Here is a 56905-nt window from a genome sequence, read left to right as displayed (position 1 = left end):
GCCTCACCATCCATATCCGGCAGATCAAAAGCGGGCGCCTCCGGCTGATCTGTAAGACGCGTCAGCAATTGCTCAGCAGCGAGTCGGCTGCAAAACAGCAGCAACAGAGACGCCAAAAAAGTTCCAATGATAGTTTTGTTCATCTTAACGATCTTCCGCACACTCGAGCGCCTCTATCCATACGATTTTCTGCTCATCGCCCTCTCTCCAAACCACTTTCAGATCGAAGCGGCTTCCGGGCAGCGGCCCAAAGCTTGTCATACCCCAGTTATAGTCCCCGGCAGGTTCAAAGGTCTGCCGGGTTGGGAAGGTCGCCCAGCGAAAGGCGATGCGGGAGGCCGCACTCACCTGGTCGTCGCCCCACTCCGCATCCCAGCTCTCTTTCAGTTTGAGCCCCCGGACCTTATCCCCCTGGCGGATGCGCCATTCGTTGAGATCGATACTAATCGCTCCAGCAGCGGCATCGCTGGCGCGGTTTCTGGCGATAGTTTGCAGCACACAGTGGGTGGCGATCTGGTCCGCTATGGTCTTGGAAAAGCCCCGCGCCTGAAAAAAGCCCCGAGTCTGATCCGGCAGGCGCTGGACCAGCTTCAGCTCAAGGCCCGCCTGTGACAGTTTCCAACTACTGAGTTGGGTAGTTGGGTCAACCGTCTTCTCCACCCTGGCAAACCCGCTGGCGGGCAGCAGTGCCACGCATAGGAACCAGCGAAAAAGTTCTCTTTTGTGCATCATCGTTCGTTATCAACTATCCCGGCTTGCGCGCCAGCAGACTCCAGGAGGCAAACTTAAAGTCATGCTCCTGCGGATCGATCAGGCGCTGCTTGCGGGTATATTCCAGAAACAGCAGCTCAAATCAACCAAATAGCTCCTGCAAGTGCAGTTCCTCTGAGAAGTGGACCCACTCCACCCCGGAAAAAGGGCCTGAACGAAAACCGCGCTTTGTCTGCGCGTCCTCCGCCGGCTCGCCCTTGTCGAATTCAGAGTAGGCGGTGGAGCACCAGTTGACCCCGAGAAAGAACCGGCCGGGCTGAGGCGATCGTAACAGCACTCCAAGGTCTATTGAATGGCGACGGTGGTGTTATGGATCAGTGAGGCACGATCGACGATCAGGGCGAAGGGCCCCGGCCAGGGGATCTCACGAGTAAAATCGCCGCAGGCAATCGTCTCGGCATACTCAGGAAAACGTTCCCGCAACCACTCGACCGCCATCGCACTCCCCCTCGATACCGTAGTAGCTCAGCCCCTGCTGCAGGAACAAACTGATATTGGCACCCGCTCCGGTACCCAGCTCCAGCACATTCGAGTTGAGCATGTGTCTGGCGCAGTGGCGAGATAGAGAGAGAGCAGATCTGACCAGGACCAGATACTATGTTGATGGCCGGTGGCGCAGGCCTGCCTCCACTCATCTGAAAATATCATTTTAGGCATCCCTGACACCGCTCCCGATAGTAACCGGCCTTCACCTGCATCGGATTACCATAGACCAGAGAGTAGGGGGGGATGGTCACCCCATCCACTACGCTGCCTGCGGCAACAACCGAGTGGTGGCCAATCATCGCCCCGCCCTTGACCACAGCGTGAGAACCGATGAACACATTGTTTTCGATGATGATATCCCGCCGCTCCACCTCATCTGAGATACCGATGCAGTGCTTGTGAGAGTCGACACAATTGATCGCCACGAAGGAAGCGATGTCGCAATCGTCACCGATCACCAGCCGCGCCCCGGTGGCGTTGATCTCCGACATCCCCCCCACTGAGACATTCTTGCCCAGTTCCGGCTCACCATTGATCCAGACCAGCGGGTGGAAGGGATTCTTCTTGAACTGGATGAAGCGGATAAACAGATTGCCGAACTCAGCCAGGTTCATGGTTGCTCCTCGCCACACAAGTTATGCTGTTCGCCAATGCTCAAATTGAAAAGCCTATCCACCGTGGAAACACAAAAGACGTAGACGTTCCATGGCGGGCTTCAGACCCCGGCCTCGGCCAACATCAAAGCATCCCCGGCGCGCCGTTTCTGCACCTGCGCCTCGATCAGCCGCTCCACCTCATCACAGGGAAACTCAGCCACATCGCGCCGCTGCCACTTGTCGCGGGCCAGCTCGACGTAGGGTTCGATCAGCCGCCAGTCGTCACCAGGGAAGTTCTTGCGAGTGTTGTCCATGCGGAAGTTGAGCCCGGCGATCCAGTAAATCGGCGACTGCATCAGTTTCAGCCTGCCCCACCCCTCCATGCTGGCGGGCGGCTCGAAGCGCGGATAGCCGTCGACCCCGGCCAGCGCATCCTCATACATCGGCGAGCCGGGATAGGGAGCGTAGTTGTAGATCGAGACCCGCGCATCCGGATCGGTATCGACAATCCAGTCGATCAGGTCGAGGGTATCGCGCAGCATCGCCGGGGTCTCGCGCGGCATGTTGGCGATAAAGCTGTACATGATCGAGACCCCGGAGCCGCGCACGTTCTGCGCCGCCTCACAGATCGCCTTCACGCCATGCCCCTTGCGGATCACCTTGCGCAGGAAGTGGTCGTTGCCCGATTCGCAGCCGATCTCGATGGAGAAGCAACTGGCCTCCACCAGCGCCTCCACCATCTCCGGCGACAGGTAGGGGGCCCGTATATTGCCGTCCCAGCGCACCCCCAGGTCGCGCATCAGCCGGCCTATCTCCTGGATGCGTCTGACCCGGTCCATACGCACGTTCCTGCCCTCGTCATCCTTCCAGACACCAAAGCCGATATTCGGGTCGCTGAAGGAGATCTCGTCGAAGCCCACATCGTGGTGAATGATCTTCAGTTCCCGCTCCAGTTCGTCGATCGGTTTCGGCTTCCAGGGCGAGGTGAGGGCGCAGAAGGTGCAGGGGAAGGGGCAGCCTCGCGAGGTGAAATACTGCATGTCACCGCGCGCAAACATGTGTTTGGTGCGTTCGTTGTAGGGAAAGAGGTGTTCGCCGTAGACCCGCTCCCGCCAGACCTTGTCGACAAACGGCTCGCTCAGGCACTGCTCCGGCAGGATGCGGGCATGGTGGCCGCCGACCCCGGTGATGATGCCAGGCTTGAGGCGCTTGGCGTGTTTCAGGATGCGTGCCGCTTGGCCGGTCTGGTAGCCAGTGAAGCAACTGACGCCAATCTCGTCCGCCTCGCCGATCAGCTCGTCGAGCAGCTCCGGTGGATCGTAGCGTGCGTCAAAATAGGCGACCCGCTTGCCCTGGGACTCAAACAGCGCGCCAGGATAGAGGATGGAGAGCGGCGTCAGATTGACGGGTGAATCTTTGGTGGCCTTGGGGTAGACCAGCAGCATGTCGATCTTGGCCATTCAGTCGTCTCTCTCCACCAGCCAGCGCAGTTCAATCAACCCAGTTGCCCTCCCGGTCAGACCAGTGGATCAACTCACCGGCGGCGATGGTGCGGGTCGCCCGGTGGCCAAAAAATGCATCCATATGGTTCGGTTTCAGGCCGCTACCCGGACGCCGGACACCCAGATTCTCAGGCGAGAAGGGCTCATTCTTGGAAATATTACGGATCGCTACCACGCTGCGACGAAACGCATCACGGTGCTTACGTTCCACCGCTGTCGGCTCCACCGCTTCACTGCCGAGCATCCGATGGGCCTGGCGGACTGCCTCAACCCACTGCTGCAGCTCACCGATATCCGCCGAGAACCAATGGTCCGGCCCTGGCAGATCGTGATCAAGGGTGAAGTGTTTCTCGAACACCCGCGCGCCGAATGCCACCGCCAGCACCGCCCCCAACACCCCCTGGGTGTGGTCCGAGTAACCCAGGATCAGCTCAGGGTATTCACGCCGCAGGCTAGTCAGCTTGCGCAGGTTGGCATCTTCTGGCGGCGCCGGGTATTGGGAAACGCAGTGCAGCAATACTGTCGGGTGGCCCTTGAACGTGCCGATGGCCCGCAGCGCCTGCTCCACCTCGTCCAGGTCGGCCATGCCAGCGGAAACGATCATCGGCAGGCCAGTGGAGGCATAGTCGCGCAACTGCGGCAGATTGGTAAAATCATCGGAACCGACTTTGATCGCCGGGATCTCCAGCTCCAGCAGCAGATCCAGATCGCTGCGGTTCTGCGGCGTGGAGAGGAAGATGATTCCCTCTTCGTCGCAACAGTCGCAGATCTGCCGCCACTGCTCCGGCTCGAACTGGTGGCGGCGAAACATCTCCAGCATCGACTCGGTCACCTCACGCCCCTGGGAGCGGTAGCTGTAGGTCTGCTGAGGATCGCTGCAAAACTCCTCCGCCTGAAATGTCTGAAACTTGACCGCATCCGCCCCAACCTGCCGGGCAGCGCGAATCATCTTGAAGGCACGCTCCAGATCGCCGCAGTGGTTGATCCCCGTCTCAGCGATGATGAAGGGTGGCTGATGCCGGCCAATCACCCGTCCGCCTATCTGGATCTCTGTCATTTCGCTACCATCTCTCACTCACTCTCAACCCAACCCCGGCACCTGCGCGATGATCCTCTCCATCAACCAACCCGCCTATCTGCCCTGGCTGGGCTACTTCCAACGCATCGCCCGTTCCGATCTGCACGTCATCCTGGACCATGTGCAGTTTGAAAAGAACAGCATGGTCAATCGCAACCGCATCCGCACCCACGATGGCTGGTGCTGGCTCACGGTACCGGTCAAGACCCGCCACCGTTTTGGCGATCTGGTCATCCACCGCTTAACGCTGGCCGACGACCCGCGCTGGCGTCGCAAACATTGGGACAGCCTGCGCTTCAACTACGCCAAAGCGCCCTACTTTGCCGAGCATGCCGGCTTTTTCGAGGCCAGCTACCAACGAGATTGGCAGTATCTCATCGACCTTAATCTACACCTCACCCGCTACCTGCTCGACGCCTTTGCCATCAATACCCCTCTGTTACGCAGTTCGCAGCTGATGGTCGACGGCGAAAAGAGCCAGCTGCTGCTCAATCTCTGCCGCAGCTGTGGCGCCGACCGCTACCTCTCTGGCCCGTTTGGCCGTGACTACCTGGATCTCGACGCCTTCTCCGACGCTGGCATTCAGGTGGAGTTCGACGACTACCAACACCCCCGCTATACCCAGATCCAAAGCAGATTCGAGCCCTACATGAGCGCGGTCGATCTACTCTTCAACCAGGGCCCGGCCAGCCTCAAAATCCTGCTCGCTCAGATTCATTCAGAGGCTCCCTAAGCTAGAGCCTGCTGCAGCGCCTCCACCACCTCGTCCTGCTGCACCTCACTCAGCCCCGGATAGAGCGGCAGCGTCAACACCGATTGATAAAACGCCTCGGCCCCGGGAAGATCACCTTCGGCAAACCCCTGGTCACGATAGTAGGGCTGCAGGTGGATAGGAATATAGTGCACCTGGACGCCGATGCCAGCGGCGCGCATCGCCTCAAACAGCTGCCGGCGTGTGATGCCCGCCCCGGCATCGAGCCGCACCACATAGAGATGCCAGCCCGACTGTCGTCCGGGCAGACGCGCCAAGGGCGTCAGCGGCAAACCGGCGAGCAGCCGCTCGTAACGCTCCGCCAGCGCCCTGCGCCGCGCGACAAACTGATCGAGGCGCTGCAGCTGGCTCAGCCCCAGCGCAGCCTGGATATCGTTCATGCGATAGTTATAGCCCAGTTCGACCTGCTGGTAGTACCAGGGGCCGTCCGACTCCCCCTGCATCAACGCCGGATCACGGCTGATGCCGTGGCTCAGCAACCGCCCCACCTGCGTCGCCAGTTCTGGATCGTTAGTGGTGAGCACGCCACCCTCGCCGCTAGTGATCGGTTTCACTGGATGGAAGCTGAAGACCGTGGCATCACTATAGTGGCAGTCGCCGATCCTGGAATCCGCGAAACCGGCCCCCAGGGCATGGGCCGCATCCTCGATCAGCTTGAAACCATACTGCACCCGCAACCTGTCAATGCCGGCCAGATCCACCGGCTGACCGGCGAAGTGGACCGTCACCAGAACCTTCGGCAACCGCCCCTGTTGTTCCGCCAGCTCCAGCTTGCGCTCCAGCGCATCGATCGAGAGGTTGCCGCTGGCCGGCTCCACGTCGACAAAATCGACCTCGGCGCCACAGTAGCGGCCACAGTTGGCCGAGGCAACAAAGCTAATCGGCGAGCTCCAGAGCCGCTCCCCCGGCCCCAGCCCCAACGCCAGGCAGGCCAGATGCAACCCGGCGGTGGCACTGCTCATCGCCACCCCGTAGGCGGCGCCGCAGTAGTCGGCCACCGCCCGACCAAAGCGCGGCGCCATCGGCCCCTGGGTGAGCCAGTCACTACGCAGGACATCGGCCACCGCATCGATGTCGCTCTCGTCAAGGCTCTGGTGGCCGTAGGGGATCATGTTAGGGAGTCAATCAGCTCGACGATCTCATCCACTGTGAGAAAGTGCGGATTGCTGCCAGAGCTGTATTCGAATTCGCAGCCTACCTCGCGTCCGCTCTCTCCCAGCGGGTTGTGGGCGTAATCCACCGGATGGGTAAAACGGATGGTCGGCGCGATCACGAAGTGGTCATCAAATTCCGAGACCAGATGCGAACAGTCCCGCGGACACATCACCTCATGCAGCTTTTCGCCGGGACGGATACCGATAATCTGCATCGGCAGCTGCGGCGCCATCGCTTGGGCTATATCGGTGATCCTCGCTGAGGGGATCTTTGGCACGAAGATCTCGCCCCCCTGCATACGAGCGAAGCCCTTCAACACAAAATCGACCCCCTGCTGCAGGGTGATCCAGAAACGGGTCATGCGCGCATCGGTGATCGGCAGCGCGGCCGCCCCTTCGTCGATCAGTTTACGGAAGAAGGGGATCACCGAACCCCGCGAGCCGGCGACGTTACCGTAGCGCACCACCGCAAAGCGGGTCGGCTGACCGCCGGCGATGTTGTTGGCGGCGACGAAGAGCTTGTCGGAGGCAAGCTTGGAGGCGCCGTAGAGGTTGATCGGGCTGGCGGCCTTATCGGTGGAGAGCGCAATCACGCTGTCGACGTTGTTATCGAGCGCCGCCTGGATCACGTTCTCTGCGCCGTGCACATTAGTCTTTATGCACTCCATCGGGTTGTATTCGGCAGCCGGCACCTGCTTCAGGGCGGCGGCGTGAATCACCAGATCGACCCCGCGCATCGCCTGCCGCAACCGCTGCAGATCCCGCACATCGCCGATGAAGTAGCGCATCTGTGGTGCATGCAGCAGCTGCTGCATCTCGAACTGCTTCAGCTCATCGCGGGAGAAGACGATTATCTTGCGGGGGTGATAGCGCGCTAGCAGGGTGCGCGCGCAGAACTGGCCAAAGGAACCGGTGCCACCGGTGATCAATATGCTTTTATCGGAGAACATCCACTCGCTCAATTTCCGCGAAGCCTCAACTGTGACAGGCTTCTCATAATCCAGGCTGCAGCAAGCATAGCCAGCAGCGCCTGGCAACGCCAGTGATCAGTCAGGATAGAGGGCCACTCACAGGAAGTTGAATAGCGACAGCCCCTGCAGTTTGATAAACGATTGCTGTGCCGCGTTTAGCGCCTGCAGTTGACGTTCGTAGCGGCTCACCGCCTCGGTGATATCCAGATCCTCAGCCTCCGACTTGGCAGTCTGCATGGTCAGCAGGAAGTCTTCATTGACCTCATACTGTTCGGAGGTGGAGTTGAGACGGGCACCCACTGAGGTCCTGAACTGCAACAGATGGTCCTGCGCCCGCTGGATATCATCAATCAGCACTGCATCGGGATTGTTGGCCTGCATGCCGGCGGCGATCTGGTCGACAGTCTCGAACAGGTTGCGCTTGGCGCCTGTGCTGGTGTCGATATTCATAAACACATCGAAGCCGTTGTTGCGGTCCTGGATCGAACGTCCATTGGAGATTTGCAGACTGCGCTCCCCCATATCGCCTCGATAGCTGTAGCTGCCGGCCCCGACCGAGACGAAGGGCTCAGAGCCCCCCTGGAAACCGGCGAAGATGTATTCACCGTTACTGTCACGAGTGTTGGCCAGACTGAACAGCTGATCACGCAACAGCAGCACCTCCTCGGCGATGGCGTTGCGCTGCTCCGCGGTGAGGGCATCGTTCTGCCCCTGCACCGCCAACTCTTGGATACGCGGCAACAGGTTAGTAACCCCTTGCAGGGTGGTCTCCTCCAGCTCCAGGCGGGCGCGCACTCGCTCGCTATTGTCCTGGTACTGCTCCACGGTGGAGATGGTGTTGCGCAGGCCAAGAATATAGGCAGCCGCGGCCGGGTCGTCCTGGGGGGAGAGCACACGCCGTCCGGTGGCGATCTGTTGCTGCGTCTTGACCAGTTTGCTCTGGGTCTCAAGCATGCGGTTGAGACCATTCTCGAAAATCAGGTTGGTTGACATCCGCGACATAGATTACCTCACTGCTGAGAGCAGCGTATCAAACAATGAATTGGCCACCTTGATCATCTCTGCTGAGGCCTGATATGCCTGCTGAAACTGCACCAGTTTGGCCGCCTCCTCATCCAGGTTGACCCCGGAGACCTCTTCCTGTGAGGCCCGATTGCGTTCCAGCAGCCCCTCCTGGGCGGCCAGGCTCGCCTCTGCCTGGCGGGTCGAGGCACCCACCCCAGCCACCAGCTGCGAATAGACTTCAGAATAGCTGGCGCTCAGATTCAACATACGATCCTGGGACTGCATCGCCGCCAGCGCCAAAGCGTTGCGGTTATCACCGGTGGCAGCATTGGTGTTGTTTCGGACGATCAGCTGGTCACCCACCGTCGGGGTGCCGGAGATCCTAAAACTGAGCCCGCCAAAACTGTCGAACTGGCTCGGATTGGCGCTGGAGGGAAAGGATTTGCCGGCGCTCTCGGTGGCCGGATCATAGAGGATGTAGTTGTTGGGTGGAGCCGGACCGTTGCTGATCACAAACCCCGAATTGCCGGCGCCATCCGCATCGTCAGAGAAGCTGAAAACCATGTTGGCCGCCAGTGGCAACCCACTGCCGCTGCTGATGCTCGGCTGGCTGATCACTGCCGTGCCACTGTTGACCGGGTTGCCACTGGCGTCGATGGCAACCGCCGACTGCAGACGACCAGCGGCGGCGAAGCCACGCACATCGTCGATCAGCAGCTGCATGCTGTCCGCCGCGCCGCGGCTGGGACGAATCAGGAAGGAGTCACCCTGCGCCACCCCACTGGAGTCGATGGTCAGGCTGAAGCCATCGATCTCGGCGGTGGTAAACGGAGAGGCTCCGCCGGTATCGATGCTGGTGGTGGTGTTATCGGAGAGCCGCCGCAAAGTGTAGCTGTTGCCACCATCATATTCGAGCTTATAGTCGCTCGCGGTCAGATCAGAGAGTGTGCCGTAGCTGGCAGTCACCGCACCGCCACTGTTATTCGCGTTACCCAACACCTGGATCTCCGGCGTGGAGAAAATCGCGCCGCCCACGTCGCCATCCAAGTCGATGCCAAGCTGATGCTGCTGGTTCATTTGCATCGAGATGCCGAGCGCCACCAGGCCCAGCTGGTTACGGGTGGTGTCGAGCATCTCACGACGAAAACTCAGCAGCCCACCCAGCTCGCCCCCATCCAGTTCGCTGCTGATATTGGTGTCACCGAAGTCGTTGGAGAAGATCACATCCCGCTGCGAAGCATCGGCGGGGGAACTAACAGTGGAGATATCCGACGCCACATTGCCCACCACCAACACCTGGCCGCGACCAATAAAGACATTCATCGCACCATCCGACTGCTCAACCGTGGTGATGTTAACCAGGTCAGAGAGCTCGTTGATCAGCTCGTCACGCTGGTCCAGCAGGTCGTTGGGGGTCTGATGACTGCCGTGACCGAGGGCGCTCACCACGGCATCGTTAGCGTTAGCGATCGACTCGGCAAGCCGGTCTATCTCCTGCACCACATCGTCGAGGCGTCGGTTGACCTGAGCCTGACTATCCGCAAACTGCTGATCGAGATCGTGCATGCGTTCCACCAGCGAGCGGCTCTCCGCCAGGAGCAACTGACGCGAGGGGATCGAAGCGGGATCGTCCGCCAACTCCTGCATGGCATTAAAGAAGTCATTGAGCGCCGGCGACAACCCTACTGCCGGATCAGCGAGGATGCTATCGAGACGCTGCGCATTACTGTAGAAGGCATCCAGTTCGCCGACCGTGGAGCGGCCATCGCGCACCCGCTTGGCGGTGAAGTCATCATACTGGCGGTTGATGCCATGCAGCTCGACACCGGTGCCGAGCCAGCCCGCCGGGGTCAGCTCCGGGTCACGGCTCGACAGATTGATCACCTGTCGGCTGTAACCCGGAGTGTTGACGTTGGCGATGTTGTGGCCGGTGGAGTTGAGCGCCTGCTGATAGGTCTTCAGCGCAGAGACTCCAATGTTCAGGATGGAAGCCACGTCTTCACCTCTTCTCTCTCAGTCACCAAAATCAGCATCCCACCACCTTATATCGGCCTATTACCCTGCCCCTGAATAGGGACCAGGGCCTGACGCATCTCTTCCCCACCCATCACCCGCAACACCTTCTTCGCGTAGTGCGGATCGGTAGCGTAACCAGCCTGCTGCAGCGCGCTGAAATAGGCCGCACTGTCACCACTCTGCTGCATCGCCTCGGCATAACGGGGTGAGCCGCTGAGAAAGGCCAGATAGTCCTGAAAGCTCTGCTGGTAGGAGTCGTAGACTCGAAACGCTTCACGCCGCTTCACAGCTACGCCGTCGATATACTCCAGGGTCTCGCGGAACACCCGCTCCCCCTGCCAACGTGCATCGGCCTTAATGTTGAACAGATTGTGGCTGCTGCGCCCATCGGCAGTGTGGATCAGATGCTGGCCCCAGCCGGTCTCCAGCGCCGCCTGGGCGAGCAGCGCTTCAGGTTCCAGCCCGACTGCGGCAGCGGTCTGTTCAGCGCTGGACCAGAGATTGCGAACAAACGCCTCAGGAGTGTCGAGCGACGCTGCCGGTGCCGGTGCTGACGAGACAGTGGCTTCCGCCCCGCCACTCTTCAGCTTTTTACCGTGCAGCCCACTTGGCATCACCGCTGCCGGGTGATCCCGATAGCTATCGAGCCCGGAAATCGGCTTGCTGGTTTCATCTACCTGCCCACCAAGCTGGCGTTGCAGCATCGCACCGATGCCCAGTCCGCCACTCTCGGAGAGGTGCAGCGCCAGCTGCTGATCGTACATATCACGATAGAAGCGGGTATTGTTGCTCTCCAGCAACCCCTCCGACAGGTTTGCCTGGCGCATCTGCTTCAGCATCATCTGCATGAACAGCGATTCGAATTGCCGGGCCACCTGGGCCAGGGAGCCTGCCTGATCCTGGCGCGCCTGATGCTTGAGCGCGGCCAGCCCCTGAAAATCGGTATAGACACTGGCGGGCAGAGCGTTCATCAGATCACCAGCAGCTCAGCACGCAGCGCGCCGGCCTCTTTCAGTGCCTCGAGGATCGCCACCAGATCACTGGGTGCGGCACCCACCTCGTTGACCGCCTTGACCACCTCATCCAGCGACACCCCGGGGTTGAACAGGAACATGTGATTGCCACCCTGCTCCTCCACCGCCACATCGCTCTGCGGCACCACCGTGGTCTGACCGGGAGAGAAGGCGCCGGGCTGGGAGACCTCGGCACTCTCGCTGATGCTCACCACCAGATTGCCGTGGGAAACTGCCGCCGGATAGACCCGCACCTGGCTGTTGATCACCACCGTGCCGGTGCGCGAGTTGATGATGACCCGAGCCGGTGCCGTACCGGGCTGCACCTCGAGCTGCTCCAGCATGGCGATGAAGCTCACCTTCTGCGCTGGATCGATGGGGGCACTGACACGGATCGAGGTGGAGTCCACCGGCTTGGCAGTGCCCGGGCCAAGGGTCAGGTTGACCGACTCAGCCAACCGCATCGCGGTTGTGAAGTCGCCATCGTGCAGGTTGAGGGTGACATAGCGCCCAGTGTTGAAGTTGTTCGGCACTTCACGCTCCACCGTGGCGCCATTCGGGATACGCCCGGCACTAGGGATGTTGACGGTGATCCTGGAGCCGTCCTGGCCCTCGGCACTGAGCCCGCCCACCACCAGGTTGCCCTGGGCCATGGCGTAGTTGTTACCGTCGGCGCCCTTCAACGGAGTCATCAACAGGGTGCCGCCACGCAGACTCTTGGCATTGCCCAGAGAGGAGACGGTGACATTGATACGCTGCCCCACCTTGCTAAAGGGTGGCAGCTCACCATGCACGATCACCGCCGCGACATTCTTCGGCTTGATCTTGGTGCCAGCGGGTATCTGCACGCCGAACTGGTGCAACATATTGCGCAGGCTGTTCAGGGTATAGGGAGAGTCGGTGTCCTTATCGCCGGTACCGTTGAGCCCCACCACCAGGCCATAGCCGATCAACTGGTTGCCACGCACCCCCTGGATCGAGGCCAGATCCTTGATGCGTTCTGCCGCTACCGGGGCCGCAACCACCACCAGGCTCATCAGAAGCAGGAGTGCGGTCAGATTATTGAGTCGCTGTCGGGTCATGGCACTGCTCCACTCAGAAGGGGAAGATTGGGCTGATAAAGAACTTCGCCAACCAGCCCATAGCGTTGCTGTCGGCAAGCTGGCCATCACCCACATAGATGATGGTGGGATCAGCGATGCGTGACGACTCCACCTGGTTCTCCGGGCTGATGTCCTGGGAACGCACGATGCCGGAGAGACGGATGTACTCGTTGCCCTGGTTGATGCCGATACGCTTCTCGCCACGGATCATCAGGTTGCGGTTGGGCAGCACCTCGATCACGCTGACCGTGATGTTGCCGGTGATGGCGTTGCTCTGGGAGGCAGAACCTTCACCCTTGAAGTCGTTCGCCGCAGAGGTAGAGAAGGCAAGGGTATTATTGTCGTTACTGGCCAGCGGGATCAGCCCCGGGGTGTTGAACTGGGGAGTGGAACCGAAGATGGTCGGGTTGGCGATGGTGTTGCTGTTGGACTTCTTGGTCCCGCTCTTCGCCGACTTGTTGGCGGAGGTGCTCTCGGAGAGGATCACGGTGAGCAAATCCCCAACCCGGCGTGCGCGCATATCCTCAAACCAACTCACTTCGTGCCCGCCCTGATAGATTGAGCCGTTGCCGGAAGGCGCCGGCGGCGGCGTCACCGGGCGCACCGGCGCGTAGTTGATGTCGCGCACCGGGCCGCTAGTCTGGCAGGCAGCCAGCAGCAGCGTGAGGCTAATCAGGCTCAGTCTGGCGATTGCAGGCCTCATTTCACACCTCCCTCATCAGAGCTGGTTGTTGATGTAGGAGAGCATCTCATCGGTAGTGGAGATCGCCTTGGAGTTCATCTCGTAGGCGCGCTGGGTCTCGATCATGTTGACCAGTTCCTCCACCACGTTGACGTTGGAGCTCTCCAGCGCCCCCTGCATCAGGGTGCCGGTGCTGTCACTGCCGGGGATCGCGGTGTTCACCCCACCACTGGCGGCACTCTCACGAAACAGGTTATCGCCGATCGGTTCCAGCCCCTGGGGATTGGCGAAGTAGGCCAGCTCGATCTGGCCGATCTGGGTCGGGTCGGTGTTGCCCGCCTGCAGCACCGAGACGATGCCATCGCTACCGATGGTGACGCTGGTGGCGTCATTGGGTACGGTCATCGCCGGCTGCAGCTGATAGCCGTTGGGGGTCACCACCACGCCGTCTGCGCTGAGGCTGTAAGTGCCGTCACGAGAGTAGACGATGCTGCCGTCGGGATGCAGGACCTGGAAATAGCCCTTGCCCTGGATCGCCACATCGAGACTATTGCCAGTCTGCACAATGTTGCCCTGGCTATGCTGCTTCTGGGTCGCCACCACCTTCACACCGGTGCCCACCATCAGGCCAGAGGGAAGCTCTGTGCTCTCACTCGACGGGGCTCCCACCTGCCGCAGGTTCTGATAGATCAGGTCGTTGAACACCGCCCGGTCACGCTTGTAGCCGGTAGTGTTGACGTTCGCCAGATTGTGGGCGATCACCGACATGTTGGTCTGCTGTGCATCAAGACCGGTTTTTGCTATCCGGAGTGCCGGGTACATGATCTTCTCCTGTCCGCCCCTTGGGGCATTCGATCGTTTGTCTCTGCCTAAAGAAGTTGCAATTTACCTGCCAAGATTACGCCTGACGCAGCAGAGTGGCCGAGGCGGCGTCGAGCTCCTGGGCATTTTTCATCATCTTCACCTGCATCTCGAAGCGTCGCGACAGTTCAATCATGTTGACCAACGCGTCGGCGATATTGACATTGCTGCTCTCCAACGCGCCTGAGACCAGCTCCATAGCGGCATCTGCCTCGGCCTCAGCGCCATCTTTCATACGCATCAGGCCATCCTCGCCCTTCATCATCTCCTGCATCGGTGGGTTGACCAGTTTGATGCGGTCAACCACTGCCAGCGCTTCTGGGGTGGCCCCCAGCGGCAAGATGGTGATGGTGCCGTCACTGCCGATCTCGATCTGCTCGTGGGGCGGCAAGGAAATCGGCCCGCCATTGCCGATCACCGGCAAACCTTCGCCGTTGCTGAGCATGCCATTGGCGTCCACCTTCAGGTCACCGCGACGTGTGTAGGCCTCTGTGCCATCGGGTGCCTGCACCGCAATGAAGCCGGCTCCCTTCACTGCCAGATCCAGATCGTTGCCGGTGCTCTGTAGGCTGCCCTTGATGAAGCTGATGTCGGGGCGTTCGTCCATCGCGTAGACTCGCGTCGGATAGCCGCTGCCAAACACCGGCATGCTGCGGAACTGGTTGAGGTCCTGCATAAAACCTGGCGTGTTGACGTTGGCCAGATTGTGGTTGTTGTTCGCCTGGGCGAGCAGGGTCTCTTTGGCCCCGCTCATCGCGACATAAAGCATGCGGTCCATAATTCAGCTCCTATCAGCGCAGGTTGATGATCGACTGGGTGACCGCGTCAGCGGTGGTGATCACCTGGGCATTGGCCTGGAAGTTACGCTGCGCGGTGATCAGATTGACCAGCTGCTCAGCGAGATCCACGTTAGAGTTCTCCAGCGCCCCGGACTGCATCAGGCCAAAGCTGGAGGTACCCGCCTCACCGAGCTGCACATCGCCAGAGGCAAACGACTCGACCCAGCGGGTGTCACCGACCTGGCGCAGCCCCTGGTTATTGTTGAAACGCGCCATCGCCACCTTGCCCAGCCCCACCGAGCGGCCGTTGGTGAAGCGGGCGAACACCACTCCCTCGCTGTCCACGTCGACACCGCTGAGGCGCCCGGAGGTGAAACCGTCCTGGGTCAGATCGTTGACCGCAAAACTGGAGCCGAACTGGGTGGTGTTGACGTAGTTGAAATTGAGCCCGCTAATCGGCGCCGCACCACCACTGGGAGTAAAGGTATCCAGCGGCACCAGCCCGCCGCTGGTCACATCACCCGCCCCTGTACTCAGGGCGCCGTTGCTACTGAAGCGGATATCGGCCGCTGCATTGCCTCCCACCGTGACATTGTTACCATCCACATAAGTGAAGGCGTTCCACTGATTATCTGCCACCTTGCGGTAGAAGATATTCATGCTGTGAGCACTGCCCAGGGAGTCGTAGATGGTGGTGGCGGTGGAATGGTTTTAGCTGAGTGGGTTTGGTGGATAACTGGCGGCATTGAAGGCTACCGTCGGCACGTCCTCCGCGGCCCCCAGGTTGAGCGATGCAGTCACCTGTGAGGTGGCGCCCGGCGCGCCGGAGACCACCGGCAGATTGAGGTCCACTGTTGTGCCGGTGTTGAAGCTGGTGCCGTCGGCATCCACCGGCGGGAATATCTGCAAGCGTGAGCCAGTATGGTCCACCACATAGCCGTTGCGATCCACATTGAAGGCACCCGCACGGGTATAGCTGCGATCACCGTTGGGCTGTTCCATGGTAAAAAAGCCCTCACCATTGATGCCCAGATCAAGATTGTTGGCGGTGAACTCGATACTGCCCTGGCGGAACTGCTGCGCCACCTTGGTGGTGCGTACTCCCTGTCCCGACGTGGCATTGCTGGCGTCGGAGATAGAGGAGGCAAAGATGTCGGCAAACTCGGCACGCGACTCCTTGAAGCCGGTGGTGCTCGAGTTGGCGATATTGTTGCCGGTCACTTCCAGGTCGGTGGTGGCTGCGGCCAGTCCGCTGAGTGCAATACGAAATGCCATCTTATTTCTCCTGATTCATTTAATCGGTTCAGTAGATCTCTTTCACATCGTTCATCGAAACCTGTCCAAGGCCGACCAGATTGAGGCGCACCCCACCACTACCGCCCAGACTGACGCTCTCCACCTCAGCCGCCACATGCACTGCCGGGGCCATCTCTGCACCATCGACGGTGGCCTGGGCTGTGACTTGATAGAGGCCGGAGCCGGCAAAATCGCCCTGGTCATCGTAGCCATCCCAACTAAAAGCCAGCGCACCACCCTCATGGCTACCCAGCTCCAGCTCCCGCACCAGCGCACCGTTTGAGTTGGTGATGCGCAGGGTGACATTGCTGGCATTAGAGGGAAGCTCGATGGAGCCTTTCAGGGTGTCACCACTGCCAAACCAGCCGGCACTGCTCGGCACCAGCACCTGGCGCCCCAACAAATTGGCGGCCTGTAGCGCCTGATCGGAGGTGATGCTGGAGCTAAGGCCAGTAAATGACTTGTTTAGATCGTCGATGCCGGAGACTGCGGCGAACTGGGAGATCTGCGTCGCCAGCTCAGTATTCTCCATCGGCTTGAAGGGATCCTGATGGGTCAGCTCGGTGACCATCAGGTTCATGAAATCCTCCATCTCCAGCCCCTGATCGACCGGCTCCTGCGGGGTGGCACTAAATCCCAGGCTGCTAAAAAGTTCTTCGTTGCTCTGTATAGTTTCCATCAGCTTCTCCTTACTGGCCCATACGCAGGGTTGCCATCAGCAGCTGCTTGGCGGCACTGGCCACCTCCACATTGCCCTGGTAGGAACGGGAGGCAGAGATCATGTTGGCCATTTCCTCCACCGGATTGACGTTGGGGCGGAAGATGTAGCCCGCTTCATCCGCCATCTGGTGATCCGGCGCATACTCCCGGATCAGCGGCGCCTGGCTCTCGATCACCCCCACCATGCTGACGCCAACGGCAGGCGCATCCGGGTTGAACTGATCAACCATGGCGCGGAACACCGGCTGACGGGCACGGTAAGTCTCGTCGATGCTGCTGCTCACCGCATCGACATTGGCCATGTTGCTGGCCACTAGGTTAAGACGCAGGCTCTGGGCACTCATGCCACTGGCCGCGGTATCGAAGATCTTAAACATCGACATGGCTATTCACCTTTTATGGCCTGGCGCAGGCTGCTGATCTTGCCGTTGAGAAAACGCAGGCTGGCCTGGTACTCCAGCGAGTTGGAGGCGAAGGTGCTCTGCTCCCGCTCGGTCTCCACCGTATTGCCGTCGAGGGAGGGCTGCGATGGGATGCGATAGAGCATCTGTGTCGGCGGCACGACACCCTGCTCGTCCTGGATGTGGCTGGGATGTGTAGTCCGCAGGCGCACCGGCTCGCCCTGCGCCTGCTGCAGCACCTTATGGAAGTCGAAATCCCGTGCCTTATAGCCAGGGGTATCGGCGTTCGCCAGGTTGCTGGCGATTAGCTCACTGCGTCGCGCGCGCAGCAGCAGGGCCTGGGGATGGATGCCGAAGGCGTCGTCAAGATTCATGGTGCGCTCCCAAGAGATAGAACTCACCTCTCTTCAGCAGAATACATGCCACACACCGCAATGCAGCGCCGCAACCTAGCAACCACAAGGTTTGCAGCGGGATACGAGATGCTCAGCCGCGACAGATCCAGGCAGATTTGCGGCAAACATCCACCGCCAGGCGGCAAGGGTTGCCGCCCCTGAGCGGGGGCCGATCGATTGAACGAACATTCAGCGTAAGAGATCTGCCCCAAAATCAGGGGCGCCCACGCCAACAGGCAAACGGCACACAATTTGCACCTCTTAATGGCAGCCGAAATAGAAATCAGGGCAAATTCCCATGCAGATCACAGCCAACCGATACGTGCCCCGCAGCAGCCTCTGCTCCGGGTTAATCTTATTCACCCTTCTTCTAATCAGCACGAACGCCCCGGCTGGGGGGTCCAGCCAGCCCCACGCCACCATCATCCAGGCGGCAGAGGCCTATCTGAAGATGCAAACCGCCGACCGCCCGGAACGGATCACCCTCAAGCTGCTGCCCCTCGACCACCGCCTCAAACTCAACCGTTGCGAGACCCCTTTGCAGAGCTTCTCCCCGCCCGGCGCACGCAGCCAGGGCCGAACCACGGTCGGCATCAAATGTGAAAGCCCGAAACCCTGGACCCTCTATGTCTCAGCCGAGATCGGCGTGATCGGCAAGGTGGTGGTGGCAAAACGGGATCTGGCTCGGGGCGCCGCCATCGGCCCAAACGATGTAAAGCTGGTTGAACAGGAGACAAGCCATTTGCTGCGCGGTCATTTCGACAGCATCGCCGAGGTGACTGGCAGAACCCTAAAGCGCACGCTGCGTCGCGACAGACCGGTCACGCCCAGCCTGCTGGTCGTCAACAAAACCATTCGCCGCGGACAACAGGTCACCATCATCGCAGGCAACAGCGACATCAGCGTGCAGATGAAGGGCAAGGCGCTGTCCAATGGCAATCCAGGCGATCTGATCAAGGTGCAGAACCTCAGCTCCAAGCGGAAGCTGCAGGCCCGGGTGATATCCGCCAGTCTAGTGCGGGCAGATTGAAAGCAGGATATACAGACACCAGGATTTTACTGGAGGGTGTTAGTAAGCAACCTCCTCAATGCCTTTTCTGAGTGCTAAAGTATCCTGAGATTTAGCCGAACACAGCATTAGGATTAATGTATTCAGAGGAAAATCGATGGCAATTGAGATCAGCAGTCTTTCCAGCAGCGCGCTGCAGGGCACCATTGACAGCGCATCCGCCAATCGTGCAAATCAACCATCAGAAACCACCCGGGCCACCCCTGGCCGCCAGGCCGACAGCGTCAGCCTGACCAGTTCCGCCTCGCAGCTTCAACAGCTTGAGCAGAAGATCTCCAAGATGCCGGTCGTCGATGCCCAGCGCGTGGAGAGCACCCAGCGCTCCCTGGCCACCGGTAGCTACAAGGTAAACCCGGATGACTCAGCCGAAAATCTGTTGGAGATGGAACGTGCCCTGGCCTGATCCAAGGCCTCCTCATGGATAATCACCCCAAACTCCGGGAAAGATTCTCCCGCATCCTGCAGCGGGAGAGTGAAGCGACCGAGCAACTGCTGGCGCTTCTCAAGCAGGAGTATGCCTTGCTGAAAAGCACCGCCCCGGCAGAGCAACTGGAGGCGCTCAACCAGCAGAAGGAGCAGCAGATCCTCAACGTGGCCCAAGCCGTTGAGGCGCACAACCGGTTACTCCGCGAGTTGGGGCTGAACAACAATGGAGAAGAAACCAGGAAGCTGATCGAGCAGCTGGACGGCTCCGGGCTATTACAACAACAGTGGCAAGCGTTTCTCGAGCAGGTCGATGCCAGTCAGAAGCAGAACGGGATCAACGGCGGGCTGCTCACCCTCAGCCAGCGCCAGGCTGCACAGGGGCTCGATATCCTGCGCGGCATCGGCGAAAACCAGAAGTCCTACGGCCCCAGCGGCGAGTCCCGCAGCCACAGCCACTCGCACTCACTGGGTAAAGCCTGAGACTTCAGGTCGATTCAGTCGAGAATCCTAAGCCCAGTGACCTGAGGCGCGGCAGCTCCTCCGGCCGATCGAGATCCCACAGGGTCGGCAGTTCGCTCCAGCGCCATCCCAGCCGCTCCAGACAGGCCCGCGTCAACTGCGCCACCTGATCACCACCCCACGGTAGGCCATGAAACAGGCATTCGGCACTCCGCTTCAATCCCAACAGCACATACCCCCCGTCCTCCGCCGGGCCGAGCACCGCATCGTCTCCTGATGCAAGCCGCCCGAAGGTATCGGTCAACTGCTGCGGGGTAAGTGCCGGCGCATCGACACCGATCAAAATCACCCGCTGCTGCCGCCTCAACGCTTCCTCACAAGCATATGCCATGCGCTCACCGAGATCCTCTCCCTGCTGCCGGTGGAGCGTCACCCCCGGTAGGCTGGCAAAGTGCTGGAACAGCGGATGCGTGCTGTCTGGGGTGCACCAGAGCTCCACCGCACACGACAGCTCCCGACACACCATCCCGAGCAGCCGCTCCAGCAGCTGTTGGTAGAGCTGGCGCGCACCGTCCGCACCCAGCGCAGGGATCAGGCGGGTCTTCACCTCGCCGGCGACCGGCGCCTTAGCAAAGATCAGTATCGCTTCACCAACCGGCTGCATCTTCAACTCTGACTGGCGCTGATCGATCTGCAGACTATGGCAGCAGCATCAGTCGAGTGCCCCGCCGCAACTGCTGCCCTGCCCCGCGGTGCAACCGTAGCAGTGCTCGGCAATCTGGATCGGCCTGCCGCGCAGATCCGTATCGAGCAGGGTGCTGAGGGTTGGTCTAGGACTATTCTCATCACTGATCGGCATATCGAGCATCTGGTTGAAGTCGCAATCATAGACCCGCCCCTGCCAATCGACACTGATCAGAGAACGACACATCAGCTCTTGCAGGTTGTCTGGGCTAAATGAGGAACGCAGCAGGTCAAGATAAGTGTGAAACTCGCCCTTGGAGTGGAGCAAACTACCAAAGCGCCGGATCGGCATGTTGGTGATGGTGAAGAGTTGATTGAAGCTGATGCCGAAGCGCTCTGCCAACTGCTTGCGATAGTCCGCCTCCAGCGGGCCCTGTGGCGGCGGCAGGCTCGGCCCAAGCGGATTGTAGACCAAGTTGAGTGACAGCCCACTTGCCGGGTCGCCATAACCCAGCTGATTGAGCTGTTTCAGACCGCGAATGCTGGCGTCATAGCTCCCCTTGCCACGCTGACTATCGACATTCTCCTGCAGATAACAGGGCAGAGAGGCAACCACCTCGACCCGGTTGGCGGCCAGAAACTCAGCCAACCCCTCCTGACCCGACTCTTCGAGCACGGTCAGGTTGCAGCGATCGATGACATGCACCCCCATCGCCCGGGCCTTTTCCACCAAGTAGCGAAAATTCGGGTTGAGTTCAGGGGCACCGCCGGTGAGATCCAGGCTCTGCAACTGCTGGCGGGAGAGAAACCGTAACACATCCTCCACCACCCCCCGCTCCATCTGCTCGGTCCTTTGGGGGCCGGCATTGACATGGCAATGCTGGCAGGAGAGGTTGCAACGCAGGCCCAGATTGACCTGCAAGGTCTTCAACTCACCACGCTCGATGGCGGGAAATGTGGTGGGCTGAAGTAGATGGGCCGTATTCAACATGGCAGTTCCGGTTCACAAGTGAAAAAGCTGGAGCCGCGCCCAACCACGACCGGCACGACATATCACAGGAAATACGCAACAAAGCGCCGCCTGGATTCAGGCCGCTATTAGAGAGGAGTGAAAAAAAAACCGCAATAATTACCTGAGCAAGCCTCAATTCCGATGGAATAGAGCACTAGCTCAAGCGACGGCGCTGCCGGAATCTGAATAGGGCATAACCAAATAACAACAGAGGTATCGCCCATTTGAGCAGATAGGCAGCCTTCTCGATGAGATACCACTTCCAGGAATAGCCGGTGTGGCCGCTGGGGTAGATATGGTTATTCTCGGTGGACTGGTAGATCCCCGCCATGTAGGCCACATCCTGACAGGTCTTGGTCTTCAGGGGAGGGCTACAGTTGAGGATCGATGGCGCGTAGTATTCACTGACCAGTTCAGGCTGCTGTTCCAGAGTTCGCAGATCATGCGGGATGACAACCCCGTAGTCAGGATCGAGGATCCACCAGTCGCCGTTGGTGGTCTTAGCGGTCGCCACTACATGCTCTTCCAGTCCAACAATGCTTGACTCGATGCCGTTCTCTTCCAGAATACCGCTAATCACCAGAGCATGCTGAGAGCAGAGCCCGATCCCTCGCTCCACCGCCTTGCGCCAGTCGAAAAACTCATATTGACCGACCCGCTCACTCCAGAGGTATCCCAGCGTCCACAAGATATAGTTTTCCCAAGGCGGCACATGGCCATGGTATCTGTATTTGGCATCATCGCTGTGCCAGAGGTGGGCGATAGAACCATTCACCAGTTGGTTCAGGCGCTTGAAATAGGTTTCGATATCCTCACCGGGTTTGCGATCGGCCTGTGGCAGCATCTCAGCCAGTATCAGCTGTTTGTCACCTTTGAAAGTGGCGCGATTATCGAGCAGCAGATCCGGCTCCTCCATCGTTCTGAATAGCCCGATCAGATTAACCAACAGAAGCAGCGCCCCCAGGACCAGGGCAGCAGTAGCATCGATGCTGAGGCGCTTCATCAATTCATCTCCATTGGGTAGTGAGTCGTGCGGAAAGTAAGGAAACCGAGTTTATCCATTCATGGTGTCTGGTGTGAAACAGCAATCTGGCGGACCTGCCATTCCGTGACGCCGGTCACCCCTCATACAGGCTGGCATCTCCAAGACCGCCGCCCAGTGGTGTTTTCTCCCCCAGATCGATCAGTCGGGGAGATTTCGGCCACGGGTGATTGAGAGCAACCGGCCAGCGCCAGCACTCAGTGATTGCCAGTCGCCAGCCAGCCTGAATCGCGCCAGGGTCGCTGTCGGCATCAGGTTGGCATCCTCCGGCAACACAACCGGCTGATCTGCCAGATAGATCAGCAGATTCTCAAGGCCAGGATTGTGGCCCACCAGCAACACTCGCTCAGTCTTGGCGGGAGTATCGGCCAGCACCTGTAACAGAGCGTTAATGCCCGCCTCATAGATTCGCTCATCGTAGACGATCCGCTCAACCGGCAAGCCCACCGCCTCGCATGTCAGTCGTGCCGTGGCACTGGCACGCTCCGCTGGTGAACTGACAATATGATCTGGACGCAGTCCCTGCTGCCACAGCCAGGCACCGATGCGCTGTGCACCTCGCCGGCCCCGCTTTTTCAGTGGTCGCCTGAAGTCATCAACAGCCCGGCTCCAATCTGATTTGCCATGGCGCATCAACAACAGCTCAAGATGCATGGGAATACCCTCGAAGATGTGCCGTCAGATCCAAATAATCCATACAATCACTGACTAGTTTTATCGCCTCAAAATCCGCATCCAGCGCCAGAAGTTAAGCAGACCCGCTAAAGAGGCGGCCACATAGCTCATGGCACAGGCCCTGAGGATACGCCGCACCGCCAGTTCCTGCTTAGGGTTGATGTAGCCGCCCTTGGTGAGGATCGGCAACGCCTTACCGAAGCTCGCGTCCCACTCCACCGGCAGGGTCACCAGCTGCACAACAACCCCGACACCGATAGTCGCGAGCGCCGCCAACAGCATTAGGGCTCCGACGGCAGGCAGACGGGTGACTGCGGCGATCAGAGGCACACTAAACAGCAGAAACGAGCCGATCTGCTCACTTATCAGTGCAAAACGCACCAGTCGCTCGCGCCAGCGAAAAGGCGGATAATCGCTGGCGTGCTGGATCGCATGGCCCACCTCATGGGCAGCGGTGGCGATCGCCGTGAGAGTGCGCCCATCCAGCTTATCCCCGGTCAGCCTGACCACCCGCTGCACGGGGTCGTAGTGATCCCCCTGGTCGGTCACCTCCACCTTCACGCCGTGCACTTCGAAGCGCTTGAGCAGATGCTGCGCCAACTCCCCGCCATTACCGGGGAAGGGCTCCGATTCCCGATTGTAGTGATTCAAGATACTTTGAACCCACCACTGAGGAAGGTAAACAAGGGCGATCAGCAGCAGAGTCAACAGGAGCAGATGCATTGGTGCCAGCCGAATCCAATCTCAATCAACAAAGCAGGTTCAACCCTAACACCCTTTCGAGGAGGCGATCACACTCTTCGGGAACCAAAACCGCAAATTGCACTCTTACTGTTTAGCTAAAATTCATTATCTACTAATATACTTATTAGTACATTATTTGAGGAGAAAACCATGCTACCCATCCTTTTTGGTCTGATTGCAGCCATGGTGTTCGGCTTGGTCGGTTATTTCACCTACGGTCTGGACGGGATTATCAATCACACCTGGTTTAACCAGGTCTTCTGGTTATTGATCGTGGTCGGTGCCGCCATCTCGCTGCTTGACGAGGTCAACCGTTGCCTCCCCTGCCGGCTACGTAAAAGATTCAACCTCCAGTGGCTCGACCAACTCTGCGCACAGATGCCCTGCAACAGTCAGCTATAAACCAGCCTGGTTGATGGTAGATCGCGAAATCTGGCGCCAGGCAGATATGACTGGACGTTGCTCTGGAACGAAAAAATCGCAGGAAGCAATGTTTCGCGCAAGCTCCGAAGGGGTAAGGCGCAGAGATACGCCGATCAAAGTTGTCACTATGGCTACAACTTGTGTAACAAATCTGCCGGAAGTAGATTCGGACAACCGCAGGCTGGCCCAATGAGCACCGCCCAAGGATGGCGGCGTAGCAGCAAGCACAAGCGTCCCAGAACCTGCACATGGAGGCTTAGCCGCATAAAGGCAGAATGGCCCGTAGCGGCCAAGCCAGAGCCGCGATAGGCAAAACCCGGCGACTTTAGGGAACCACTGAATAAGTCGTGATTGCTTTACGCCAACTAATATCACCCCAATTAATCCCGAAGATCACAACAATAGAGTGGTCATTTCTGCTCATTTCGAAACCAATTGGTACAATTTTATCTCAGCCCAAATCTAACCAGACTTAATCAGCGCTCCCCTAGTCTAACTTACGTCAGCTAAACGGTTCCCCCGCCCCAATTATCAAACATTGAACCGGAAATGGATTATGTCACCGTCTTTGACCTGATAATCCTTGCCTTCTGAACGGAGTTTTCCCGCCTCACGTGCGCCCTGCTCGCCTCTAAATTTGACAAAATCATCGTAGCTGATCACCTCGGCACGTATAAAACCCCGCTCAAAATCTGTGTGGATGACCCCGGCAGCCTGGGGTGCGGATGCATTGGCTGGGATCGTCCAGGCTCGAACCTCTTTTTCACCGGCAGTGAAGTATGTCTCGAGCCCCAGCAACTGGTAACCCGCCCGAACAACGCGGTTCAGACCCGGCTCATCCAATCCCAAATCGGAGAGGAACTCTTCCCTCTCATCCTCTTCAAGCTCCACAATCTCAGCTTCAATGGCGGCACACACAGAAACCACTTCAGCCCCCTCTGCAGAGGCAAGCGTATTCAACGCATCCAGATGCGGGTTGTCTTCAAAGCCATCTTCCGCAACGTTTGCAATATAGAGGATGGGCTTTACGGTCAGCAGGAATAGTTCCCGAATCTCCTGTAATTCATCATCGCTGAGCGCCATAGAACGCACTGATTTACCGTCATACAGATGATCACATATGCGCTCCAACAAGGCCTTGCGGGCAAGCACCTTCTTGTCACCAGTCTTCGCCTGGCGAATCGTCTTGTCCAGCGCCTTTTCCACGGACTCCAGATCAGCCAGCGCCAACTCATTGTTGATCACCTGAACATCGGCAAGTGGATCGATCTTACCCGCCACATGCACCACGTCATCGTTCTCGAAACAGCGCACCACCTGCGCAACCGCGTCTGTCTCACGAATATTGGCAAGAAACTTATTCCCGAGCCCTTCACCTTTGGAAGCGCCTTCAACCAGTCCGGCAATATCGACAAACTGCATGGTAGTCGGAAGCACTGCCTGAGGATTAACGATCCCGGCGATTGCATCAAGGCGCGGATCTGGTAAGGGGACCACTCCCACGTTGGGATCGATAGTACAAAAAGGATAATTTTCGGCCGCAATAGTGGCCTTTGTCAGAGCGTTGAAGAGCGTCGACTTACCCACATTGGGGAGCCCAACGATACCGCATTTAAAACCCATATTCCGGAGCCTCAAAAGGCACAAAGCATACCGGAAATGAGGCCGGACTTTCCAGCAGGGCGCGAGGTTCCCCGCACTATCTCCTGCTTCGACGCTATTTGATCAGAAAAAGCTTGCCGAAGTTGGCAATCTTCAAGATCTCATTGATCGCGTCATTTCCGTTGGCAAGCACCACGCTATCCTTCACCTTTGAGCTGTGCTCACGCAACTGCAACAGCATCCCCATCGCGGAACTATCCATATACTCAGCCTCAGCCAAGTCCACCACAAAGCCCATCTCGCCCTTTGGGTAGGCCTTGTAGGCATTAATAAAATCCTGGTGTTTGGAGAAGTCAAACCGTCCGGATATCTTTATCGTCACACTCGTGCCATCTGATGACTTTGATGTAGTTACCGACATATTTGCCTCACAATCTACGTTCAATTTACTACTTGGCCTGTGGATCCATCTGAAAAAGGTGGCCAAACCCAGCTATTCGCAATATCTCACCAACTGACTGATTAAAACCTATGATTCGGATATTTGAGTTATCACCACCAGAGCGCTCACGTAGCACCAACAACATTCCCAGCGCAGAACTATCTATGTAATCTGCTCCAGACAGATCAATCGTGTAGTGGCTCTTTAACGGATCATTTTTGCCATAAGCCGCACGAAACTCCTGATGACAGGAAAAGTCAAAGCGCCCAGTGACAGTGATTCTGATGCCACTTCCAGCATCGTATGTAGTGCTCGATAGACTCATTCTCTTAATCCCCACATACGCCGCCGCTAAAAAAGCTCCACATCACCCTCACTCATACTCTCCTGATCCACCGGCTTATGGGTGGCCATATCAGCAAACTGCTGTTTGAGCGATTCGCGGACCGTACGGATACTGATGGCAAGTTCCTTCGGAGTCGTTTCCGGGGCACTCACCATCCTATTGATCTCGGTCTGCATTGACTCAAATATATCCTCAATTTTTGAAAAATGTTCTTCACTATAACCGGAAAGCTGGCGCACGATATCCTCAAACTGCAATGACCGCACAGCCGAACCAACCTGGTTATGAATCTCAGAGGACATTGATGAAACTTTAGCCAAATTATCCGCAATGACTTCATTCACTTCTGCAACCTGCCGCATCATTTCATCAACACGTGCTTTTGAGTGAATTGCAAAGCCCATATCTTTTGAAGCCAGGGTTGCAGCTGAGTCCCTAGCCTCCTGAATATTTTCCTTAGAGGTACCTATTACGTTCCTGATCTGATCGTTGAAGCGGTTTGATCTCTGCGAGAGCTTACGCACTTCATCAGCAACAACAGCAAACCCCCGACCTGCCTCACCCGCCCGAGCAGCCTCAATAGCTGCATTCAGCGCCAATAGATTGGTTTGATCGGCGATCACCTTAACATCCGTCAGCAATGAATCCGCATGCTCCATCTCCTTGGACATATCCTCAACACGCTCCACCAACATCATGGTATTGTGGCTAATCGTGACAACGTGCTCGACAAAAAAACGCAGAACTTTGTCCGTCTCACTGGCAAAGTCAGCAAATGTGATCTTTTTGTTACCTTCGCTCTCAATACCGTCTGACACACTCTCTATCAGACCCATTACCAGTTCCAACTGCGCCTGTGATTGTCCATTTATCCCGTTAAAACTCTCTTGCAGTGTTTGGACCGCATCATTGATCAAGGTCTGAATCTGGGCCTGCTCACTTCGCAGCTTGGCAACCTGCTCACTAACTCCAAGTTTAATTTCCCGCGACAAGGCACCCATCTCGCCGATTAATTCACCGCCACCAGCAAGGGCACGAATGCTTTGTTCTCCTTGCGTCAGTTTTTTACGATTTCGGTAATCGAGCAGCCCCCAAATGAGAGTCAGCACTGCCAGCATCAGGACACCAACCCAGCTCACCCCCATTGGCCAAGCGGCCAATACAAATAGGCTAGAAAACACCCAAGGGTGCCAGGGTTTTGCAAAATAGTTGGCCATCTATACCGCCAAATTGATCCGCTCTGCTGCTAGAGTATTAGGTCTGCCTCACTCATTATCGGCGCTTTGGTATGAATCTTGAGAGCGATGCATCTCATGCCCGCAGGTCCGGGCACCTTGAACTATTGTTTGCATAGTTCAGTGAGGCGCATTCCGATCTTTTGCAATGGAAGAACTGCCTCCACATAGCCACGCTTGACCGCTTCTCCAGGCATTCCCCAGACCACGCTGCTCTTCTCATCTTGCGCTATGGTCGGTGCACCGGCCTGCCGCATCTCTCCCATGCCTTCAGCCCCATCATCACCCATTCCTGTTAGCATTACTGCAATTGCATTTGGGCCTGCATTTTGCGCTAGGGAGCGGAACATCACATCTACCGACGGCTTGTGCCTGTTCACCGGAGGACCATCATTCAAGCTGCATATGTACCTCGCCCCATCGCGTCGCACTAAAAGATGGCGATTACCAGGAGAAATATAGACATGTCCGGGCAGAATCTGCTGTCCATTCTGAGCCTCGCAAACAGTAAGTTGGGTAATGCCATTGACGCGACTGGCGAATGCGGCACTAAACGCTTCTGGAATATGCTGTGAAATGACTATGCCAGGAAGGTCTGGCGGAAGATCCCTTAAAACATCCTTGATTGCCTCTGTTCCTCCCGTCGAGGAACCGATCCCGATAATCCTGTCTGTTGTCCTGAAGTGGCTTTTCCCTCCACTCCTGGCAAGAACCGCATCTGCTGACAGCTTATCCGAAGCAGTCAGCGGTGCTTTTGCAACCCGCCTTTCCAGCACCTGCACTTTTGCCCGCGCTGCAGTTTTTACCTTCAAAATTATTTCTTCCGCATAATCAGGCAGCTGCTGTGCAACATCCAGCTTGGGTTTAGAGACAAAATCAACCGCCCCCATCTCAAGCGCCTGCAGCGTCACATCGGCACCCTGTTCTGTAAGCGTGGAAACCATTACTACTGGCATTGGGCGTAGTCGCATCAGATTCCCCAAAAATGTCACTCCATCCATACGCGGCATCTCAATGTCCAGCGTCAAAACATCAGGTGACAATTTTTTTATTTTCTCTCTCGCCTGGTATGGGTCAACTGCGGTGCCAACAATTTGAATACCAGGATCGGCGTCGAGAATCGATGTTAGGAGTTGCCGCACCAAAGCAGAGTCATCCACCACTAAAACTTTGATCATGCCATCCTCTTCTATCTATTCAGGATCCCCAGCCAACAACCTACCAATCGACATCAAAAAAGCTCTACCGCCCCTTCCAGCGGCTCTTGTTCGATATCGTGCTGATATACTTTTTCTCGCTGAACAATTGTATCGTTGTGCATGCGTTTAAGTTTTTTCACTCTAACCCGCCCACTCGCAGGAAAAAACACAACTTTTCTAGGATATATATCTCCCACATCCTCGCTCATCAGTTTCAGCCCTTCCTCCTGAATGTATGACTTCACAAAATCGACATTATTTCCACCCACATTCGATATGTTGCTGATGATTTTCCCTCCACCAAATATCTTTACCGCAAGGTTTGGCCGGTGCCCTCCATGTTTAAGTATGTCATTGATCATGTGCTCCATTGCATAGTTTCCGTAGCGGGTAGCTCCACTGATAATTGCCCCTCCTCCCCAGTTTCCGCTCTCACTAAGAGGCAGCATGAAGTGATTCATTCCGCCAATACCAAAGACTTGATCCCAAACACACGCTGACACACACGAGCCAAGAACTGTAGTAATAATTTCATCTTGCTTTGTAACATAGTATTCGCCAGGCAGAATCTTTGCCGCAGCAGTGGAATGTTGCCTGTCCCAGTAGCGGTTGATCCGTTCAAAGCCAGGAAGTGGCTTGCCTAATTGGTGACGCGACATTTTAGTTCTACCTGATTTTTCTGTATATGGTCTTGCCAATTAACTCGAAACGATCGGTTAACTTAAACAATGACTCAGAATGCCCAATAAACAGATAACCTCCCTCTTTGATGTTGTCCGCAAACCGCTCAACCAATTTGGTTTTTGATACCTTGTCAAAATAGATAATCACGTTCCTACAAAAGATCACATCCTGCGGCTGTTCCAGCCGCCAATCCTCCATCAGATTTAACTGACCAAAGCGGATTAATCCCATGATTTCCGGCTTAAGTCGCACCATCCCACTATTAGCCCCCTTCCCTCGCATGAACCATTTCTGCAGTCGCCTTGAATCAAGACCATCAACACGCTCACCGGAATAGACACCAGATGCTGCTTTCGCAAGGACGTTGGAATCGATATCGGTTGCCAATATCTCCGCATTCCATCCAACATGAGGAGCGAGAGCCTCATGGAGAGTTATTCCAAGGGAATAAGGCTCTTCACCAGTTGAGCAACCTGCCGACCAAATGCGGATCTTCCGTTCGGCAGGCTTATTCTTCACCATTTCTGGGACAATAGTTTTAGAGAGGTATTCGAAATGGTGATTTTCACGGAAGAATGAGGTCAAGTTGGTTGTTACCGCATTAACCAACTCGATCATTTCTTCACCATTCGGATCGTTTCGAATCAGATCACAGTAAGAATCAAAATCCGCCAATCCCAACTTACGCAACCTTCGTGAGAGGCGCGCATAGAACATATTGAACTTGTCGTCGGTAACAACAATGCCCGTCTTCTTGTTCGATATAGAGCGCAGAAAATCGAAGTTCTGCTGAGAAAAAACAAATTCTCGCTCCACCATACTCGACACAACCTCCATACACTGCACCATTGTTTACGGCAAACTTGCACTAGCCTTAAAAAACCGCCGTTTGGCAGCCTGCCCGCCGATCAAAAAAGCTCAATATCATTATCAGGCTCATGCGTTATCCCAACGCCATTAGCCAGCACCTCATCAACAGTTTTCCCTTCAAGCAAAGAATCAAACATTGCCTGTTCTTCACGCATACTGTACTTGGAGCGTATTTTTGTCTGCAGCCCAATCCACTCATTTGGGTTGAATATTCTACTTCCGTCCTCAACCAACTCAGAAAGGGCCGCCAACGCATGACTCACATGTGCCAATCGCTGTGATAGCTTGTCGTAAAATTGGAATGCAATAACACCAGCCTGCATCTTCTCAGAGATCAGACTGCTTTCCTTTTCCACTTCTGCAATTAGCCCCTCATCCTTTCCTGTGTTCTGCAATCGCTCAACTGCCTGGACAATTGAGCTGGAACTTTCAATCATAGAGGTAAATGAATTTGTAAGAGTCTCTACTGAGTCATCTCCCTCTCTCATGGCCACCTCAATCTGTGCCACTGCCAGGTTCAACATCCGAACGGTTTCACGAACCTGACTCCAGTCAAGATCAGGCTGGGTCGCAGTTGAAGGCAGATTGTTGTGCATTGACATCCCCATCTCCCCCTTGCCACTCATTCCGACTTACCCGCCAACTCAATGGCTTGGGCCACCCCCACCAACTTGACAGCATTGACAAGAACTTCTGATGCACTCCCCCAAGAAATTTTCAAGTGTTGCGAGTTTGCTTCTTTGAATATCGCACATAGCAACTGAATGCCTGCGCCATCAATCCGCTCCACACTTCCTCCGTGAAAGGTGAGAGTGCCGCCTGTCGAAAGTGCAGACTTCACTGTATCGTGCAGATTGCTTACTTCCTGTATTGTCAGACTATCTCCAAGATTGATTCCGCCCATCTCATCATCCTCTTGATTAGGCGCAGCCACAGTCAGATCATCATCTGTTGTCCCATGTGCCTCATTGAGGGAGGCCTCGTTTTCATCACAATCGACCTCCTGCGCATCAGAATCCACCGACGCCACCTGTTGTTCTGTGCCGGCCCCAATCTCTGGTACAAAATCAGCTACTGCCCCCCCAGCAACATCAACTGGTACATTTTTGGCATCCAGTTCATCGAAATTAGCAAGCGGATCATGACTCATCACCGACACCTGGGGCCTTTTTTTGGAAGTACTCACATCGTCCTCCTTTCAAGAAGATCGGTTGCCAGAGCCTCGAACTCTTTTGCTGACTGGCTTGATCGGCGATATTCGAATATGGTTCGCCCGACTCCAGGGCACTCTGCCATCACTGCGGCTTCCTTTATGGGGTTTGCCAACACCTGTCCGGGAAAATGGCCAAGCAGTTTGTCGCACACCTCCCTAAATAGCCGCCTGCGAGGATAGACACGACTCATCTCAATCCATTTTTCGTGGGGCTTTTCAAGATATGGCTCAAACCGTTTCAGCGTCATCATCATCTTGGCCAGACCGCTGAGAGAGAGGTAATCACCACTAACCGGGATCAGAACCTCATCAGCAGCAAACATGGCATTCGAGACAAGAATTCCCGCCGATGGTGGACAGTCGAACAGGATAAAGTCTTGATCACTGAACTGACCTTCCAGCGCATTCTTAAGAATACTTGCCCGGGCGGCTCCCCCCCCCTCAACTCTTCCACCTGCTGTAGGTTGTTACCCGCCGACACCAACTGCAATAAATCACGTGTATTTATCACTGCAGATTCCAGTTCTGCCCCGTTTAACAGAACCTGATCCACACCCTCCACAGGTGGCCGAAACATCCCTAGACTGGCTGCGAGCTGGCCTTGTGGATCAAGATCGATAACCGTAACTCGATATCCTTTCAAGGCCAGTGCATGCCCAAGATTGGTAGTAATGGTTGTCTTACCCACTCCCCCTTTCTGGTTGATTACCGCAATACGGCGCATGCTTTTATTTACCTCAGATCAGTCGACGTTTTCTAAGGAGCTCTGAACAAATCACAGACGACAACCTTGCGGTCCATATTTCCCGCTGCTGCGTTTGAAATCTAGGCAATAGACCACTTATTACCTGCGATCTCCGCCTTGCATCGGGAAACTTGACCTCATAATTCTGCTCGCCAAGATTCATCCAGAGGCGCCTAACACCCCTAGATCATCAGGGGAAAACAGCTTATCCACATCCAGAAGGACGACCATTCGCTCGCCCTCTGACACCATCCCTGTAATAAACCGGGTGTTAATATGAGCCCCCAAATCAGGCGCAGATCTCGTCAAACTGTCACTTATATCAAGCACATCTGAGACACCATCCACCACAACCCCGACTATGTTGCTTCCCTCGCCCTGCTCAATAGAAAGCACTATGATCACCGTTGTCGGCGTATACTCGATTTTTTCAAGCTTAAAGCGCGCCCGAAGATCAATGATCGGAACAATGGCGCCACGCAGGTCGAGCACTCCCTTCACATACTCCGGGGTGTCAGGCAAAGCCCTCACCTCTTCCCATCCCTTGATCTCTTGCACACGAAGGATATCCACACCGTAGTGCTCACCACCAAGAGTAAAACTCAGATACTGGCCACTCACCGACTGCGCCACCTCAGTTGAACCAGCCTCACTACCTACCTTCATATCAGCAACCATTTTTAAACCTCATTGCCACTCTCTGTCATACAACAAGGATTACTCTTCCACCATCGCTTCTACCCGCTTTAGCAGATGGATGATCTCATCTGAAAGCGGGCCAACCTCTGCAAACGCAGCCTCTGCATTTTCATCATCTCCAGCGTTCCGAAGAGAGACCACATCTTTGATAACGGAGTGCATCTTCTCATGCAGCTTCTCCATCACCTGCATCTCTTCGATATACCCATACTCATCCATAGCAAAACCATAGAGCCACTTTCCAAGTGCACAATCACGATGAGACACTGCCTCTTCGTTATGCATCGACTTCTTACCATCCAAAAAGTCACGCAACCGCATCTTCCATGAGAGATGTGCAGCGCGAGCAGCATGAAAATCGAAGCTATCTTCCTCTCTTGCTTCGCAAGCTCCACCACTATGCTTGTTCTCCAGGTTGAAAAACCGTATCAACCTTTCCATATCCTGCGCCTTTTCACTCATAGCGACCGCTGTCGAAGAAGTCTGCTCCGCCAACGCTGCATTCTGCTGAGTCAACTCATCCATATTGGTGACAGCCTGGTTGACCTGTTCAATACCTTCCGATTGTTCGAGACTTGCCGCTGCAATTTCAGAAACGATATCTCCAACCTTTTTAACTTCTGAAACAATCTCTTCCAGAGTGGAACCCGATTCATTTACCAGGCTTGCTCCACTTTCAACCTTCGCAGCACTGTCTTTGATCAGATTTTTTATCTCCTTCGCAGCAGTTGCGCTTCTACCGGCAAGATTTCTTACCTCTGTAGCAACCACTGCAAAACCACGCCCCTGCTCTCCGGCCCGAGCCGCCTCGACAGAGGCGTTCAACGCAAGAAGATTGGTTTGAAATGCAATCTCGTCGATAACACCGATGATCTCCGAGATCTTGTTACTTGACTGGTTAATTTCATCCATGGCATGAATCGCATTTTGTACGACCGCTCCACCGCGCTCTGCAGAGCTTCTCGCCCTCATCGCCAACTGATTAGCCTGTTGCGCATTGTCCGCATTGTTTCTAACCGTTGATGTCAACTCCTCCATACTTGCGGCAGTCTCCTGAAGACTGCTCGCCTGCTGTTCGGTACGGGCAGACAGATTACTATTGCCCGAAGATATCTCGCCCGCCGCACCGATCATGCTGTCCGTTGCCTCTCTCAATTGAGCGATCATTCTGTTGAGATTAAATGTAGATTCGTTCACCGCCTCCTTAATTTCGCCAAAGGTTCCTGAATATTCATGCGTGATCCCTTCGCTCAGATCCCCTTCTTTGACTCGCTTCATCGTGCTAGCAACATCATCAAAAACGCGACTCATCTGATCGATCAGAGCATTGATCCCTTTTGCAAGATGACTAAAGAAACCAGTTTTTCCTTCCAGGCTGACCCGCCTGCTCAGGTCACCGTGGAGCGCTGCTGCCACGATATTCTCCAGCTCATCCTCGACAGCCACTTCACTGGTCCGGTCACTCCATTCCACTGCAGTACCCAGACGCCGGCCATCCTCCGTAAGCACCGGATTGGCGATAATGCCCATGGTTCGACCGCCAATCCTCAACTCCGATCTATAAGTTTTTGTGAGGCCTTCTAGCATTTTTGCCTGGCGATCAGAATGCTTGTAGAGCAGATCAATGTTTGTCCCCATCAACTGACTGGCATCAAACTCAGGCAGCTGGCTACGAATATCTGCTTCAGCCACCTCAAACAGAGATCGAACGGTCTTATTCATGTAGACGATATTACGTTCATTATCTGCCATCATTACGCAGCTTGAGACGTTATCTAGTGCAGTCTTGATGCGGGCCACTGATTCCGCCCTCTCCCTGGCATCGTTAACGTCAAATCCTACCTTCGTCTGCATAATTTTGATGCCGCGATAGAGATCACCAATCTCATCCCCACGACGTAACTCAATGTCATCAGAAAAGTGCCCTTCAGCGATTCGGCGAAAATACCCAAGTGAAGCCTCTATGGGATTCAAAACAGCACGTTTCAGAACCAGGAAGAAGATAACAAAGAGCATGACGAAACCAACCGGCGGCATCAGAGCTGACACGCTCTTTCCGAAACCTATGGTGCTTTCAAGCTCGGCTGTCTGAGCAGACGTCAAGCGGGCGTACTCCATCTTCAGCGTCTCAAGGCCCTCAAGCGCAGGCTGGTCATTGATCTTGACCACGCCATCGATTGCAGTTGGCGACTCTCCAGCGGTACTCATGCTCACCACTTGGTCGATCATTCCGGCATAGCTGTCAGCGACACTACGTATTTTCGACAGCGCTTGCTGCTCCTCTGATGAGACTGAAGCAAGGGCGGCGTACTGGTCCAAAAGTTTCAGTAGCTTTTGATAATTGCCGCGGAACCGCTCTGCATACTTCAGCTGGCCACGCAGCACATAGTTTTTAAAGTTGTGTATCGCACCACCATAGCCAAGTTGTGACTTCATCTCAGAGAGTAGAGTCTGCCGCTCTGCAACCTGCTCCTGATAGTTATGCCACTGCACCTCTGCATGCTGCATAGGACTCCATGCCGCCACTCCGGAAATCAAAAAGCTCACGGCCATGAACAGCATGACCAGATAGAACTTCTTCAACAGAGGCAGATTTCCTATTCCTTTCAGTCTGCGAGTCAGCCAGCCATCACCTTTATAACTGCCACTGTTGATCGCCCGATAGAGCACTTCTGCACCTTCAACCTCCTCCGCTGTAGGCTTAGTGCGCACTGACATGTACTCCACAACCTGGCCATTCTGATAGATAGGCGTTACGTTTGCCTTGACCCAGTAATGGTCACCACTCTTTGCCCGATTTTTGACGATACCGGTCCACGGATGTCCCTTCTTAATCGTATCCCAAAGATCCTGAAACGCCGCCGCAGGAACATCTGGATGACGCACGATATTGTGATTCCTACCAAGCAACTCAGCCTCGCTAAAGCCTGAGATCTCGATAAAGGCACCATTGGCAGAGGTGATCATGCCTTTCAGATCTGTCGTGGAGACAATGATCGTATCTTCCTGCAACGGGATCTCGACCCCGGTTACCGGCTGGTTGACTTTCATAGCGCGATCTCTTTCATCAGTTTTCTGTTCAGGCCTTGCTTCAAGCAGTCAAACGCCTTTCCAAGGCAGATGCATAGTTGGGTTGCAATGCTGCGGCGTTAAAACTCTTCCCATTCATCGCTATCGCTTTCAGGCACGGGGGTGATCTTGCGAACGCTGCTCTGTGTGGATTGCGAAGCAGCCACAGCCTCTTTCGCCACCGGTGATTGCTTCATCTCTCTTACAGGCTGGGTCCGCTTCGCTCTCGCTGTTGAAAGCGGCGCTGCAGAGTGCCGACTTGTTGCATCGGTCTTGAAAAAACGCACCAGAGAATCCAGCTGCTGCGCCTTTTCATTCATTGAGGCTGCGGCTGCAGATGTCTGCTCTGCAAGCGCAGCATTCTGCTGCGTCACCTCATCCATGCTGGTCACAGCAAGATTGACTTGATCGATACCAGAGGACTGTTCCTGACTGGCCGCTGCAATCTCTGAGATGATGTCGCCAACCTTCTTTACGCTGGTCACAATCTGCTCCAGCGTTTCACCCGACTCATTCACCAGTTCGGCACCGCTTTTCACCTTATGCACGCTGTCCTGGATCAACTCCTTGATCTCCTTGGCTGCAGTGGCGCTACGTCCGGCCAGATTCCGCACTTCGGTCGCAACCACCGCAAACCCCCGTCCCTGTTCGCCGGCTCGGGCCGCCTCTACCGAGGCATTCAGCGCCAGCAGGTTGGTCTGAAATGCGATCTCGTCAATCACGCCAATGATCTCGGCAATTTTGCTGCTGGCGGTATTGATTGCATTCATCGCCTGTACTGCACTGCTGACGACTTCACCACCATGTTCCGCAGTACTCCTGGCGCTGGCGGCAAGCTGATTCGCCTGCTGGGCATTATCTGCATTGTTGCGCACCGTGCTGGTCAGCTCCTCCATCGAGGATGCCGTCTCTTCCAGGCTTGCAGCCTGCTGTTCGGTACGGGAGGAAAGGTTGTTGTTGCCAGCGGATATCTCACCAGCCCCGGTACGGATCACGTCGGCAGATTCATTCAGCTGCACCACCACCTTCTCAAGGTTTGTGATGGTGCTATTGACGTTGTCCCTCACTTCGCCAAAAGTGCCAGCATAGTTAGCGGAGATAGGCTTGGTCAGATCACCATTAGAAAGTCGCCGCATCGCCTGACCGATATCAGAAAACACCTGATCAACAGTATTGATCAGCTCGTTGATCCCCCCCGCCAGCTGGACAAAGAAACCTGTCTTGCCTTCAAGTTCGATCCGCTGGCTGAGATCTCCGCCTTTCGCTGCGCCTACAATGGCATCGATCTCACGCTCCACTTTCAACTCTTCGGTAATATCGATCCATTGGGTTACACGCCCCTGATAGTCCCCATCACTGTCTAACACGGGACTGGTAATCAACTTAAAACTGCGCGACCAGGCATCGAACTGGCTAGTGCGTGTCTCAGAAAGCTGCGTCCGATACATCTCAGCCAGCTTTTCATCAGGAAAGAAGTCGGCAAGACTGGAACCAAGCAACCCATCGACGTCAAATGGCTTGCCCTGGCTGCGGACATTCTCACCCAAGACTTCGAACTGGACACGGGCGGCCTTGTTCATAAAGATCAGAATGTTGTCCTTATCCGACACGGTAACGCTGGTTGAACTGTTATCCAGCGCCTCTTTCAAGCGTCCTGCTTCGTTCGCCTGCTCACGCGCATCCATCACATCGAAACCCAGCTTGATCTGGGTTGATTTGAGGCTTTGGAGCATCTGACCGATCTCATCATTACGATCGGTCTCGACCCAATCGAAGTAGTTGCCCTCGGCTATCTGATCCAGCTTCTCTTGGATATACTTCATGGGACGAGTAATGTGGCGGTTAAGGAAGGCACCACTGATCAGGGTGATCAGCGATAGACCAGCCAGTAACGCCAGAAAAGTCGTCTCGGCCACCTGGAAATGCACCATCGCGGCCAATCCCACAAACATTACGACCATCAGAAACAGAATAGTGTTGAGTATGGTCTTCAGCTGCAACCGCTTAAAGCCAGCAGCCAAACGGGCCAGGCCCTTGGGTGCCAGAGTCGCATTGCTATCGGCCAGCAGCCCCCGGTAGAGCGGCTCAACCGCAGCGATTTCCTCCCGGGTTGGCGGTGTTCGAACCGACATATATTCAATCACGCGGCCATTGCTGCGCAGTGGCGTAACGTTAGCCTTGACCCAGTAGTAATCACCGTTTTTGCAGCGATTCTTAACGATGCCGGTCCAGGGTTTACCGGCCTTGCTGGTCTCCCACAGATCTTTAAAGGCCTGAGGCGGCATATCCGGGTGTCGCACAATGTTGTGATTTTTGCCGTACAGCTCCCGTCGGCTGAATCCACTGATCTCGACAAAATCTTTGTTGCAGTAGGTGATAGTGCCTTTGAGATCGGTCTTGGAAACCAGGATACTGCCTGGCTTCATATAGCGTTCATTATTGGTGACGGGTTGATTGATCTTCACTTACCTTCTCCCATTTGCATCAAATGCCCGCTCAGGCATTGACGACACTCTCTTGTTCCTGCTCACGCCTCTGGCTGAAGAGCTGATCGATATCCAGCAGCATGATCATCCTGCCCTCGGCATCGGCCAGCCCACTGATGAACTCAGTGGCAATCGCTTCACCAAATTCCGGGGTATTACGAATGGTATTGGGGTTGGCGTTGAGCACATCTGAAACGGCATCAACCACCATGCCCATCGCCCGTGAATTGTTTGCGCCATTAACACGCACAACAATCACCACGGTGTCTTTACTGTAATCTTGAGGCTCTAGGCCCAGCCTTTGGCGCAGATCGAAGATCGGCACGATGGATCCACGCAGGTTGAGCACACCTTTGACATAGTCCGGTGCATTCGGAATACGCGTGACAAGCTCCCAGCCCCGAATCTCCTGTACCCGCAGGATATCCACGCCGTAGTCTTCGCTGCCAAGGGAGAAAGTCAGGTACTCCTGACCCGTCATTTCCAACTCCACCGGCTCAAGTTTCTTTGCTGTATTCATCTGCTCACCCTCTGTCAGGCAATCCGCTTCTCGTTGACTTGGGCCTGGGTCGCCAATCGCAACAGGCCAGGGATGTCGATAATCAGTGCGACGGAGCCATCCCCAAGGATGGTTGCTCCGGATATGCCCTCCACTTTTTTGTAGTTGGCTTCAAGGGATTTGATCACCACCTGCTGCTGGCCAAGTAGGTCATCAACAAACAACCCGCAATGGCGTCCTTCACCCTCGACCACCACCAGCAATCCCTCTTTCAGGGTTGTGGCCTTGACGTCTTCAATGCCGAATACTTCGTGCAGCCTGACGATCGGCAGATACTCACCGCGCAGCTTGAAGGTCTCACCGCGGCCGGCGACTAGATTGATCATCTCCTCCGAGACCTGGATCGATTCGATGATTGAAACCAGCGGCACGATATAGGTCTCCGAGCCGACAGATACGGTCTGGCCATCGAGGATCGCAAGGGTCAGCGGCAGTCGGATGATGATGGCAGAGCCCTTGCCCGGATCGGATTCGATCTCGATGCTGCCACCCAGTTCGTTGATATTTCTGCGCACCACATCCATGCCAACACCACGGCCAGAAACGTCACTCACCTCGTCCGCCGTTGAGAATCCAGCCTGGAATATCAGTTCATAGATCTGCCGGTCCTCAAGCATATGGCCTTCTGGGATAATTCCACGCTCGATCGCCTTTGCCTCGATCTTGTCGCGATTGAGGCCACGTCCATCATCGCGGATCTCGATGACGATATTGCCACCCTTGTGGGATGCGTTGAGCTGGATCACACCAGTCTCGGGCTTGCCGGCGCTAACACGCTCATCGGGCATCTCGATGCCGTGGTCGAGGCTGTTGCGCACCAGATGGACCAACGGGTCACCGATTTTTTCGATCACCGTTTTGTCCACCTCGGTATTTTCGCCGCTCACCTTCAGCTCGATCTTCTTGCCAAGCTTGTTGCTCAGATCATGCACCAGGCGGGGAAAGCGGCTGAAGGTAAAGCTGATAGGCAGCATGCGGATCTGCATCACGCTCTCCTGCAGCTCACGGGTGTGGCGCTCCAGCTGGCCCAAGCCATCATTGAGCCGCTCTAGCTTGCCCATATCGAAATCCTCACCCAACAGGCTGAGCATCGACTGGGTGATAACCAGCTCACCCACCATATTGATCAGGCTGTCGATCTTGGCGATATCTACACGGATCGACCCGCCGCCACTGCCTGCACTCCGATTACCACTGGTGCGCCGCTCTTTTCCCGATCGCCGATTCTTTTCAACGCGGCGCTCTGGTTGCGGCGGCACTGCTTTTAACTGAGGGGGTTCTGCTGACGCCGCAGTTTTCGGTTCAGCAGCTGATAATTCGGGGACGCTGGCTTCCTCTGCCGCGGATTGCGGCATCAAGGGCATGATGATGAGCTCACAATCATCCTCAACCCAGACAAACACCTCATCCAAGGCCTCCCGGTCCACCGCCCCATGGAGGTAAATGTCCCATGAAATGTAGCTATCTTCCGGCTCGTAGCTCTGCAGCGCTGGCAGAGCCTCGAGATCCGCCTGTAGCTCCAGCCGGCCCAGTTCCGCCAGCTCACGGATAATGCGTAGCGAGTCATTACCCGTGCGCATCATTTTCAGCAGCGGCCGGAACACGATATGCCAACCTTCCGTTTGGGGCTCCATGGTTTCCGCAGCGCTCACCACTTCCGGTGTTGACGCCTCGCCTGCCACAGCAGTTTTGTTACTGAGAATCTGCTCCAGCTCCGCCTGCTGGCTTTTGACCTTCTCCTGCTCGACCTCGCCCTCTTCACTGGCGGCGCTGAGCATATCCCGCAGGATATCGACCGAGCGCAGCAGTGCATCCACCGCCTCACTGGTGACCGGGCGTCGCCCATCCCGCATCTCATCCAGCAGGGTCTCCATGACATGGGTGAAACTGGCGATGTCGTTGAAGCCAAAGGTGCCGCTGCCACCTTTTATGGAATGGGCGGCACGAAAGATGGCATTGATCTCTTCGTCGTCAACCGTGCCAGGGTCCATATTAAGCAGCCCGGACTCCATGATCTCCAGGCCTTCAAAGCTCTCCTCGAAGAAGACCTGATGAAATTGCGCCATGTCGATCGACATGATCTCTCCCCCCGTAATGGCAAACTGTCAGATGAGTGGCTATCAGCCGATGACCTTTTTCACCGTAGCCAGCAATTGATCGGGATTGAAGGGTTTGACGATCCAGCCGGTCGCACCGGCGGACTTGCCCAGCTGCTTCTTGTCGCCACTCGACTCCGTGGTCAACATCAGGATTGGGGTAAACTTGTATGCAGGAAGCGCTCGCAACTCTTTTATCAATGCAATGCCGTCCATATTGGGCATATTGACGTCTGTAATCACTAGATTGACCGACTGTCCTTTGGCTTTGCTCAATGCATCAACGCCATCAACCGCCTCAATCACCTGATAACCCCCACCCTTAAGGGTAAAAGAGACCATCTGACGCATGGAGGCGGAATCATCGACTGCAAGAATGCTTGCCATGCCTTTTCTCCTGAGTGTGTATTTGTGGGTTTTCCCTGGAGCGGAATGCCGACAACCCGGAGCGAGTTCACTACGGCAACCAACCAGCTACACGCTGACTATCGGCCCGGGAAAACGATTCTTTAGGCTTAAAAATGACGCGGCCATCAGCAACCGGGGCCGGCGGAAACGAAGGGAATAGAGTCAGCGGCCGAAGGCCGCCGAAGTACTCAAGCAAAAGATAGGGTAAATCATTGTCTTATGGCCGGTGCAGAAGAGGCTTCAGTGCATTGCGGTCCGTGCCGGAGAGACAGGAGGGGAACACCGCTCATTCGGTGAATCGGTTTGCGACCGCCTGAAAGGAGTCCTCCAAATCGAGAAAGGCTCTGACCACCTCGGGATCAAAATGGCGGCCTCTCTCCTCCCGGATCATCTCAACCGCAGTCTCATGGGAGAAGGCTTCTTTGTAAACGCGGGAAGTGATCAAAGCATCATAGACATCCGCCAGCGCCATCAGACGTCCACTCAGGGGGATCGCCTCACCTATCAGGCCATTCGGGTAGCCGGTTCCATCCCATTTCTCATGGTGGGTCAGGCAGATCTCACGGGCAAGTTGCAGAAAAGCGGTACTGCCCAACTCCTGCTCTGCTCTCAACAAGGCATCGAAACCATACTGGGCATGACGTTTCATCTCCTCCCATTCAGCTGGATCGAGTTTACCCGGCTTCAACAAGATCTTGTCAGCCACCCCCACCTTGCCGATATCGTGCAGCGGCGCCGATTTGAAAAGCAGGTCGATATACTCATTATTCAGGGTTTTCTGGAAGCGCGGATAGGCTTTGAGATGGTTGGCCAGCAACTGTATGTAGTGCTGGGTACGCCGAATATGGTTTCCGGTTTCGTTGTCCCGCGTCTCGGCCAGTGACGCCAGACAGAAGATCGCTACATCCTGGGTACGGGAGATCTCATGGGTACGTTCCCTCACCCGCTCTTCAAGCAGCTGGTTCTGATTTTTCAGGATCCGCCGGGTCTGACTCAGTGCCAAGTGGGTCTTGACCCGTGACAGCACAAGCGGCGGGCTCATGGGCTTGGTAATGTAATCCACCGCCCCCAGCTGAAAACCACGGATCTCATCATCGACTTCACTCTTCACGGTGAGGAAGATCACCGGAATATCGACAGTACACGGATCAGCTTTGAGCTGTTTACAGACTTCATAGCCATCCATCTCTGGCATCAGAATGTCAAGCAGGATCAAGTCTGGCGGAATCTCGCTGCTGACGCGGGAGAGCGCCTGCTGTCCGCTCTTGGCGACAGTCACCCGGTACTGTTCCCTGAGCAGATCGACCAATACATTGATGTAGAAACTCTCGTCATCTACCACCAGAATGCTGTATCCGGTATCACTCGTCATCCAGGACCTCGTCTATCGAAATATCCAGCGCTTCTATTATCTGCCCGAAAATATCGGCAGCTTCGTCAAAATCATAGTTCATGACAGCATCCCGCAGGCTTTTCGTCTGTTGCCCGAGGTCCACCCGTTTGAGACGCACATCGTTCACCAGTCGCTCGACGCTCTCCCGCGCATCAGCATCACCCGATGTGAACTGCTCCTTAAGCGTAACGAGTAACGACCTTAACTCCGCATCAGTAAGCGCCGGCTCACTCACCTGGGGCAGACCAAACACCTCTCTGTGGCTGGCACGCTCCTGCTGCATCAACTGGCCCAAGCCGGCAAACACTACCTCTGCCTGTCGGCAAAAATCCTCAATCAGTGACGGCAGCTCATCCTCCCGGGCTTGCCGCATAGCGCTCTCCAGTTTGCCCGCACTCTGTTCCAACTGGCGTGCACCAATATTTCCCGCCACCCCATGCAGCGTATGTACTAGGCGCATCGCATCCCCCATCTCCAGCTGTTGCAGCAACACTTTGAGATGCTCACAGCTGTCAGCGTGGTGGCTGATGAATTCCTTTAGCAGTTTGAGATAGAGCACCCGGTTACCGCCCACCCGCTGCATCCCCCAGTTCAGATCCACTCCAGGCACCGCATCAGGGAAGGCCGCCTGATCCTGTGGGAGATCTACAACCTCAGCCTCTGACAGCAGTTGCTCGCCGAGCCAGTGACGCAGGGTTGCCAGTAGTTTTGCGGGGTCGATCGGCTTCGACAGATAGTCGCTCATGCCCGCATCAAGACACTTCTCCCGGTCACCGCTCATGGCATGGGCGGTCATAGCGATGACCGGCAGCTGTTGCAGCTCCGGTTGCTGCCGAATCTGCCGGGTTGTTTCATAACCGTCCATCAGAGGCATCTGCACATCCATCAGCACCAGATCAAACGCGCTCTCCTGCAGCCGCCGCAATGCGGCCCTGCCATCCTCCGCCACCAGCACCAGCAGACCAAAACTCTGTAACAGCTCCAGCGCCACCTGTTGATTGATCGGGTTATCCTCCACCAGCAGTACCTTGCCTTTGAGACGCCCTGGAGTCGCACCGAAGCGGGCAGCTGGTACCGTCTCACGTCCCCGCCCCGACTCTTTGAAGACCGACATGATGGTGTCGAACAACAGTGAGGGGTTCGCCGGCTTGAGCAACACCGCATCCAGACCGGCGGCCTGCGACTGCTGCATCAGTTCCTCCCGGCCGAAGGCGGTAACTAGGATCATCTTCGGCTGCTGCACCAACGCCAGCTCCTGCTTGATGTGCTGCACCGCGTCGATACCGTTGACCGGCGGCATGTGCCAATCCATCAGCACCAGCTGAAACGGCTTCGGCTTGGCCAGACCGACCGCCCCGGCCCCCATCAGGAGTTCGTAGGCCTCCGCCGCGTTGGCGCCGACCTCCACCTCAAAGGAGAAGGAACGCAACATATCTGCCAACACCGTTCGCACCATCGGGTTGTCATCCACCAGCAGTACCCGCATCCCCTGCAGGTCCGGGTCGGGTTCGAACTGACGCGGTTGCTGCTCCGGCTGCAGACCGAACGCCAATTCGAAGCGAAAACAGCTCCCCTCTCCCAGCCGGCTCTCCACTGAGAGTTGCCCCTGCATCAGTTCCACCAGCTGCTTGCAGATACTCAGCCCCAGCCCGGTGCCACCGTAGTGGCGGCTGGTGGAGCCATCCGCCTGAACAAAGGCATCAAACAAATGTGGCAGGCGTTGAGGATCGATGCCGATTCCGCTGTCTCTTATTTCGAAACCGACCCGCACTTGCTGCGCTGAGCGATCCAGCAGCCGTACCGAAACCACCACTTCGCCGCTTTCGGTGAATTTGATTGCATTCTGCGCCAGATTCAGCAGCACCTGCCCAAGCCGCAGCGGATCACCGATCAGCCGGTCCGGCACATCCAATTCGCGCTCAAAGACCAGCTCCAGCCGCCTCTCCACCGCTTTGATATTGAGCAGAGTGGCGAGGTTCTCCAGCACCTCATCGAGCTGAAAGTGGGTGGTCTCGATCTCCAGCCGGCCCGCCTCGATCTTGGAGAAGTCGAGGGTATCGTTGATGATGCCCAGCAGGTGGTGGGAGGAACTCTGGATCTTCTGCAGATAGTCGAGCTGCTTCGACGTCAATTCGGTCTGCAGTGCCAGATGGCTCATACCGATGATCGCGTTCATCGGGGTACGGATCTCGTGGCTCATGTTCGCCAGGAAGTTGCTCTTGAAGCGATTCGCCTGCTCTGCAGCCTCTTTCGCCTCCGCCAGTTCCCGTTCCATACGGATTCGATCGGTTAGATTGACCAGTATGCCGAGGTTCATGAGTTTGTCACCGATACGGATCGGAATGGCAGAGAGTAGCCCCTCGATCACTCCACCCCGATCGGTGGCAAAACGGATCGGATAACTGTGGATCTGCCCCTCCGCCTGAAACTGCCGCAACACCTCAACCCGGTCACTCTCATTCAAATAGAAGCCCAACATGTTGCGTCCGATCAGCTCCCCACTTTCACACTCGACATCCAATGCCGCCTGCGGGTTAGCCATCTGGATAGTGCCTTCCAGATCGCTGATGGTGATGGCCAGGGGAATGGTGTTGATGATGTTTCTCAACTGCTCCTCACTGCGCTGCAATCGGCGCTGCTCGCGCCTTAGATACACCACCCAGAGCGCCGCCAGCAGAATGATCAACACCGCACCGATCGCGATCTGCAACGCCAGCGTGTAATCCACCCCCATCTCGTAGCGCACTGCAAACCACTTCTGGCGGATAGCTATCACCTCTTTCTGGGGGATCGCATCCAGCGCCTTCTGCAAGATCGAGACCAGTTCGGGCCAATCCTTGCGCACCCCGACACTCAGATCGAAACTGTAGGGAGTGGGGGCGGCAACCTTGACGTTGCTGATGCCCCGGTTAGTGATCAGGTAACTGCCCACCGTCAGATTGCCTATATAGGCATCCACCTCTCCCAGGGAGAGTCGTCGTAGCGCCTCTTCCGAGGTGGGCACCTGCACCACCTCAATATCGGGATGATCTCTTTTCAGGTAGTCGAGGGTCACATACTCCTGCTCCACCACCACCCGCTTGCCACTGAGATCCTCCAGGCCGGTGATCAGAGCCGCATCGTCACGCACAAACACCACAAAAGGAAAGTTGAGATAAGGGCGAGTGAAGTTGAGAAAGCTGTCACGCGCTTCATCTCGTACCAGCGCCGGCACCAGATCCAACTGCCGCCCACGCGCCTTCTGCATCACCTTGGCCCAGGAGGTAGACTCTTCGATGACAAACTCCACCCCGAGCATCTCGCCCACGACCTTCATGTAGTCGGAGACGATGCCACTATAGCCACCATCCTGCGGCACAAACTCAACCGGCGGCCAGGCCGGGTCGACCCCCAACCGGATGGTGCCATGCGCGGCCAGCCAGGCCCGCTCTTCCTTGGTCAGTTTCAGCACAGGACCTGCCTCGGGCACCTCTCCTCCTGGCGATAACCAGCGATTGAGAATCACCCGCCGTTCATCCTCGGTAATGCTATTCAGCGCCTTATCGAGGATCGACACCAATGGTACCCACGCTGGATCCTGGTGTACCGCGAAACGCTGCAGTGCCGGACCAAATCCAGGGTCACCGCTAAAGTGCAGATTGCTAAGCTGCTGCTCTTCAATTAGCCATTGCGCTACCGAGCGGTTTCCCACATAGGCGTCCACCTCACCCCAAGAGAGTTTTTTCAGCGCCTCCAGCGTATTAGCAACAGGCAATAACTCAATCTGCGGATGGCCTTGCAGTTGCTTCATGGTGGAGAAGCCATTCTCAATGGCGACCTTGCGCCCATAGAGATCCTCAATGGTGTGAATTGCCCGCTCATCCTTGCGTGTGACTATGGCCTTCATCACCGTAAAAAACTCACTGGTAAACCAGAGATCCCTGGCGCGCTCCTCTGTTTGTACAATCGACATGCCGAGTTTAAGTTCACCCGAGCTGACCCTGGCCAGCATCTGCTTGAAGGTGGGGCCAGGATGAACCCGAAACTCAACCTTGAGACGTTCGCCAATCAGTGTGAGGTAGTCATGGGCAATACCGCTGTGCAGCCCCTGCTGATTCATGAAGTCAATTGGCGGCCAGGCCCCATCCACTCCAATCTCGATCACAGGATGCCGATCCAGCCAGGCGCGCTCTTCCGCGTTCAATGTCAGCTGCGGCATCGATATCCTGCCGCTGTCCCGCCCTGCCCCCCAGCGATCGGCGATCACCTGAAACTCCTGCGGGCTGATCTGCTTCAGTCCCGCATCAATCAGATCCAACAACTGCGCATTGCCCTCACGCACAGCACCACGATAGTCGCGAGAATAGAAGGGCCGATCTGAAAGACGGCGAAATGGGTTCGGCTCACCTGTCTTTGCGAAAAAATGGCTTAGATTGGCAGCGGGGGAGATAAACGCCTTCACCCGGCCCTCAAGGGCCGCTTGGTAGAGTGTCTCAAAGCTGTCGAAGACCACCAGTGAGACCCCTTTGAGGTGCTCTCTGGCGTAGCTATGGGTAAATCCTTTGGGCACACCGATGACCAACCCTTCGAGATCCGCCTCCGTTTTCACTCCGAGGATGTTTTTGTGCAGGTAGAAGTAGTATTCGATCCCGATGGTGGGCCGGGTGAACTCATAGAGCTGATCCCGTTGTGCCGAGTAGAACATGCCGGCATGCAGATCGGCCTCGCCACTGCGTACCATCTCCAAAGAGCGCTCCCAGCTGGTCTGTTTAAAGGCCACCGGGATGCCGCTCTTTTGCGACCAGAGCCGCCAGATATCGGGCAGAATGCCGGCGGCCCTGCCGTCAGCATCGGTAAATTTGAAGGGCGGGGTGCCGGCATTGTAGACCACCACCAGCGGTCTGGATGTGGGGGGATCCATCTCTGCGGCGGCCCAGGTATATTGGCAAGCCAGCAACCACAACAACGCGGATGCCACCCTCCCGATCCAGACCTGGCCAGCCGCTATTGCTGTCATGCCCGCTTATACTCGCTGAATCGCACTCTGCACCGTTTTAATCTCTCACAAGCCATTCACTCAAAAATCGTAGTTGAAGATCAGCCGCAGGTCATTCCCTGGTTACCTCAAACAAGCCCGTGTACTCCTCAGCCCCGCTAAAAAAATAATCCGCCAATCACACAAACAACGCGACTATTGTGTAAACCCGGTTACGCCACTTCAGCCCGTTATCCGACACTCTTATTCGCATTCATCTGAGTGTTTTGCGGACTGAATCCCTGCCTTTATCGATATTGATGCTCACCCAAATTTCTTCCAAAATAGGCAGGCGACAATGGCAGAGCTTTTTCGAGTCGCACCGCTTGAGGCGGTGGTTTATCCAAATTGAATTAATCTTCGGTTTCTAAGCTAGAATAGCGGCGATCATCCTATAGACAAGTTCGAGCTGTTGATGCGTTTGCCCTATTTCATACTGTTCTGTCTTGGCCTGAGCTGGCTCCAGACATCCGCCGCGCTGACATTCTCACTGCCACCCGAGGGCGAGGATCTGGTCGGTGAACTCATCGAGCTCAAGACCCGTTACGAGGATACCTTTTCCGATATTGCGCGAGGCCACGACATGGGGTTCCGCGAGGTCAGCCAGGCCAACCCTGGAGTTGATGCCTGGCTGCCGGGCGAGGGTACAGAGATCTTTGTCCCACAACTCTTTATCCTGCCCGATGTTCCCCGCGAAGGGGTCGTCATCAACCTGGCAGAACTGCGCCTCTACTACTACCCCAAGGATCAGGCGCAGGTAATCACCTATCCGCTCGGCATCGGCCGGGAAGGCTGGGGCACACCGGAGGGCGCTACCCATGTGATCAGGAAACGAGCCCACCCATCCTGGTATGTGCCTGAATCGATCCGTCAGGAGCATCAGAAGATGGGCGATCCTCTGCCTGAAGTCATGCCGCCCGGCCCCGATAATCCGCTCGGGGAGTATGCCATCTACCTTGGCATGCGCGGCTACCTGCTGCACGGCACCAACAAGCCCTATGGGGTCGGCATGCGAGTCAGCCACGGCTGCATCCGCCTCTATCCAGAGGATATCGAGGAATTTTTTCGGCAGATTCCAGTGAATACGCCGGTGCGGATCATCAATCGTCCTTACAAGGCGGGCTGGCGGGATGGGCAACTCTACGTCGAGGCGCACCCCCCACTCAATGAACAGATAAAAGTGGAGGGGCGAAACCACACCGGCCTGGTGACGGCGATGATCACCAAGCTAGGAGAGGACCGGAGACAGCCTGACTGGGACATCCTACAGACCATCGCAAGAGATCAAACCGGCATCCCGGAGATCGTGCCACTCAGCGAGCTGCCCGGCGACAACTGATCTGCTGCAACTGCGTTGTTTCTATCGGGCAAGAGAAAACCCCGGAGCCTGATGACATCCGGGGTTCTTTCGCTCCGTTTCACCCCACGGGGGTCAGCGGAAATAGCGGCTTTATTTAGCCATCGCCTTCTCAGACATGCGGCTGCAGCGCTCGCTGCACTTACGCGCCTCAGCAGCAGCCTCATTTGCCGTAGCCATCGCCTTGTCCGCAGTCCCCTGGGCCGATGCAGCATCCAGCTCAGCTGTCTTGGCAGCCTTATATGCAGCATCTGCAGCATTCTGAGCAGCCTGTGCCTCCTTCCGCACCTCCTCAATCTGAGCGGTGGTTGCACAACCGGCCAGCAGGCCCAGGCTCAGAATCATAGCGGAGGCTTTCAGCATCTTGGTGGTTTTCATCTCTTTCTATCTCTCTTTTTCCGTGGAAAAACTGGGCGTTCGGTCACAAATCTTGATCCAAAAACCCAATAATTTCAATGCCAGATCGTAAATCTTTTTTAACTTGCATTAGATCTGCAGATCTATCGGGACTCACCAAATCACAGTACGCCCCGAACCTCGTGGATCACTCGCGCCAGTGACCTGGCCACTGCGGCGATCCCAATAAAGCGCCTGCATATTGCCATACTCACGCTCCAGGCGGTGAAGTATATGGCCCATACTCTGCAATTCAGTCACAGTTTTGTCGTCAAACGCACCAGCCTCATACTCTACCCGGTCCGGCAGGTACTGATGATGAAATCGCGGCTGGCGAACCCATTGCGCAATCGGCTGACCATCGGCCAGCTCCAGAATCGCCAGCAGCACCATACTGATGATGCGCGAGCCTCCAGGCGTACCCAGCATTGCCACACCAGCATCACTCTCAACAAAGGTCGGAGACATGCTCGACAACATCCGTTTGCCTGGCCCGATGGCGTTCGCTTCACCGCCGACCAGGCCATAGACGTTGGGCACTCCGGGGCGGGCCGAAAAGTCGTCCATCTCATCGTTGAGCAACACCCCAGTGCCGGCCGGCACAAAGGCCGCACCAAACGGATAATTGATGCTGAGGGTCGCCGCGACCCGGTTGCCCTCCCTGTCGATGATCGAAAAATGGGTGGTATCAGCGCCCTCGGTAGCCTTTGAAACCGGCTGCGGGGTACTTGGCGTAGCACGCTCAAGCTGAATATCCCGCGCCAGCCCGGCGGCATACCAGGGGTGAGTCAGCGCCTGTAGCGGCATATCGACAAAGTCCGGGTCGCCCAGATAGTCGGCGCGATCCCGGTAGGCCCGGCGCATCGCCTCGATCATCAGATGGACCCGCTGCACCCGAGGCAGGTTGTCGATCTGAAATCCCTCGAGGATATTGAGCATGGTCACCAGCACCACCCCGCCAGATGAGGGCGGTGCCGCACTGATGATCTTGAGCTCACCATAACGGCCGCGGATCGGCTCGCGCTCGACCACCTGATATTGCTGCAGATCCTGCAGGCTCCAGATGCCACCTGCGTCACGCACCCCTTTGACTAGGCGCTGGGCGAGTTCGCCCGCATAGAAACCATCTCGGCCTTTGTCGGCCAACAGCTGCAGGGTGCTGGCCAGGTCAGGCTGGCGGATCAGCTCACCCTCGGCCGGGATCTCCCAGTCGTGCAGAAACTGCCCAGCCGCCGCTGGTGAGCTGCGCAGGGCATCCAGACGCCACTCAGCCATGCGCCGATAGTGCCGGTCCACCGGAAACCCATCCCGCGCCAGACGGATCGCTGGCGCCAGCGATCGGCTCAATGGCAGGCGGCCATAGTGTTCGGCCAGATGCACCAATGCCGCGGGCTCGCCGGGAATCCCCGCCGCCAACGCCCCGTCGATGGAACGCCCCGGCACTACCTCGCCTGCCTCATCCAGGTAGAGATCCCGGTGGGCCGCCAGCGGCGCCCGCTCGCGCCCATCCAGCATCACCTGCCGGCCATCGCTGGCCCGCTGCAGCAGCCAGAAGCCGCCCCCACCGAGACTAGAACTATAGGGTTCCACCACCGCCAGCGCAGCACTCACCGCAACCGCAGCATCGAAGGCATTGCCGCCAGCTTCGATAACCTCACGCCCCGCCTCGGTGGCAAGCGGGTGAGCGCTGGCAATGCCCGCCGCGTTGGGGGCGGCTCCCTGCACACTGCCACTGACCAGCAGTAAAAAGAAAAGGCCCCACATGGAGGCCTTCCTGCAGAAGATCATGAGCCAACTAATGCCAATCACTCTTCGCCAGTGATCCGCTGATATTTGGCATAGAGCTCTTCCTGGGTCTCTTCGTGCTCCGGATCTTTCGGAATACAATCTACCGGGCAGACCTCGACACATTGGGAGGTATCATAGTGACCGACGCATTCGGTACAGAGATCGGGGTCGATCTCGTAAATCTCGTCACCCTGGGTGATCGCACCATTGGGACATTCGGGCTCACAAACGTCACAGTTGATACATTCATCGGTGATTATCAACGCCATTATCACTTCTCCTCATTCAAAGACATCTGCCCGATTCTAGCAGCCTGCCAAACACTAAATAAAACCCATCAAACAGGGAAACCACCTTGCCCTGCCTGAAATCATTCCACGGTATTGAAACGCCGCTCCAGTGCCGTCTGTACTGCCGGCGGCACAAACTCGGAGGTATCGCCACCCAGGACCGCAATCTCCTTCACCAGGCTCGACGAGATGAAGGCGCACTGTTCCGCCGGGGTGAGAAACATCGTCTCCAGGGTCGGCGCGAGGCGCCGATTCATACTCGCCAGCTGGAATTCATATTCAAAGTCCGACACCGCACGCAACCCCCGCAGGATCACGTCGCCCCCTTGAGCCTGCACGAACTCCACCAGCAGGTTGTTGAACGGCTTCACCTCCACATTGGCACAATCCGCGAACACCGTTTCGGCCAACTCAACCCGCTGTGCCAGATCAAAGGCCGGATGTTTGCCGATATTGACTGCAACCGCAAGGATCACCTTGTCAAATAGTTTCGAGGCCCGCTCAACCAGATCACAGTGGCCATTGGTAATCGGATCGAAAGTTCCAGGATAGACGGCGATCGGCATCGATTTGAGTACTCAATTGGGGGCAATGATAGTAACAGAATTGTTTTACCGGAATGATATATATCATCCGCCATCCTGCCGAGGGCGGGCCAGCCCGAAACAGACCTGGCCGGCACGCTTCTCCCGCAGCAGTTCCCAGCCGTCGGGCGGTGCGAGCCCACGCCCAGCATCATCCTCCAGATAGATCCTCGCCCCCTCAGCCAGCCAGCCATTTTCACTCAACAGCCGGCAACACTCCGGCAGCAACTGCGCGGCAAAGGGGGGATCAAGAAACACAATATCGAAGGGGGTGGCTGCACCACGCAGCCAAGCCAGGGCATCAGCGCGCATCACCGAGACGACCTCGCCGAGCCGCAACAGCTGCCGGCTCTGCTCCAGTTGGGCAACCACCTGGGGTGCGCTGTCAAGCATCACCACCTGACTGGCGCCACGGGAGGCCGCCTCCAGCCCCAGCGCGCCGCTGCCGGCAAACAGATCAAGACAGCGCGCCCCGGGAATCAGCGGCTGCAGCCAGCTAAACAGGGTCTCGCGCACCCGATCCCCGGTCGGCCGCAAGCCAGGCAAATCAGCAAACGGAAGCCTGCGTCCCCGATGCAAACCGCCGATGATACGCACCTGATTGGCGGCAGAACGCCCCCGCGCCCTCATCTGACAGACATCGCAAATAACATTACGAGCCCTGCCGTCCCACCCGTACCGTGACCAGGCGATCGGGATGGATGCGGCGACGAAACGCATCGCGCACTTGCCTGACGGTAACCGCTTCGACCTTGGCAGTGAAGCTGTCGAGATAGTCGAGCGGCAGATCATAGAAGCCGATCACCGCCAAATACTCAACGATCTTGCTGTTGGAGGCGATGCGCAGCGGGAAGCCACCGGTAATGTTCTGCTTCGCCGCCTTCAGCTCCGCCGCCGTGGGGCCCTCTGACACATAGCGTTTGAGGGTGTCGAGCAGCACCTGCTGCGCCTGATCCGCCTGAACGTTCTTGGTCTGTAGGCCGAGCTGGAAGATGCCGCTCTGGCGCATCGGCAGAAAGTAACTGTAGACGCTGTAGGAGAGACCGCGCTTCTCGCGCACCTCCTCGCTGAGAATCGAGACCAGCCCGCTGCCACCCAGCACATGATTGCCCACATAGAGGGCGAAGTAGTCGGGATCGCCCCGCTTCATGCCCGGCTGCCCCAGGTAGATATGACTCTGGGAAGAGGGAAACTCGATCGACTCCAGCTGCGCCTGGCCGATCGGCGCCACCTCGGGCAGCGCCGGCGCGGGCTCGCCTTCGGTCAGACCGGCGGTGACCTGCTCGGCGATCTGTTCTGCCTGCGCTCGGTCCACCGCGCCGACGATGGCGACCACCGCATTGCGCGCCACATAGAGCCGCCGATAGGTCGCCAGCAGATCCGCCCGGGTCAGCGCCTTCACCGAGGCCTGGCTACCCTCCACCGGATGGGCATAGGGGTGATCGCCAAACACCAGCCGGTAAAGCACCTTCTTGCCGATAGCCCCAGGCGACTGCTCATCCGCCAGCAGGCTCGCCAAGGTCGCCTGGCGCTCCCGTTCCAGATCTTCCGGCTCGAATCGCGGGTTTGCGACCACCGCCGCCAGGGTCTCCAGCCCGGTGGCGAGGGGCTTGGCGTCGGTCAGACTGCGCAAGGCCACCCAGGCCATGTCGCGCAGCGAGCCCACTTCCAGCTCCGCCCCCACGTTCTCCAACCGCTCGGCGATCTGATCGGCGTTCCACTCACCGGCGCCCTCCCCCATCAGGGTATTGGTCAGAGAGGTGACGCCCGGCTTGCCATCATCCCTTGCGCTGCCAGCATCGAACACCAGACGCACATCCACCATCGGCAGCTCCGGTGCCGCCACAAACAACACCCGGGCACCCTTGCTGGTGTGCCAGCTCTGGATCTTCGGCCCGGCCTGCAACTGAGCCACGAACAGCAGCAGCGACAAAACTAGCCAGAATTTTCTCTTCATTCCATTCACGCTTCGACTCCTCATTTAACCACCGTGACGCCCGCCAGCAGCCGCCCGCGGGCGGCGCTGCTTGCCATCCAGCGGCAGCGGATCGAGCACCGCCACGCTGAGGTTGTCGTCGATAAGATATTTCTGCGCCACCTGCTGCACCTGCTCGGCGGTGACCTCCCTGAGACGAGCCACATACTCATCCCCGAGCCGCCAGTCGAGCCCCACCGTCTCCAGCTGACCCAGCAGCATCGCCTGGTAGAAAATCGAATCCTGCTCGTAGACCTTGCCGGCGATCAATTGGTTGCGCACCCGCTCCAGCTCCGCCTCGCTGACCCGCTCGCTCTTGAAACGCTCCACCTCGGCACGCAGCTGCTGCTCCAAGGTCTCCAGCGAACCGTCCGGAGTCGGCGTGGCATCCAGCATCAACATGCCAGAGAGTCGACTGAAGGCGCTGTAGCTGGCATCCACCGAGGCTGCCACCTTGCTGCCGCGCACCAGATTGCGCTCCAACCGGGCGCTCGAGCCGCCATCCAACACATGCGCGAGCATCTCCAGCGCGTAGGCCTCCCAGGCGTCTTCGGCGCTTGCCAGCACCGGTGTCTTGTAGCCCATCAAAATGTAGGGCTGGCGCGCTGGCGCCTTCACCTGCAGCCGTTTGATGCCGCGCTGGGGCGGCTCGCTGCGCGGCTTGAGGGGGCGGATCTGCTCCGGCTTGAGCGGGCCAAAGTGTTGCTCAGCCAGGGCGAAGATCGCCTCTGGCTGCACATCGCCGACCACCACCAGGGTGGCGTTATTGGGGGCATACCACTGACGGTACCAGGCGTGCAGATCATCGATCTGCATCGCCTCCAAATCGCTCATCCAGCCGATCACCGGAATCCGGTAGGGGGAGGCCTGATAGGCGGTGGCGTTGAACTGCTCGTAGGTGAGTGACTGCGGCTTGTCCTCGGTGCGCATGCGCCGCTCCTCCTTGACCACCTCGACCTCCTTGAGGAACTCTGCCTCCGGCAGGGTCAGGTTACGCATCCGGTCCGCCTCCAGCTCGAATGCCACCGGCAGGCGGTCACTGGCCAGGGTCTGGAAATAGGCAGTGTAGTCGCGCCCGGTAAAGGCGTTCTCCTGCCCGCCATTGGCGGCGATGATGCGCGAGAACTCCCCCGGCGGATGTCTCTCGGTACCCTTGAACATCATGTGTTCCAACACATGGGAGACGCCGGTGATGCCGCCATGCTCATAGCTGGAGCCAACCTTGTACCAGACCTGGGTGACGGCGATGGGGGCACGGTGATCCTCCTTGACGATCACCTTCATGCCGTTCTCCAACAACCGTTCGTGAACCTCTGCCTGCAGCGGCGCCACGACCAGGCTGCTGGCAAAAAAACCAATCAACAAGGCTCTCTTCATCTTCTCTCCCGAATGTCTGCCCGGTAGATAAAACCTCGGACGCAGCAGGAAAAAGTCCCCCACCGCGCTACTCAAACCGGAGAAGAAGGGGCAAAACCCCTTCTCAACATTCTGTTAAAAAACCAAATTCCTGTTTTACTTGCCCCCACGGGCTTGTAAAAATAGCTGATCAACGGGCGGGAACCCGGTGCCGCGGCATTGTTTCAGAGGCAATCTGGAATGTCCAAGCGGCAACAGACTGATAGAGTCTGTCACCGGCGCCGAGTTCCATATGGGGCCTCTGGATGAATCTGGGCGAGCAGAATGTGGCCCGCAAGACTCCCGTCCATGATTTGTTCAGAGGCTCCCAAGCAGTAGCGGGAACGGTTTATGTTTGGATTCGGAAAGAAAAAAGCTGAGGCGCAAAGCACCGAAGCAGTCGTGGAACAGCGCGAAAAGGGTCTCTTCTCCCGCCTCAAGGAGCGCCTCTCCCGCACCCGCAGCAACCTGAGCGATGGCCTCGCCAACCTGCTGTTGGGGCGCAAAGAGATCGACGACGAGCTGCTAGAGGAGCTGGAGACCCTACTGCTCACCGCCGACGTCGGCGTCGACGCCACCAGCCGCATCATCGATGACCTCACCGGGCGGGTAAAGCGCAAAGAGCTGAGCGACCCCGAAGCACTCAGCCGCATCCTCAAGCAGCAGCTGCTGGCGATCCTTGAATCCTGCGCGCCCCCACCACCGCCTCCCCCCCCGGGCCGGCCGCTGGTGGTGCTGATGGTCGGCATCAACGGCGCCGGTAAGACCACCACCATCGGCAAGCTGACGCGGCGTCTGAAACACGAAGGCCAGGAGGTGATGCTGGCAGCGGGCGACACCTTCCGCGCCGCCGCAGTGGAACAGCTGCAGAGCTGGGGCGAGCGCAATCAAGTACCGGTGGTGGCGCAACACACCGGTGCCGACT

Annotated in this window: 56 protein-coding genes and 2 pseudogenes (2 of these 58 running past the window's edge); 7 read left to right on the top strand and 51 right to left on the bottom strand. The window is 56.9% G+C overall.

Translation table 11 applies throughout. The features are described 5' to 3' along the window. From L0Y14_RS02475 to L0Y14_RS02440, 8 genes are all read right to left on the bottom strand, one after another. On the bottom strand, positions 1-143 hold the beginning of the coding sequence (locus L0Y14_RS02475; protein WP_006473602.1) for a peroxiredoxin family protein. 367 nt of this gene lie to the left of the window's left edge; only the first 143 of its 510 coding nucleotides appear in the window; the start codon lies at positions 141-143; the stop codon falls past the left edge of the window. Between the two features lies 1 nt (position 144). Next, complete coding sequence (locus L0Y14_RS02470) at positions 145-732, bottom strand: hypothetical protein (protein ID WP_005962858.1); 588 nt, start codon at positions 730-732, stop codon at positions 145-147. Between the two features lie 121 nt (positions 733-853). After that, positions 854-1048 (bottom strand): hypothetical protein, encoded by a 195-nt coding sequence (locus tag L0Y14_RS02465; protein WP_005962861.1) that lies wholly within the window; start codon positions 1046-1048, stop codon positions 854-856. A gap of 8 nt (positions 1049-1056) precedes the next feature. Beyond that, positions 1057-1209: a hypothetical protein gene (locus tag L0Y14_RS02460; protein WP_006473600.1), complete on the bottom strand. Its 153-nt coding sequence runs from the start codon at positions 1207-1209 to the stop codon at positions 1057-1059. Then, positions 1175-1312, bottom strand: a complete 138-nt coding sequence (locus L0Y14_RS02455; protein ID WP_006473599.1) for a hypothetical protein — start codon at positions 1310-1312, stop codon at positions 1175-1177. The genes L0Y14_RS02460 and L0Y14_RS02455 overlap by 35 nt, the downstream gene beginning before the upstream one ends. Before the next feature lie 103 nt (positions 1313-1415). Beyond that, the gene (locus L0Y14_RS02450) at positions 1416-1871 is read right to left on the bottom strand and encodes an acyltransferase (RefSeq protein ID WP_006473598.1); all 456 of its coding nucleotides are present in this window, start codon (positions 1869-1871) and stop codon (positions 1416-1418) included. Positions 1872-1972: 101 nt separating this feature from the next. Then, entirely contained in the window at positions 1973-3313 is a 1341-nt protein-coding gene (locus tag L0Y14_RS02445) for a B12-binding domain-containing radical SAM protein (RefSeq protein ID WP_005962872.1), read from the bottom strand. Positions 3314-3344: 31 nt separating this feature from the next. Continuing rightward, positions 3345-4412, bottom strand: a complete 1068-nt coding sequence (locus L0Y14_RS02440; protein ID WP_005962874.1) for an N-acetylneuraminate synthase family protein — start codon at positions 4410-4412, stop codon at positions 3345-3347. A 49-nt stretch (positions 4413-4461) separates the two neighbouring features. On the opposite strand from L0Y14_RS02440, the gene L0Y14_RS02435 reads away from it, so the two are divergent. Then, positions 4462-5166: a WbqC family protein gene (locus L0Y14_RS02435; protein ID WP_006473595.1), complete on the top strand. Its 705-nt coding sequence runs from the start codon at positions 4462-4464 to the stop codon at positions 5164-5166. Here the strand turns inward: L0Y14_RS02435 and pseC are convergent. The 13 genes and pseudogenes from pseC to flgB form a co-directional block, all read right to left on the bottom strand. Then, positions 5163-6317: a UDP-4-amino-4,6-dideoxy-N-acetyl-beta-L-altrosamine transaminase gene (gene pseC / locus L0Y14_RS02430; protein WP_005962881.1), complete on the bottom strand. Its 1155-nt coding sequence runs from the start codon at positions 6315-6317 to the stop codon at positions 5163-5165. The two genes, L0Y14_RS02435 and pseC, sit on opposite strands and share 4 nt — an antisense overlap. Beyond that, positions 6314-7309: a UDP-N-acetylglucosamine 4,6-dehydratase (inverting) gene (pseB, locus tag L0Y14_RS02425; RefSeq protein WP_006473594.1), complete on the bottom strand. Its 996-nt coding sequence runs from the start codon at positions 7307-7309 to the stop codon at positions 6314-6316. The genes pseC and pseB overlap by 4 nt, the downstream gene beginning before the upstream one ends. Positions 7310-7426: 117 nt before the next feature. Then, positions 7427-8332, bottom strand: a complete 906-nt coding sequence (gene flgL / locus L0Y14_RS02420) for a flagellar hook-associated protein FlgL (protein WP_005962887.1) — start codon at positions 8330-8332, stop codon at positions 7427-7429. Positions 8333-8335: 3 nt separating this feature from the next. Continuing rightward, entirely contained in the window at positions 8336-10330 is a 1995-nt protein-coding gene (gene flgK / locus L0Y14_RS02415; RefSeq protein ID WP_006473593.1) for a flagellar hook-associated protein FlgK, read from the bottom strand. 47 nt (positions 10331-10377) lie between these two features. Next, on the bottom strand, positions 10378-11322 hold the full coding sequence (gene flgJ / locus L0Y14_RS02410) for a flagellar assembly peptidoglycan hydrolase FlgJ (RefSeq protein ID WP_005962896.1): 945 nt from the start codon (positions 11320-11322) through the stop codon (positions 10378-10380). Next, positions 11322-12446, bottom strand: coding sequence for a flagellar basal body P-ring protein FlgI (locus L0Y14_RS02405; RefSeq protein WP_006473592.1), 1125 nt, complete (start codon positions 12444-12446; stop codon positions 11322-11324). The genes flgJ and L0Y14_RS02405 overlap by 1 nt, the downstream gene beginning before the upstream one ends. Positions 12447-12459: 13 nt before the next feature. Continuing rightward, a complete protein-coding gene (gene flgH / locus L0Y14_RS02400; RefSeq protein ID WP_005962903.1) occupies positions 12460-13170 on the bottom strand; it encodes a flagellar basal body L-ring protein FlgH in 711 nt (236 codons plus the stop codon). Between the two features lie 15 nt (positions 13171-13185). Continuing rightward, positions 13186-13971, bottom strand: coding sequence for a flagellar basal-body rod protein FlgG (gene flgG / locus L0Y14_RS02395; RefSeq protein ID WP_005962906.1), 786 nt, complete (start codon positions 13969-13971; stop codon positions 13186-13188). 76 nt (positions 13972-14047) lie between these two features. Then, entirely contained in the window at positions 14048-14788 is a 741-nt protein-coding gene (gene flgF, locus L0Y14_RS02390; RefSeq protein ID WP_005962909.1) for a flagellar basal-body rod protein FlgF, read from the bottom strand. Between the two features lie 13 nt (positions 14789-14801). Then, a pseudogene (flgE, locus tag L0Y14_RS02385) lies at positions 14802-16064 on the bottom strand (flagellar hook protein FlgE). Between the two features lie 28 nt (positions 16065-16092). Next, a complete protein-coding gene (locus L0Y14_RS02380; protein ID WP_006473588.1) occupies positions 16093-16764 on the bottom strand; it encodes a flagellar hook assembly protein FlgD in 672 nt (223 codons plus the stop codon). 10 nt (positions 16765-16774) lie between these two features. Then, positions 16775-17188 (bottom strand): flagellar basal body rod protein FlgC, encoded by a 414-nt coding sequence (gene flgC / locus L0Y14_RS02375; RefSeq protein WP_005962918.1) that lies wholly within the window; start codon positions 17186-17188, stop codon positions 16775-16777. A gap of 2 nt (positions 17189-17190) precedes the next feature. Beyond that, positions 17191-17580 carry a flagellar basal body rod protein FlgB gene (flgB, locus tag L0Y14_RS02370; protein WP_006473587.1) on the bottom strand — a complete coding sequence of 130 codons (390 nt, stop codon included), beginning with the start codon at positions 17578-17580 and terminating at the stop codon, positions 17191-17193. A 319-nt stretch (positions 17581-17899) separates the two neighbouring features. Here flgB and flgA point away from each other — a divergent pair, with 319 nt between their 5' ends. The 3 genes from flgA to flgN all read left to right on the top strand — a co-directional run bounded on the left by flgA (position 17900) and on the right by flgN (position 19576). Then, the gene (gene flgA, locus L0Y14_RS02365; protein WP_005962924.1) at positions 17900-18631 is read left to right on the top strand and encodes a flagellar basal body P-ring formation chaperone FlgA; all 732 of its coding nucleotides are present in this window, start codon (positions 17900-17902) and stop codon (positions 18629-18631) included. Between the two features lie 136 nt (positions 18632-18767). Beyond that, positions 18768-19073 carry a flagellar biosynthesis anti-sigma factor FlgM gene (flgM, locus tag L0Y14_RS02360; RefSeq protein ID WP_005962927.1) on the top strand — a complete coding sequence of 102 codons (306 nt, stop codon included), beginning with the start codon at positions 18768-18770 and terminating at the stop codon, positions 19071-19073. Between the two features lie 14 nt (positions 19074-19087). After that, positions 19088-19576, top strand: coding sequence for a flagellar protein FlgN (flgN, locus tag L0Y14_RS02355; protein ID WP_005962931.1), 489 nt, complete (start codon positions 19088-19090; stop codon positions 19574-19576). A 4-nt stretch (positions 19577-19580) separates the two neighbouring features. Here flgN and L0Y14_RS02350 read toward each other — a convergent pair whose 3' ends face one another. The 5 genes from L0Y14_RS02350 to L0Y14_RS02330 form a co-directional block, all read right to left on the bottom strand. Next, positions 19581-20219 carry a TIGR04282 family arsenosugar biosynthesis glycosyltransferase gene (locus L0Y14_RS02350; protein ID WP_006473585.1) on the bottom strand — a complete coding sequence of 213 codons (639 nt, stop codon included), beginning with the start codon at positions 20217-20219 and terminating at the stop codon, positions 19581-19583. 48 nt (positions 20220-20267) lie between these two features. After that, positions 20268-21230, bottom strand: coding sequence for an arsenosugar biosynthesis radical SAM (seleno)protein ArsS (gene arsS, locus L0Y14_RS02345; RefSeq protein WP_005962937.1), 963 nt, complete (start codon positions 21228-21230; stop codon positions 20268-20270). Between the two features lie 175 nt (positions 21231-21405). After that, complete coding sequence (locus L0Y14_RS02340; RefSeq protein ID WP_006473584.1) at positions 21406-22254, bottom strand: hypothetical protein; 849 nt, start codon at positions 22252-22254, stop codon at positions 21406-21408. Between the two features lie 180 nt (positions 22255-22434). Next, the gene (locus L0Y14_RS02335) at positions 22435-22947 is read right to left on the bottom strand and encodes a SixA phosphatase family protein (RefSeq protein WP_005962943.1); all 513 of its coding nucleotides are present in this window, start codon (positions 22945-22947) and stop codon (positions 22435-22437) included. Between the two features lie 60 nt (positions 22948-23007). Beyond that, entirely contained in the window at positions 23008-23691 is a 684-nt protein-coding gene (locus tag L0Y14_RS02330) for a zinc metallopeptidase (RefSeq protein WP_005962946.1), read from the bottom strand. 171 nt (positions 23692-23862) lie between these two features. Here L0Y14_RS02330 and L0Y14_RS02325 point away from each other — a divergent pair, with 171 nt between their 5' ends. Beyond that, positions 23863-24114, top strand: coding sequence for a hypothetical protein (locus L0Y14_RS02325; protein WP_006473582.1), 252 nt, complete (start codon positions 23863-23865; stop codon positions 24112-24114). 552 nt (positions 24115-24666) lie between these two features. Here L0Y14_RS02325 and ychF read toward each other — a convergent pair. From ychF to L0Y14_RS02230, 18 genes and pseudogenes are all read right to left on the bottom strand, one after another. Continuing rightward, complete coding sequence (ychF, locus tag L0Y14_RS02320) at positions 24667-25758, bottom strand: redox-regulated ATPase YchF (protein WP_006473581.1); 1092 nt, start codon at positions 25756-25758, stop codon at positions 24667-24669. Between the two features lie 94 nt (positions 25759-25852). Beyond that, entirely contained in the window at positions 25853-26119 is a 267-nt protein-coding gene (locus L0Y14_RS02315; RefSeq protein ID WP_006473580.1) for an STAS domain-containing protein, read from the bottom strand. 67 nt (positions 26120-26186) lie between these two features. Beyond that, positions 26187-26504: an STAS domain-containing protein gene (locus tag L0Y14_RS02310; RefSeq protein WP_082626959.1), complete on the bottom strand. Its 318-nt coding sequence runs from the start codon at positions 26502-26504 to the stop codon at positions 26187-26189. Between the two features lie 26 nt (positions 26505-26530). Then, on the bottom strand, positions 26531-27742 hold the full coding sequence (locus L0Y14_RS16400) for a methyl-accepting chemotaxis protein (RefSeq protein WP_270104656.1): 1212 nt from the start codon (positions 27740-27742) through the stop codon (positions 26531-26533). Positions 27743-27864: 122 nt separating this feature from the next. Further along, positions 27865-28938, bottom strand: coding sequence for a protein-glutamate methylesterase/protein-glutamine glutaminase (locus L0Y14_RS02300; protein ID WP_006473577.1), 1074 nt, complete (start codon positions 28936-28938; stop codon positions 27865-27867). 53 nt (positions 28939-28991) lie between these two features. Beyond that, positions 28992-29618: a chemoreceptor glutamine deamidase CheD gene (gene cheD / locus L0Y14_RS02295; RefSeq protein ID WP_039959446.1), complete on the bottom strand. Its 627-nt coding sequence runs from the start codon at positions 29616-29618 to the stop codon at positions 28992-28994. A gap of 7 nt (positions 29619-29625) precedes the next feature. Next, positions 29626-30462, bottom strand: a complete 837-nt coding sequence (locus tag L0Y14_RS02290; RefSeq protein WP_006473575.1) for a CheR family methyltransferase — start codon at positions 30460-30462, stop codon at positions 29626-29628. A gap of 89 nt (positions 30463-30551) precedes the next feature. Further along, complete coding sequence (locus L0Y14_RS02285) at positions 30552-31115, bottom strand: hypothetical protein (RefSeq protein ID WP_039959459.1); 564 nt, start codon at positions 31113-31115, stop codon at positions 30552-30554. Between the two features lie 20 nt (positions 31116-31135). After that, complete coding sequence (locus tag L0Y14_RS02280; protein WP_005958596.1) at positions 31136-31699, bottom strand: STAS domain-containing protein; 564 nt, start codon at positions 31697-31699, stop codon at positions 31136-31138. Continuing rightward, a pseudogene (locus L0Y14_RS16505) lies at positions 31696-32450 on the bottom strand (ParA family protein). Before L0Y14_RS16505 ends, L0Y14_RS02280 begins: the two are co-directional and overlap by 4 nt. Before the next feature lie 180 nt (positions 32451-32630). Next, positions 32631-33137, bottom strand: coding sequence for a chemotaxis protein CheW (locus L0Y14_RS02270; RefSeq protein WP_010086949.1), 507 nt, complete (start codon positions 33135-33137; stop codon positions 32631-32633). A gap of 51 nt (positions 33138-33188) precedes the next feature. After that, a complete protein-coding gene (locus tag L0Y14_RS02265) occupies positions 33189-36221 on the bottom strand; it encodes a methyl-accepting chemotaxis protein (RefSeq protein ID WP_005958593.1) in 3033 nt (1010 codons plus the stop codon). A gap of 98 nt (positions 36222-36319) precedes the next feature. Further along, positions 36320-38704, bottom strand: coding sequence for a methyl-accepting chemotaxis protein (locus tag L0Y14_RS16395; RefSeq protein WP_006473574.1), 2385 nt, complete (start codon positions 38702-38704; stop codon positions 36320-36322). 31 nt (positions 38705-38735) lie between these two features. Further along, positions 38736-39245: a chemotaxis protein CheW gene (locus tag L0Y14_RS02250; RefSeq protein WP_005958591.1), complete on the bottom strand. Its 510-nt coding sequence runs from the start codon at positions 39243-39245 to the stop codon at positions 38736-38738. A 14-nt stretch (positions 39246-39259) separates the two neighbouring features. Continuing rightward, the gene (locus tag L0Y14_RS02245) at positions 39260-41362 is read right to left on the bottom strand and encodes a chemotaxis protein CheA (RefSeq protein WP_005958590.1); all 2103 of its coding nucleotides are present in this window, start codon (positions 41360-41362) and stop codon (positions 39260-39262) included. 42 nt (positions 41363-41404) lie between these two features. Further along, the gene (locus L0Y14_RS02240) at positions 41405-41767 is read right to left on the bottom strand and encodes a response regulator (RefSeq protein ID WP_005958589.1); all 363 of its coding nucleotides are present in this window, start codon (positions 41765-41767) and stop codon (positions 41405-41407) included. A 307-nt stretch (positions 41768-42074) separates the two neighbouring features. Next, entirely contained in the window at positions 42075-43160 is a 1086-nt protein-coding gene (locus tag L0Y14_RS02235) for a response regulator (protein ID WP_005958588.1), read from the bottom strand. Further along, complete coding sequence (locus tag L0Y14_RS02230; protein WP_240991549.1) at positions 43150-48081, bottom strand: transporter substrate-binding domain-containing protein; 4932 nt, start codon at positions 48079-48081, stop codon at positions 43150-43152. Before L0Y14_RS02230 ends, L0Y14_RS02235 begins: the two co-directional genes overlap by 11 nt. 529 nt (positions 48082-48610) lie before the next feature. Between L0Y14_RS02230 and L0Y14_RS02225 the strand changes: the two genes are divergently transcribed. After that, entirely contained in the window at positions 48611-49534 is a 924-nt protein-coding gene (locus L0Y14_RS02225) for a L,D-transpeptidase family protein (RefSeq protein ID WP_006473571.1), read from the top strand. Positions 49535-49645: 111 nt separating this feature from the next. On the opposite strand, the gene L0Y14_RS02220 is transcribed toward L0Y14_RS02225, so the two are convergent. From L0Y14_RS02220 to L0Y14_RS02190, 7 genes are all read right to left on the bottom strand, one after another. Then, entirely contained in the window at positions 49646-49930 is a 285-nt protein-coding gene (locus L0Y14_RS02220) for an Lpp/OprI family alanine-zipper lipoprotein (RefSeq protein ID WP_005958585.1), read from the bottom strand. Between the two features lie 132 nt (positions 49931-50062). Continuing rightward, entirely contained in the window at positions 50063-51712 is a 1650-nt protein-coding gene (gene ggt / locus L0Y14_RS02215) for a gamma-glutamyltransferase (protein WP_006473570.1), read from the bottom strand. Positions 51713-51753: 41 nt separating this feature from the next. Then, positions 51754-52005, bottom strand: coding sequence for a YfhL family 4Fe-4S dicluster ferredoxin (locus L0Y14_RS02210; protein ID WP_006473569.1), 252 nt, complete (start codon positions 52003-52005; stop codon positions 51754-51756). A 101-nt stretch (positions 52006-52106) separates the two neighbouring features. Next, positions 52107-52592, bottom strand: coding sequence for a pantetheine-phosphate adenylyltransferase (coaD, locus tag L0Y14_RS02205; protein WP_005958582.1), 486 nt, complete (start codon positions 52590-52592; stop codon positions 52107-52109). Between the two features lie 63 nt (positions 52593-52655). Then, entirely contained in the window at positions 52656-53240 is a 585-nt protein-coding gene (gene rsmD / locus L0Y14_RS02200) for a 16S rRNA (guanine(966)-N(2))-methyltransferase RsmD (RefSeq protein ID WP_006473568.1), read from the bottom strand. Positions 53241-53262: 22 nt separating this feature from the next. Beyond that, positions 53263-54567 (bottom strand): M16 family metallopeptidase, encoded by a 1305-nt coding sequence (locus L0Y14_RS02195; RefSeq protein WP_240991548.1) that lies wholly within the window; start codon positions 54565-54567, stop codon positions 53263-53265. Between the two features lie 24 nt (positions 54568-54591). After that, entirely contained in the window at positions 54592-55962 is a 1371-nt protein-coding gene (locus tag L0Y14_RS02190; RefSeq protein ID WP_039959444.1) for a M16 family metallopeptidase, read from the bottom strand. Positions 55963-56331: 369 nt separating this feature from the next. On the opposite strand from L0Y14_RS02190, the gene ftsY reads away from it, so the two are divergent. Continuing rightward, positions 56332-56905, top strand: the 5' portion of a protein-coding gene (gene ftsY / locus L0Y14_RS02185; RefSeq protein ID WP_006473565.1) for a signal recognition particle-docking protein FtsY. It continues 410 nt past the right edge of the window; 574 of the gene's 984 nt are visible here — the first part of the coding sequence; it begins with the start codon at positions 56332-56334; its stop codon lies off the right edge, out of view.

This window comes from Candidatus Endoriftia persephonae (assembly GCF_023733635.1).
Lineage (GTDB): Bacteria > Pseudomonadota > Gammaproteobacteria > Chromatiales > Chromatiaceae > Endoriftia > Endoriftia persephonae.
The sequence above is the reverse complement of the archived record's forward strand: the minus strand, read 5'-3'. Positions and strand labels throughout refer to the sequence as shown.

Bases quoted from the DNA above. Each gene is read 5' to 3' on its own strand.
- L0Y14_RS02470 (WP_005962858.1), bottom strand. From the start codon at position 732: ATGATGCACAAAAGAGAACTTTTTCGCTGGTTCCTATGCGTGGCACTG.
- L0Y14_RS02460 (WP_006473600.1), bottom strand. From the start codon at position 1,209: ATGGCGGTCGAGTGGTTGCGGGAACGTTTTCCTGAGTATGCCGAGACG.
- L0Y14_RS02455 (WP_006473599.1), bottom strand. From the start codon at position 1,312: ATGCTCAACTCGAATGTGCTGGAGCTGGGTACCGGAGCGGGTGCCAAT.
- L0Y14_RS02450 (WP_006473598.1), bottom strand. From the start codon at position 1,871: ATGAACCTGGCTGAGTTCGGCAATCTGTTTATCCGCTTCATCCAGTTC.
- L0Y14_RS02445 (WP_005962872.1), bottom strand. From the start codon at position 3,313: ATGGCCAAGATCGACATGCTGCTGGTCTACCCCAAGGCCACCAAAGAT.
- L0Y14_RS02440 (WP_005962874.1), bottom strand. From the start codon at position 4,412: ATGACAGAGATCCAGATAGGCGGACGGGTGATTGGCCGGCATCAGCCA.
- L0Y14_RS02435 (WP_006473595.1), top strand. From the start codon at position 4,462: ATGATCCTCTCCATCAACCAACCCGCCTATCTGCCCTGGCTGGGCTAC.
- pseC (WP_005962881.1), bottom strand. From the start codon at position 6,317: ATGATCCCCTACGGCCACCAGAGCCTTGACGAGAGCGACATCGATGCG.
- pseB (WP_006473594.1), bottom strand. From the start codon at position 7,309: ATGTTCTCCGATAAAAGCATATTGATCACCGGTGGCACCGGTTCCTTT.
- flgL (WP_005962887.1), bottom strand. From the start codon at position 8,332: ATGTCGCGGATGTCAACCAACCTGATTTTCGAGAATGGTCTCAACCGC.
- flgJ (WP_005962896.1), bottom strand. From the start codon at position 11,322: ATGAACGCTCTGCCCGCCAGTGTCTATACCGATTTTCAGGGGCTGGCC.
- L0Y14_RS02405 (WP_006473592.1), bottom strand. From the start codon at position 12,446: ATGACCCGACAGCGACTCAATAATCTGACCGCACTCCTGCTTCTGATG.
- flgH (WP_005962903.1), bottom strand. From the start codon at position 13,170: ATGAGGCCTGCAATCGCCAGACTGAGCCTGATTAGCCTCACGCTGCTG.
- flgG (WP_005962906.1), bottom strand. From the start codon at position 13,971: ATGTACCCGGCACTCCGGATAGCAAAAACCGGTCTTGATGCACAGCAG.
- flgF (WP_005962909.1), bottom strand. From the start codon at position 14,788: ATGGACCGCATGCTTTATGTCGCGATGAGCGGGGCCAAAGAGACCCTG.
- L0Y14_RS02380 (WP_006473588.1), bottom strand. From the start codon at position 16,764: ATGGAAACTATACAGAGCAACGAAGAACTTTTTAGCAGCCTGGGATTT.
- flgC (WP_005962918.1), bottom strand. From the start codon at position 17,188: ATGTCGATGTTTAAGATCTTCGATACCGCGGCCAGTGGCATGAGTGCC.
- flgB (WP_006473587.1), bottom strand. From the start codon at position 17,580: ATGAATCTTGACGACGCCTTCGGCATCCATCCCCAGGCCCTGCTGCTG.
- flgA (WP_005962924.1), top strand. From the start codon at position 17,900: ATGCAGATCACAGCCAACCGATACGTGCCCCGCAGCAGCCTCTGCTCC.
- flgM (WP_005962927.1), top strand. From the start codon at position 18,768: ATGGCAATTGAGATCAGCAGTCTTTCCAGCAGCGCGCTGCAGGGCACC.
- flgN (WP_005962931.1), top strand. From the start codon at position 19,088: ATGGATAATCACCCCAAACTCCGGGAAAGATTCTCCCGCATCCTGCAG.
- L0Y14_RS02350 (WP_006473585.1), bottom strand. From the start codon at position 20,219: ATGCAGCCGGTTGGTGAAGCGATACTGATCTTTGCTAAGGCGCCGGTC.
- arsS (WP_005962937.1), bottom strand. From the start codon at position 21,230: ATGTTGAATACGGCCCATCTACTTCAGCCCACCACATTTCCCGCCATC.
- L0Y14_RS02340 (WP_006473584.1), bottom strand. From the start codon at position 22,254: ATGAAGCGCCTCAGCATCGATGCTACTGCTGCCCTGGTCCTGGGGGCG.
- L0Y14_RS02335 (WP_005962943.1), bottom strand. From the start codon at position 22,947: ATGCATCTTGAGCTGTTGTTGATGCGCCATGGCAAATCAGATTGGAGC.
- L0Y14_RS02330 (WP_005962946.1), bottom strand. From the start codon at position 23,691: ATGCATCTGCTCCTGTTGACTCTGCTGCTGATCGCCCTTGTTTACCTT.
- L0Y14_RS02325 (WP_006473582.1), top strand. From the start codon at position 23,863: ATGCTACCCATCCTTTTTGGTCTGATTGCAGCCATGGTGTTCGGCTTG.
- ychF (WP_006473581.1), bottom strand. From the start codon at position 25,758: ATGGGTTTTAAATGCGGTATCGTTGGGCTCCCCAATGTGGGTAAGTCG.
- L0Y14_RS02310 (WP_082626959.1), bottom strand. From the start codon at position 26,504: ATGAGTCTATCGAGCACTACATACGATGCTGGAAGTGGCATCAGAATC.
- L0Y14_RS16400 (WP_270104656.1), bottom strand. From the start codon at position 27,742: ATGGCCAACTATTTTGCAAAACCCTGGCACCCTTGGGTGTTTTCTAGC.
- L0Y14_RS02300 (WP_006473577.1), bottom strand. From the start codon at position 28,938: ATGATCAAAGTTTTAGTGGTGGATGACTCTGCTTTGGTGCGGCAACTC.
- cheD (WP_039959446.1), bottom strand. From the start codon at position 29,618: ATGTCGCGTCACCAATTAGGCAAGCCACTTCCTGGCTTTGAACGGATC.
- L0Y14_RS02290 (WP_006473575.1), bottom strand. From the start codon at position 30,462: ATGGTGGAGCGAGAATTTGTTTTTTCTCAGCAGAACTTCGATTTTCTG.
- L0Y14_RS02285 (WP_039959459.1), bottom strand. From the start codon at position 31,115: ATGTCAATGCACAACAATCTGCCTTCAACTGCGACCCAGCCTGATCTT.
- L0Y14_RS02270 (WP_010086949.1), bottom strand. From the start codon at position 33,137: ATGAAGGTAGGTAGTGAGGCTGGTTCAACTGAGGTGGCGCAGTCGGTG.
- L0Y14_RS02265 (WP_005958593.1), bottom strand. From the start codon at position 36,221: ATGAAAGTCAACCAGCCGGTAACCGGGGTCGAGATCCCGTTGCAGGAA.
- L0Y14_RS02250 (WP_005958591.1), bottom strand. From the start codon at position 39,245: ATGAATACAGCAAAGAAACTTGAGCCGGTGGAGTTGGAAATGACGGGT.
- L0Y14_RS02245 (WP_005958590.1), bottom strand. From the start codon at position 41,362: ATGTCGATCGACATGGCGCAATTTCATCAGGTCTTCTTCGAGGAGAGC.
- L0Y14_RS02240 (WP_005958589.1), bottom strand. From the start codon at position 41,767: ATGGCAAGCATTCTTGCAGTCGATGATTCCGCCTCCATGCGTCAGATG.
- L0Y14_RS02235 (WP_005958588.1), bottom strand. From the start codon at position 43,160: ATGACGAGTGATACCGGATACAGCATTCTGGTGGTAGATGACGAGAGT.
- L0Y14_RS02230 (WP_240991549.1), bottom strand. From the start codon at position 48,081: ATGGATCCCCCCACATCCAGACCGCTGGTGGTGGTCTACAATGCCGGC.
- L0Y14_RS02225 (WP_006473571.1), top strand. From the start codon at position 48,611: ATGCGTTTGCCCTATTTCATACTGTTCTGTCTTGGCCTGAGCTGGCTC.
- L0Y14_RS02220 (WP_005958585.1), bottom strand. From the start codon at position 49,930: ATGAAAACCACCAAGATGCTGAAAGCCTCCGCTATGATTCTGAGCCTG.
- ggt (WP_006473570.1), bottom strand. From the start codon at position 51,712: ATGTGGGGCCTTTTCTTTTTACTGCTGGTCAGTGGCAGTGTGCAGGGA.
- L0Y14_RS02210 (WP_006473569.1), bottom strand. From the start codon at position 52,005: ATGGCGTTGATAATCACCGATGAATGTATCAACTGTGACGTTTGTGAG.
- coaD (WP_005958582.1), bottom strand. From the start codon at position 52,592: ATGCCGATCGCCGTCTATCCTGGAACTTTCGATCCGATTACCAATGGC.
- rsmD (WP_006473568.1), bottom strand. From the start codon at position 53,240: ATGAGGGCGCGGGGGCGTTCTGCCGCCAATCAGGTGCGTATCATCGGC.
- L0Y14_RS02195 (WP_240991548.1), bottom strand. From the start codon at position 54,567: ATGAAGAGAAAATTCTGGCTAGTTTTGTCGCTGCTGCTGTTCGTGGCT.
- L0Y14_RS02190 (WP_039959444.1), bottom strand. From the start codon at position 55,962: ATGAAGAGAGCCTTGTTGATTGGTTTTTTTGCCAGCAGCCTGGTCGTG.